Here is a 57,671-nt window from a genome sequence, read left to right on the forward strand (position 1 = left end):
AATATGGATGGATTTAAGGTAAAATGAGTGTAATTTTGCTGTTTGTCACAGAGGTTCGCCGATCCGGGTTGATCAGCCCAGATTTTTCGGGCATTGTAGAAGGTGCTGTCGCAGACAGCGTTGCCGTTAAGGCAGTTGAAACATCTAGATCAGACATAGTCCGATCAATCATTTTCTGTCGCAGACAGCGTTGCCGTTAAGGCAGTTGAAACGAAGCACGTCCGGATTTGTTGTGTAGAATACTGCCGTCGCAGACAGCATTGCCGTTAAGGCAGTTGAAACACTTACCAAACCGCGTTTCCACGCGAGACTGGTGTCGCAGACAGCGTTGCCGTTAAGGCAGTTGAAACAAATCTCCTCCATCCCTAAAAGGGGTACGCTGGTCGTCGCAGACAGCGTTGCCGTTAAGGCAGTTGAAACCTTGGGAGGGCCATCAGCAAAATGTTTTTTCTCAGTCGCAGACAGCGTTGCCGTTAAGACAGTTGAAACATTATAATAACCGAACTCTACATTCTTGTAGATTCGTCGCAGACAGCATTGCCGTTAAGGCAGTTGAAACTGCTCGGATGTTACTTTTTGATTATCCGGTTTGCGTCGCAGACAGCATTGCCGTGAGATGATTGAATCAATAAAGCCCTGCCGTGGAAGCAGGGCTTTATTTTTATCAAGGCGTCGGGGATTGCTCTGAGGCGGGCTGGTGGTTGGCTTTGCTTGGGACGACATTAACACTGACATCGGCACTCGGTTTGAGAGCTTTCGCAGCCGGTGGTGAAAGTGGCTGCTGCGGGGCCGGACCGGGTTGTTGTTGAGCCTTCCGGGGCGCTTTTTGTGGTGAGAAGAGCAGGGCGATCATCACCACAATGGCGCAAATCAGCACGGTCGCAATGGTTTTAAAACTCTTGTCATAACCGTTTTGAATCTTCTGCATGATCTGATGATGTTTCAACTGGATGCCGGCACTGTACAGCATAAAGCAGAGCAGCGTTGTCAGAATAAAAGGAATATGCCAGTCGAAAGAGATAAAGCTGAGCGGCCGGGCACCAATTTCGGCAAAATTCGTCCCGAACACGCCAGTCAGAAAAATGAGCGAAGTCCCGAACACAACCATCGTTTTCAGGCGCTCTCTGTGTCTGAGTTCCAATTGCCGATACTTGCTTTCAAGCAGGGCATTGGTATCGGTGACATCTCTGTCCAGATGGTCGAGCAGGTCGAGGATCGCAAAAACGTGTCGCCATGCTTCATAGATCTGATCGTGAGTATCGAGCGTGCTGACACTGGTAAAGGTGTAATTCACTCTGAAATGAATTAAAAAATTATGGATTTTACGGTGCCTTTCCACCTCGGCTTCAGAAGTCGTCAGTGTCAGGGGCAGCTTGTATTTTTGGTCAATCCCCAAAAGAAAAACATACTGAAGATAAGTGGCGATTAAGATGCCTAAGTAGACCGTTTTCCCATGCCCGCTAATAAACTGGTGGTGAACGTCTCTTGCGCCGTGAATCCGGGTATTACCATTAATAATGGTGCAGCCGCCCTGTCTGGAAGTGCAGGTTTCAATATCCGGATCGCCCCTGAATTCGTAGCGCGTGTGCGCGTTATCGATATACTCCTGATTATGCAGACCCGCCAACTGTTTCATCAACCGCTGCAAATATGGATTTTCATGGGCGCTTTTGCTCAACAGAGATGTCGTGCCTGTATTGATCTGAGTATAAACCAGCGGATGGGTAAAGTAGCGGATGTTCATTTTCGTGCTGAACATCTCCGTTTTATCCTGAGGTGTTTGTTGAGGTTCTTCCGGCGGCAGAAACAGTTTTATCAGCTGATCGAACCTGAGTTTGTCGAGAGTGATACCGGCGACAGTCGTTCCCTCTAAACCACGTACATCATCTGGTGTTAAAGACAGGCCTATCCGTTCGACAGCCTGCCGGTTGTTGATGTGGGTTTCGATCTCTTTCTGGTGATGATGCGGTTCCGGCACATTGTGTCTGGCAATAATATCCGCAGCACTTTTTAATTGGATCTGCTTGATGATCAACAGCTCAACGGGCGCGCTGTCAGTGTAGTGGCTTAACTGATAATTGATTTCCCGGATATCTTCTGCGGTGATACTGAGGCTGGCTTCAAAGCTATAGCCTTGTTCAGCGATTCTTTTGACTATATCCAGTTGCAGATATTCAAGTTCTGCGACGATAAAATTGACCCCGCATTCATGCCGGTATTGATACAGTTGCTTCATTGCAATACGGGCGAACAGTTCATGAACGTCAGTACCGACCGGGGGCGGTTGGTTATCCAGCGTGATGACATAAGGGTGTTCTTCCCCGGTCGTGGCTTGCTTGGCAATCACGGTGGTTGCGTCGGCTTTTGCATGGCAATCGACCGGGGTCTCTCCTTCATAGGGAAAGAAGTTCCGGGGCTTTTTGAGCCTCACCCAAATAGTGTTGGTTGCACCGTGATGCTGATTTTGATCGGATGAAACCAATGTGCGGATATGTTCGTTTAACTTGTAGATCCGAAAACCTTCTGGTGCGATGGTGTCGTCCTTGTCTTTCTGGAAACCATTGAGCAGATCCTTCGCGCCTTTATGGAAATAACGCTCGCTATTATGGATAACCGCTTTTTCCCATACCGGTGTGTCGTGATTGAGTGATGAACGGGCTTTCCCTCCGGTCAGGCGATTGATGTGTTTGAACAGGTGACTCTCTTTTACCGGAAATTCGGTCGGCTCTTCGTCTTCATGACTAAAATATTGTTCAATGTTTTCCAGATCCGGCACATCAGCAAGGATAAAGTAAGATCGGTGCCGTCCCTTATCCTTACCTGAACCCGAACCATCGGCCTGACAGACAGGAATGTGAAATTTTCTGGGTCTGGTCAGTTTTGCCGATGCACGATTAAATTCGTCATCCTTGCTCAGTCGTGAATGCAAAAAAGCATCCGGCGTTTCCCCCTGATCACAATATTGCGCCACAATCTGAGACGTATCCAAATCTCTGTCCAGCGTTTTATATACGGCTTCAATATATCTCTGTATTGCAGCTTCATGAATGCGCTGCACCGTAACATTTTGGGTATTTGAATGGGGTGTTTCTGTCTGATTTGAATGATCCATATGCTCTAACCATAAGTGATGATATTTGCATCATAATCCATCTCACTCATATCGTCAGGGTGAGATTGCATATTGTCATCTCAACGTGCGCAATTTTAGTCAGAAGTCAGGTAAAACAAGAGGCGTTGTGATACCGATGCCGGGAAAAGTGTTTGGAATCGGGTATCACAACATGGGGAACGGGCAAGCCGGTTTGATTCTTTGTATCGCTCATCAAATTGAGGAAATTCCAAATGTTTGAAGATGGAAGTAAAAATCGTTTGAATATAACGCTTCACAGCGTCTTCCGCCGGTTCGGATTATCACGCTGCGAACTAATCGGACCACCTAATGTCTGTAAATGGAGACGCAGACCGCGAGACAACGCGAAAAGAAGCAGGAGCCTGAAAGTATGCGAGGGTTGAGCACTATCATTCTGATTGCCGTCGGGTGTTTGATTGGTTATTTCACACCACAGTCGTTTGGGAAACATCACCATAGCCGCACCAATATGCAGGTCATTTCGGAAACCATTGCCCCGGGTGTGGTGTTAACGGGTTACCGGGAACCTGAAGAAAATGAGCAACCAAGTCCCCAAGGCTACCACTATCTTTATTATCTGCATTCCCCCGGGGAAGCGTTGAGCGACCCGTTTCTGATTACCGATACCCCAGTGTTTAACATGCGTAAACTGAGTCCGCATCATTTGAGTATTCGCATCACCGGACATGTCCTGCATTATCAAAGTCTGTCGCAGATTGAATGGCATGACCATCTGACGACCATTGCCGTTGATCTGACGGCTCACTCTGGGGGAGTGCCTCATGAGACTCGTTCATCAGCCACACGCAGTGGCTGATGATAATCGAAACGTAACCGGCTCAGTTCCTTTATGTTTATCTGAAAAAATCTGCTAATTTAAACAAGATAACGATTCCCGGAGGCAGCATGAGTCAAAGTGCGTTTATAGCAGCTTTATTATTTGATGGGCAAGGTGGTGCGGTTGAGCTGGATCTGGAACAGGTCAATGCCTGGCAACCTGAACAGGGCATTCTATGGGTACATATTGATTGTGCCAATGAACAAGGCTGTCACTGGTTGTCGCATCAAAGTGGCGTCGGGGAACTGGTTGCCGATGCCTTGCTGAGTAATGATACGCGTCCGCGGGTGAGTCACGTCAATGAACAATCATTGATCTTTTTGCGCGGCGTGAACCTGAGTGAGGGGGCAAGCCCCGAAGATATGGTTTCGGTGCGGATTGTGATTGATGCGCAGCGGATTATTTCTACCCGGCGGCGGAAATTGTTGTCGGTCAGTGATTTAATTCAGTCTCTTCATCAGGGTGAAGGGCCGATCAACCCCTCGGATTTTTTAGTGAGATTGTGTCATTACCTGACATTGCGGATTGATGCGGTGACAGCCACATTCGAAGACCGGATCGCGCAGATTGAGGAAAATGTGCTTGAGGAGCAGGATCCTGCCGGGCAACGTAAAGAACTGATGGAAATCCGCCGTCAGACGATTCATCTGCGACGTTATCTGGCACCTCAGCGTGAGGCGATGTTAAAAATGATGGCTGAACGTAAGGCATGGTTACTGGCGGATGATCGGCTCTATTTACAGGAGAGCACTGATCGGTTGATTCGTTCCGTCGAAGAGCTGGATGCGGTTCGCGAGCGTGCGGTGGTGACTCAGGAAGAGTTGGTCAGTCAGGTCAATGATCAGATGAACCAGCGGATGTATGTGATGTCTTTGATCGCGGCACTGTTTTTACCGCTGGGATTTTTGACCGGGCTGTTGGGGGTTAATATCGGCGGGATCCCGGGCACGGACAATCCCGGCGCATTCCTGTGGTTTTCTGCCATGTTGGTTGTGGTGATGATCGCCATCTTAGGATTTTTTAAGTTTAAACGCTGGTTTTAGCATCTCGTCGTGCCAAGGCGCTGAGTGAAGGGCTTTAGCGGCTAACAACCGAATCGTGATAAAACGGCTCAGCACAATGCACGCTGAGCCGTTTTGATATGAAGACGGCATCGAAATACCGTCTGTCAGGGGGTAAGGAGCATGAGTCCAATCTGGCACTCGTGATGGGATTATCGAACGCCAATCATGACGCATTACCGATAAATAAACCGGTTGACCAGATTTTCCAGATATTCTTGTTGGCCGGATACTTTTTGTGGCGCGATATCATTGTCTACAGCGAACTGTGCCAGTGATGTCAGTGAATGTTCTCCGGACAGAATGTCACGACCCAGTGACTGACTCCAGTCAGCATAACGCTGGGCGATATGTTTGGCGAGTTGGTCATTTTCGATCATGCTTGCCGCCCGTTCGAGGGCTAATGCCATGACGTCCATACCGCCGATATGACCGTGGAACAGATCTTCGGCATCAATGGATGGACGACGCAGTTTGGCATCAAAGTTCAATCCGCCGGTTGTGAACCCACCTGTTTTGAGAATTTCGTACATGATCAGGGTATTTTCTTCAACACTGTTCGGGAACTGGTCGGTATCCCAGCCAAGTTGTGCATCACCGCGGTTGGTATCAATGGAGCCGAAAATGCCCAGTGCAGTTGCCGTGGCGACTTCATGATGGAAGCTGTGCCCGGCCAGTGTGGCATGGTTGGCTTCAATGTTGACTTTCACTTCATCTTCAAGCCCGAACTGTTTTAAGAAGCCATAAACCGTTGCGCAGTCATAGTCGTACTGGTGTTTGGTTGGTTCTTGTGGTTTAGGTTCGATCAGGATGGTGCCTTTAAAGCCGATTTTGTGTTTGTGTTCGACAACCATTTGCATCAGGCGGCCCAGTTGTTTGCGTTCCTGACGCAAATCGGTGTTCAGCAAAGTTTCATAACCTTCCCGACCGCCCCATAATACATAGTTTTCACCACCGAGCTTTTGCGTTGCACCCATCGCGTGGAAAATCTGAGTGGCCGCATAAGCAAATACTTTCGGATCTGGGTTCGTGGCAGCGCCAGCCATATAACGTGGGTGAGAGAATGCATTGGCGGTGCCCCATAACAGTTTGACGCCAGTGTCCTGTTGTTTTTGTCCTAATACATCAACCATTTCTGCGAAATTATTGACATATTCTTTAATAGAGTTGCCTTCTGGCGCGACGTCGGCATCGTGGAAACAGTAGTAAGAGACGCCGAGTTTAGTAAAGAATTCAAATGCAAGATCGGCTTTTAAGCGAGCCAGTTCCATGGCACTACCGCCATGATGCCATGGACGATCAAACGTGGCTGCACCAAACACATCAGCGCCCGGCCAGACGAAGTTGTGCCAGTAGCAGGCTGAGAAACGCAAGTGGTCTTTCATTGATTTGCCAAGAATCATACGGTCCGCATCATAATGATGGAATGCCAAGGGATTGGTTGATTCTGTCCCTTCAAATTGAATGGGTTCAATGTGTTTAAAAAATTCAGTCATGATGGTTTTCCTGTATTAGTGGATAAATGCAGAGCGAATAAACTCAATTGCTATTCATCATGAAGGGATTGTTGAGTTTGCGGCAATTGTGATTTTTCTTATCGCTATTATTCATTTTTTTAAATTTGAACTGCGTTGTTTTTTTTAAATATGAGCTTATCTATATGATCACATAAATAAAAAATCATAACTCCGTTGAATCATTCCATAATATGCAAACCTGAATCGTTTGACTTTATATATAGCCAGACAACGCCAAGATGAGGCGAAATCTACATCTTGAAATTGTTGGATAGATAGAAAGATACCCTACAAATATAAAAGAGGTCATTCAGATGAAAACAGGTACAAATGTTATTCATTTAACGCTGGTTGTGGCGTTAGGTGGATTGTTATTTGGTTACGATACCGCGGTCATTTCCGGTGCGGTCGAAGCACTGCAAAATTATTTTCAACTTACCGCAACCGAGTTGGGATTTGCTGCATCTTCAGCCTTAATCGGTTGTGTGCTTGGCGCTGCGTTGGCAGGTTATGTCAGTAACCGTCACGGGCGGCGGGGAGCATTAATTATTGCTGCGTTACTCTTTTTGATTTCTGCCATCGGTTCTGCGATACCGCAGCATTACTGGACCTTTGTGATTTATCGGATCATTGGCGGCGTCGGTGTGGGAATTGCGTCGATGGTTTCCCCGATGTATATCGCTGAGGTTGCACCACCCGCACGGCGCGGTGGATTGGTGGCATGGAACCAGTTTGCCATTATTTTCGGGATGTTAGTGGTGTACTTCGTCAATTACGGCATTGCACTAATGGGCAGCGATAACTGGCTCAATGATGTGGGTTGGCGGTATATGTTTGCATCGGAAGTCATTCCTGCAATCTTGTTTTTTGGGCTGCTGTTTACTGTGCCGGAAACACCCCGTTGGCTGGCACTGAAAGGGCGTGATAGCGAAGCGCACGACCTACTGAAAGCAATTAATTCCCATCAGGATGTGGAACCTCAGTGGCAAGAGATTAAGCAATCGTTGATTAAAGTCCATCGTCCGGGCATTGTTGCTGCGGGATATCTGGGCGTGTTAGTGATCGGGATTATGCTGAGCGTGTTGCAACAGGTCACGGGGATTAATGTGTTTCTCTACTATGCGCCCGCAATTCTCAAAGGTTTCAGTGATTCCACGACGGATATCGCACTGCTGCAAACGATTCTGGTTGGTGCCGTCAATTTAAGTTTTACCGTGTTGGCGATTTTTACGGTGGATAAAATCGGTCGTCGTCCGCTGATGATGATTGGTGCCGGTTTGATGGCGATCAGTATGTTAGCTATTGGCACCGCGGCATATCTGAATGCAATCGGTGGTTATCTGTTAGTGTTCATGCTGATGTATATTGCAGCGTTTGCATTGTCACTGGGGCCGGTCACTTGGGTGTTACTGTCTGAAATCTTTCCCAACAGCGTTCGCTCCAGAGCGTTATCGATTGCTGTGTTTGCGCAATGGTTCGCTAATTTTGTGGTGTCTCAGTCCTTCCCGATGATGAATGAAAAAGAGAGCTTGATCTACCAGCAGTTTCATGGCGGTTTTCCGTTCTGGCTCTATGGCATTATGGGGATATTTACCGTTTACTTTATTTATCGGTGGGTTCCGGAGACCAAAGGCAAATCATTGGAACAACTGGAAACCCTTTGGCAGCGTGATTCAACACAAGCCGGTAATCGGATGAAAACGGCTGATTTATCTTGAATGGAAAATGGTAAGTGTACGTTGGTGCCCCGATGATTTGACCAGAAGAAGGTAACGGTTTGATTTCTGATGAAAATCGTTCTGTGCAGTTGCCCACCGGGATTCGGTGGGCCTGCCTATTCAGAGATGCAATCGATTTGGTTATAGCGCATCACGATGACGCCATCGGTCGTGATGCTGTTCGCGAAATTCTTTCGGGGTACATTGCTGATGTTTTTTAAACACGCTGTACATGTATTGCAGTGACGGGTAGCCACATAATTCAGCAATCTCGGCTACCGGTAGTGACGTGGTTGCCAGCAGGTGGCGTGCTTGCCTCAGCTTCGAGTTATGGATTTCCTGATGAATGGAATGTCCGCACTCTTCTTTAAAACGGATTTCCATGTTGGAGCGGGAGATACCGACATAGTCGAGTACCTGTTCGACTTTGATACCTTTGCAGGCGTGATGGCGGATAAAATGCATTGCCTGAATGACATAGGGATCTTTCAGAGCCTGATAGTCGGTACTCTGTCGCGCGTGAACCTGAGTCGGGGGGACCAGCCGACGAGTTTGCCTCAGCGTGTCTAATTGTTCGGTCTCTTGGGGATCGGTGGTCAGCAGACGATGCAGCAGTTTGGCCGCCTGATAACCCATCTCTTTACATCCCTGTTCCACCGAAGATAACGACACACGGCTCAGGTAGCTGGTCAGCTCTTCATTATCAATCCCAATGACGGAAATCTTGTCCGGTACCATCAGCTTCAAATGATCACAAACCTGCAGCAAATGACGTGCCCGGGCATCGGTGACCGCCACAATGCCGACCGGGGTCGGTAGTTGTTGCAACCAGTCAGCGAGACGGTTCATATCGTACTGCCACGTTTGCGGGCTTACCTCATTGCCCCGGTAAACCGAACCGGAGTATCCCTCGCGTTGTAACAGATGAATAAAGGCTTGTTCTCGCTCATGAGACCAGCGTCGCCATGATTCCTGAGGCATCCCGTAGAACGCGAAATTCTCAATCCCTTTGCTTTTCAGATGCTGAAATGCCAGTTCAATCAAGGCCTGATTATCGGTGGCAACATAAGGAACATTCGGATAATCGTCCGGATGTTCATAAGAGCCGCCGATCGCGACGACCGGGATCGTGGTATCTTCAAGCAGGCCCCGGATGTCAGGATTGTCGAAATCAGCAATCACACCGTCGCCTTTCCAAGTATGGAAGTTCTCCAGATGTGTGGTGAATTCCTCTTCAAGATAAATATCCCAGTTGCATTGGGAAGCCTGTAAATATTCTCCGATGCCTTCTATCACTTCTCGGTCATACACTTTATTGGCATTAAATAACAGTGTAATCCGATAACGGTGGTCGATGAACTGACGATATAGGTTGTGAGGGTAAGGTTTCAGAGCAGTCATGGATGGGTTTTTATTCATAAATAATATTAATTATATTTTGTCCATAATTTTTAAGTCTAACAGGCAAGTACCATGTTAAATGTGATCCTTCACTCAGTCGTTAAATCCATGAAGCTATCTATGAAAAATCGTAATTGTGTCGTGAACTGAGAGACTTATGATAATGATTAGATAAATAAAATCATCACGAAGCATAAATATATCCGGATGACCCCGTCACGCAGTGTATTTCCTGAGGTTATCCGAGTCTATTGACTGAAAATAAAAGGGTAGCTTATGTATGTTGGAATCGATTTAGGGACATCCGGCGTCAAGGTCATTGTGCTGGCTGAAAACGGTGACGTGGTGGCGAGTGAGGTTGCGCCACTTGAGATCTCGCGTCCGTTTCCGTTGTGGTCAGAACAGGACCCGCAGCACTGGTGGCAAGCCATGTGTCAAGCCGTTCAGGGGCTGGGAAAGCAGACGGATCTCAGTACGGTGAAAGCCATCGGGTTGTCCGGACAGATGCACGGTGCGGTGTTGCTCGATCAGCAAGGGCAGGTTTTACGTCCGGCCATTTTGTGGAATGACGGACGCTGTCAGGCACAATGCTCCGAACTGGAGCGACGCGTCCCTGACAGTCGCCAGATTACCGGGAATATGATGATGCCGGGCTTTACCGCGCCGAAACTGCTGTGGGTGGCAGAAAATGAGCCGGACATTTTTGCCCGGATAGACAAAGTACTATTGCCGAAAGATTATTTGCGTTACCGGATGACCGGCGTGTATGCGTCGGATATGTCCGATGCTGCCGGAACCATGTGGTTAGATGTCGCTCAGCGCGACTGGAGTGATGAACTGCTTGATGCCACAGGTCTGGAAAGACGTCAGATGCCGGATCTGTACGAAGGGAATGCGATCACCGGCACCTTGAATCGCGAACTTGCCAATGCCTGGGGAATGCCGGAAGTGCCGGTGATTGCCGGTGGCGGTGATAATGCCGCCGGGGCTGTCGGGGTCGGGATTATCGAACCGGGGCAGGCGATGCTCTCTTTAGGAACCTCCGGGGTTTATTTTGCGGTCAGTGATGGTTTTCTTGCCAATCCGGACTCTGCGTTACACAGTTTCTGTCATGCATTACCCGGAACGTGGCATACCATGTCGGTTATTTTGAGCGCGGCATCTTGTTTGTCCTGGGTATGTGAGTTGACCGGATTTACCGATGTGACCGAGATGTTGCATGAGACGAAAAGTCATGCTGATCCTGATTCAGGGGTGGTGTTTCTGCCCTATTTGTCAGGAGAACGGACACCGCACAATGACCCGTATGCGAAAGGTGTTTTCTTCGGTATGACCCATTCGACTTCGAAATTCGAATTGGTTCAGGCGGTATTGGAAGGTGTCGGGTTTGCGTTTGCCGATGGCTTTGATGCACTGCATCAGACTGGTTTATTGCCGGAAGAGGTGGTTCTGATTGGCGGTGGGGCTCGCAGTCAGTATTGGCGTCAGATGTTGGCGGATATTGTCCGCTTACCGTTGGCATATCGTCAGGGCGGTGATGTCGGCCCGGCACTTGGTGCGGCACGACTGGCGATGTTAGCCGTCAGACCCGAAATGACAGCACGGGATATTTGCGCGTCACCGGTCTTGATCGAAAGACATATGCCGGATAGCGAGAAAACGGCACATTACCAACACAAGAGAACGGTTTATCAGCAATTATATCGTCAATTAAAACCACTCTTTGTGTAAGTGAGTAGTGAGTAGTGAGTAGAGTGTATGTGAGTAAAATGTAAGTGAGCCGAGTGTAAATGAGTAAATGTTACTTCGGCAGGTGTCTGGCGGTGATTGGAAAATAATCGCGAGTCATCAAATCAATAAGGAGCCTGAAGGCTCCTTATTTTGATCTGACAAATATGTGTGCCAGCTTAATTCAACTATGTTATGACGTACTTTATTATGACGTACTGTTATGCTGTTTGAGTCACACTGTCTGCTTCTTTCGGTGTTTGGTTCAGGTGAGTAGCTTGTTCCGCACCGTGCATCCACATGACCAGTTTATTCGAAAAGAGTAACAGGATCAGGCCGGAAGCTGTTGCGGTGACGGCAATACCGCCGAAAATCGCTAAGGCACCAAAATCACCGACATGGGCACCGATCAGCCCGGCAATGTAATTGGCAATCGCATTAAATCCGAGCCAGACTCCCATCATCAGTGAAGCCAGACGCAGCGGTGCCAGTTTGGTGGTCATCGATAAACCGATTGGTGAGAGGCATAATTCCCCGATGGTATGAAAGAAGAACGCGCCAACCAGCCAGAACATGGAAGTTTTCACACTCAGATCGCTGCCTTGCTCCAAAACCGCGCCAATCATACACAAGAAACCGATCGCCAGAAAAAATAACCCAAAGGCAAATTTAACCGGTGAATTGGGTTCACGGCTGCCAAGTTTGACCCAGAGCATCGCAATTAGTGGTGCGCAGACAATGATAAAGAATGGATTCAGAGACTGGAACCAAGCTGCGGGTACTTCAAAACTGCCGATCATCCGGTCGGTATATTGTTGGGTATACAGGTTCATCAAGCCACCGGCCTGTTCGAATCCGGCCCAGAAGACAATGACAAACAATCCCATGATGATAATGACCTTCATGCGATCAATTTCTTCTTTGGTTAACGGTTCTTTCTTCACCGATTTCTTCTGCTGTAAATCCCGGGCTGCCGCAGGTTTGAGGCCAATGTCTCCCAACCAGCGCTGAGCAAACAGGATTTGAATCACGAAGCTGATGAGCATACCGATACCTGCTGCAACGAAGCCTGCTTTCCAGCCAAAGTTATTGGTCGCGATACCGGAGATAATCCCCGCCAGGAGTGCACCGATATTGATCCCCATATAAAAGATAGTGAATGCGCCATCGCGACGGTGATCGCCTACTGTATACAGGTCACCGACCATGGTTGAAATATTGGGTTTAAACAGACCATTGCCGATGATCAGTAGCGCCAGACCAAGATAGAAGCTATGCACAGCGTCAAGACCGAATAATTGATGCGGCAGTGCCAGCGTAAATTGACCGATTGCCATCAGAGCACCACCTGCCAAAATAGAGCGGCGTTGACCAAAATAGTTATCAGCCAGCCAGCCACCGATCAGCGGGGTAATATAGACAAGCCCGGTATAGATGCCATAGAGATCCAATGCCTCTTTGGTTGACCAGCCCATGCCACCGTTGAGTGTTGTGTCTGTGAGGTATAAAACCAGAATTGCTCGCATTGCGTAATAGGAAAATCGTTCCCACAGTTCAGTACCGAACAAAAGGAATAGACCACGCGGATGGCCTAAGAATTGCTGATTGTTGTGATTCATATTTGCTTTGTTTAGATTATTTATTAGCTTTTTATTTTACTTTAATGTTACATATTGGGTAAATGATTTGATTTTTAACATTTTTGCAATATATTATAAATATGTATTTTTAAGTTTTTGAAATTAAACAATTTTGTAAATTCAGCCTCAAAGCAGGAGAATCGAGGTGAACTAAGTTTTCATTTATGAAACAATTGCTTGCATCGTTGATACAGAAAAATCAGTAAACATTAAAGATTTGTGACGGTGATTGATATAGAGATAAAAAAGCCAGCACGGAATGCTGGCAAGGTCCCACAAAAGATGAGGATATCAGAGCATATCGATTAATCTGTACAGATACCCGTCAAGCTCCAGGAGTTATCACTACCGGGAGTTGACTTTGTATACCAGTTGGCCTGATAGAGCTTATCCTGATACACCATATAGTCACCGTTATCGCTATGGTCGTAATTTCCGCCTTCCCATGATTTACGAGTCCAGTTCGGGTAGACGTTCACTCCGGTACACTCTTTCTGTGTGCGATTTTCAAGCTTGTATGGCCAGTTTGCGATAATCGATTTTACTTTTTTGCCGGATGGTGTCAGCGTCATGGTATCCGGATAGTAGGTAGACGCGCCTTCATCCTTGTCGTTCAACGCCCAGTTTGCATTACTGAGGTCATGCTCTTTCATGAAATTCACCCAGACGTCTGTTTCTGCTTCATTGACATCACCATCACCGTTGGCATTGATGGTGCCCCATTCGGTGACAAATAGCGCAATACCATTATTCATCGCGGTGATGGCTTTATCTCTGAGAAATTGTCCATGTGTTCCGGCATAAAAGTGCAGCGTGTAGGCGATATTTGTGCCGTTGATCGGGTTCCAGGACGCAGTATCGACGTCTTGTGACCAGCTTGGAGTGCCGACAATAATTAAGTTATCCGGATCGAATTCACGGATTGCAGCAATCACGGTTTCTGCATAGGGTTTGATGATACTATCCCAAGAAATTTGTAGGGGCTCATTGTAGATCTCATAAATGACATTGGGGCTATCACCATATTTCTGTGCCATTTCCCGGAAGAAGCTGACCGCTTCTGCAACATTGTCTTCGGCATGATGAGAATGCCAGTCGATGATGACGTACATATCGTTCGCAATGGCAGCATCTACGACGGTGATAACTTTCGCTTTATTGCCTGCCGGATCATCAAGATAGCCGCCATCTTCCTGAATGCCCATTGATGCTCTGACGAGACTGGCATTCCATTCTTCCCGGAGCATCTTGACAATATCTGCGCGATAGAATTTTTCACCGCCCCATTCATTATTACTCCAGAACAGGCTATTTCCTGAGAAACTTTTGATTTCATCTCCGGCATATATTTTATTGCCGGAAACCGATAAAGGTTCAACAGCATATGCTTGCTGACTTAATCCAATAAATAAGCATCCCAGACAGGAGAGCAATAATTTTTTTGCTGAGGAATTATTTTTCCTCATGGATAGACGTTGCATTGGTAAATATGACATCAGGTCACCTCTAATTAAACATGAATGTACCATTCATTATGAATTGAACAACTCATGATAATTGTATTGTTAGCTAAAAGTATGTTTGACAAAGATTGCCACTCAATCCATTGGCAATTACTTTAAATATAGATGGTAATAGGAAAGAGAGGATACAAACTATAATAGTTGTGACAATACACTCGATAGTCGATTTCTATATTTTTATTTATATTATTACGGGTAGTGTTTTAATTTTATTAAAACAATATTTGTGATCTGTATTTCAATAATCAGTATGAAATAATGTATGAAAAACTATGAGATAGAATATTGGAGGGGGGCTGCATTCATATGAGATTCCGTCCTATAAAATAGGACGGAATAGTGACGTCATTCAACCATACTTTTATTTTCAGAAAATAAAATACGATTCTATGAGCGCTTTGTTTTGTCAGTCAAATTACAGCCCATATTTTGAGGGCAGGCGATTATCATTCTGAATCATGGTTTTCAAATCAGATAAATATTTCAGATCATCTTCATTATTTTCCCAATAGAAATGACCGAATGCTTCAACAGCTTCGCGCATTAAAATCGCTTTGACTTTTTTGACGCCGGATTCACGCAGAAGCTCATAAAACAGTTGATCTGCATCTGAGCGCTCTAGCAGATGCGTGTAATAGAGCCAATCGTGGATAACCGCTGCTTTCATAAAGCGTGGGTTAAACGGCGTTCCGATAATGCTGTAGGCGGCACTCGGGATACTCGCCCCATCATACTGAAAGAACTTCGGTACCCAGATGGCTACACCTTGGTTCACGATGCCAAAATCTTCAGCTACTTCGTAGGCTTCATCAAGCTTGCTGCTGTGAGGTTCGGTAATCGGAAATAAATATAAATTGCTCATGCTCATATTCGAGTCTCCATATTGAAGCGTGTTATTGGGTTGTGTGTTCGTCCGGACGGCTGAGGCACATAAACCACAGCGGAGATAGACTATGTGCTTCGATGACTATTGAATAGGGGGGCTTGCGAACAGTTTTGCGAACAAATATAACGTTTACAGAGAGTTAGAAATACGCTTCTGAGGCGAACGTCGGAGAAAATGAGGGTAAGTTGCGGGTAGTCATGCGGCCTGTGCATTTTATGTTTTTTGTTGCATACTGGTCATCGTGTAGCAACAACTCGGATTAAAAACCAGAGCGGAGGAGATCATGAGAGCGATAGGCGAAAATATTTGGATATTTGATGGTAAAGCCGTCCCGTTTTTGACGCTGCCTTACTCGACTCGGATGACGATCGTTCGGCTTGCTGATCAATCTTTATGGATCCATAGTCCGATTGAATTAAATCCTGAGCTGAAGGCTTCCGTCGATGCTTTAGGTGTGGTCAAGTATTTGATCGCCCCCAACCAACTCCATCACCTGTTTATTTCCCAATGGCAAGCCGCTTACCCTGAGGCGCTTTCGTATGGAACGGAAGGTGTTCGTCACAAGCGTCAGGATTTGACATTTCATGCGACGTTATCTGCACAGGCGGATTATCCTTGGGCTGACGAACTGGATGCCGTGCTATTTACCGGTTCTCAGGTCATGCAGGAGTGTGTCTTTTTTCACCGTCCGAGTGAGACGTTAATTGTCACCGATCTGATTGAAAATTTCTCACCGAAGGCTTTCAATTTCTTTCAGCGTTTGCTGGCTAAGCTGACCGGGATTCTGGCACCGACCGGTAAAATGCCACTGGATTGGCGGTTAAGTTTTTTGATGGGAAAAGCGACTGCCCGGACGCATTTGGAGAAAATTCTGAATTGGAATCCCAAGACAATTGTTATGGCACACGGTGTGATTGTGACTGAAAATGCCGATAAATTCTTACGCCGTTCGTTCCGCTGGCTGTTGTAATGTCAGCCATGCGAAATGTCTAAGCGTAATCCGCGGAATGTGATAATTTGCTGGGCAATGCATTGAGTGTTTCTGCGTCATGCAGATCTTGATATGACTTAAAGAGTGATGTGATATCAGCATTTCGGTGATATCAGTGATTGGCACTGATAACAATGAATCATCATAAGGAATCAATGTGGCAGCGTTTGATCGATTTTCAAAAGCGAACGGATTTTCAAAAGCAAACGGATTGTCAAAAGCAAACGGATTGTCAACAACAGATGACGGGAGCGTGATGAATGAAAGTTTATTCGAGCTGATTGCTGATGATCTAGAAAAGCAAGGTTATAGCATTCGCCCTGCTGCGTTGCCGGAAGCGATCTCCGGCCTATTGTATGACCACCAACAATCACTTCATGCCGATAAATATATTGATGCCGGTATCGGACGTCGCGACGATTATCTGAAAAATGATTTTGTCAGAAAAGACGAAATTTGCTGGATTACCGGGCAATCGGATGCAGGACAGGCATGGATCGATTGGACATCACAGTTACAGCGTTTCCTCAATCAACGACTCTTCCTGGGACTTTTTTCGTTTGAAAGTCATTTCGCTCATTATCCCCCGGGCGCTTTTTATAAAAGACATTATGATGCCTTTCGTGGTGAAGCAAATCGGGTATTGTCCGTCGTGACCTACTTAAATCCGGATTGGTGTCATACCGATGGCGGGGAGCTGGTTTTGTATCGGGATGACGTTGATCAGGAAGGGATCAGTGTCGTGCCACTGTATGGCACCATTGTGGTTTTTCTCAGTGAAGAGTTTCCGCATGAAGTACGCCCCGCGTTGCGGGACCGATACTCGATTGCGGGTTGGTTCCGGGTCAATACCTCGATTAATAATAGAATTGATCCGCCCCGTTAATTTCAGTCTGTCGTCAGGAGGAAGTATGAATCATTTCCAAGGATCGTGTCTTTGCAACAGTGTCCGGTATGAACTGGCCGGTGAGTTACAGAAATTTTTCCTGTGTCACTGTCAACGGTGCCGTAAAGATACCGGGTCGGCTCATGCAGCAAATTTATTTGTCCAACCAACCGCTTTTCACTGGTTGAGCGGGGACGATTTAGTGAAAACCTATCACTGCCCCGACAGCCGTCATGTGAAAAGTTTCTGCCAAAACTGTGGTTCTGCCGTACCTACCGTGATCGACAACACGATAATCCTGCTCCCGGCAGGAAGCCTTGATTCAGATCTCCCACGCACTCCCGACGCGAATATTTTTATCGACAGTCAGGCGGACTGGTCAAAAAATTCAGACACCCTTCCGAGTTTTGCCCAACTTCCTGAGTAAACCGGTTAGTCTTGGATGCATTTCCGGGGGTTACTCTGATTTTCCTTGAATGATCGTATCGCTCAAATTAGCAGTAATCGCTGATTGAGCGAATATTGAGGTTTTCGATTCCTTCAACTAACTTGAAAATATCGTTTTTATTTTGGGTCATACCATCGATGCCATTTCGATCGAAAAACATAGAGTATGAAGTGAAGGGGATTACCTCTGGATTACATTGGTATCACTGGGCTGTTATTTCGTTGTCTCTGGTACTAACTTTTGGTGCTTACTACATTACCGAGCGCCAGACCAATCTGAAAATCGCCAATCAGTTTGAATTTCAGTCACAGCAAATCGTCGAGCTGGTACAAGAGCGAATGATTCGCTACGAAGAAGCATTATGGGCAGGGGCCTCCGCATTAAAAATGTTTCCGCGTGATGCCTCGCGGGAAGATTGGCGAGAATTTTCAGCAAGCTTACAGATTGACCAGCGTTTCCCGGGGATTAACGGCATTGGGGTGATTCACTATGTGCCGCCGGAAAAGCTTGCGAATTATCTGGCATGGCAACGGGCATCCATACCTGACTACGCGCTTCATCCTGCTCATTCAGAGCCCGAATACTGGCCGATCACCTATATCGAACCGCAAGCTGAAAACCACCGGGCGGTTGGTTTAGATATGGCACACGAAATCAATCGCTATACCGCAGCGAAAAAAGCACGTGACACCCGGCACGCGAATATTACCGGCCCGATTACCTTAGTTCAGGATGATCAGAAAACCCCGGGATTTTTATTTTATGCGCCGTGGTATTCATCGAATCGCGCTTCTGACCGATATGGTGAAACCGACGGCGATTTTAAAGGGTTGGTTTATGCGCCATTCATCATGTACAAATTAATGGATGGCACCTTAAAAAATGTCAATCGTCTCGTCAATTTCAGCATCCATGACGGAGATACGCTGCTGTATTCCGAGCTGGACTCGGATTCTGAAAATCTCGATGCTGACGCACTCTTTCAACGAGAGATAACGCTGGAACTTTATGGACGGCTATGGCGTTTTTATCTGCAATCGACACAGCTATTCCGGACGCAGCAAAGCCATGCTCAGCCTTTAATCATTCTGTTCAGCGGCCTGATAATTGATGTGTTGCTTTTCGCCATTTTCTTCATCCTTGCCCGATCAAACCGTAATGCGATTGAGTACGCACAAAAAGTCACGGCCAGTTTAAAATTGCGTCAAGAAGAACTGGAACAGGCCAGTCAGAACCTCCAACAAAAAAACCAGGATTTGCAAGAGGCAAACAGCGAATTGGATCAGTTTGCCTTTGTCGCATCACATGACTTAAAAGCACCACTCAGAGGGATTAACCAGTTGGCGCAATGGATCGAAGAGGATAGTGAAGGAACATTGACAGCAACGACCTCTGCGCATCTTGAATTAATGAAAAGCCGGATCTCTCGCCTCGAGAATTTGTTAGATGATTTACTTACCTATTCGCGTGTCGGCAGAAATAAAGAGTTGCCTCATCCCGTTCATGTTGCGTCTATGATTGATGATGTATTTCATTTGCTGAATCATGACGGCCGTTTTTCGTTAACGGTCGATGCACCTGATGAAGTCGTGACGACAGTTGCCACACCGCTGGAACAAATTATCAGAAACCTGATCGGGAACGCAATGAAACACCACGATCAAAAGACGGGAAATATTGCGATCAAGGTGTCTCAATCGCCACAGTATCTGCATTTTGAGGTGGAAGATGACGGGCCGGGAATTCCGGCTGAGCATCAGGAAAAAGTCTTTGATATTTTTCATACACTCAAGCCCCGAGATCAGGTCGAAGGGAGCGGCATGGGATTATCGATCATTAAAAAAATATTAGAGCGTTATCACTGCTCATATCAGATTCAGTCAGACGGTAAACGTGGGCTCACTTTTTCATTTTCCTGGCCCATTAGTTGAAATCCCGGGGTAAAGGCAAGGAGTTCTATGGATATTTTAATTATTGATGATGATGCGGTGGACCGGATGTCAGCGATAAGAACTTTGCATCAGTCAGAGCTGATTTTAGATAAAATTGATCAGTCTGATACCGCCGCCGAGGGCATTCGTCTGGCTGGTGAGCAAGCTTATGACATGATTTTACTCGATTATCAGATCCCGCCCTCAAACGGCATTGAAATATTGCGTGAGATTCGGGGGGAGAATGATTATTCCACCGCGATTGTGATGCTGAGCCATAGTAATGATGAAAAGCTGGCGTTAGCGTGTATCGAAGCCGGAGCGCAAGATTTCATTATGAAAAGTGAAATTACAGCGTCACGTTTGAAACGTGCGATTTTGCTTTCACAAGAGCGGCATTCACTTGAGCAACAAATCCGATCGAGTCATGAGCAACTGCGGTATATCGCTGAGCGTGACAGTTTGACCGGGTTACGCAATCGGTACTTTTTTGATGAAGCACTCCGGGATGCTGTGACCAAAAATTCACGCAGTGGCGAGCAACTGGTACTGATGTTGTTAGACTTGGATAACTTCAAGAAAGTCAATGATGTGCTGGGGCACCAAGCCGGAGACTGCCTCCTTCAAGAGATTGCCCGACGCTTGGAGCAACCCATCCGTAAAAGTGACAAGTTGTGCCGTTTAGGCGGTGATGAATTTGCGATTCTTGTTTACGATCTGCCGCAACTTGAGCAGGTCCGCTTGCTGGCTGATCGTATTTTAAAATCTTTAGAAAAACCGATGATGATTCAGGGGCAAACCGTGGAAGTTTCCGCAAGTATTGGGGTTGCAACTTATCCATTATGTGCGACGGATGCGACAGGGTTGATGAAATGTGCTGATGTCGCCATGTATCGTGCCAAAGAGCTTGGCCGTAACCGCGTTCAGTATTATTCCCTTGATTTTCATCAAAAAATGGTCTCGCGGATGCAGTTGGAGTTTGACTTAAAGCAAGCGATAAAAAGCGATCAGTTGACCCTGTATTTCCAACCGCAACTGGATACACATTCAGAACAGTTGGTCGGTGTCGAAGCCTTGATCCGTTGGCAACATCACGCTTTGGGCATGATACAACCCGATGAATTTATTCCGATTGCAGAAGAATCCGACCTGATTATTGATATTGGTCGCTGGGTGATCCAAGCCGCTTGCCACCAGTTTAGCCAGTGGGTCGATGCTGCACAGGGAGCGCACATCCACTTTTCCATTGCGGTCAATCTTTCCGCTCGTCAGTTAAAGGATCATGCGCTGTCGGAATACCTGCAAAACTGTCTGGTACAATACAATATTCCCGCAAATCTCGTTGAATTAGAGTTAACGGAAAGTCACTTAGAAAATAGCCTTAGTGCGATTGAAATGCTCAATAACTTGTCAGCAACGGGGGTGCGTCTCTCATTGGACGATTTTGGTACGGGTTACTCATCTTTATCGCATCTGAGTCAGTTCCCGTTCAGTATTTTGAAAATCGATAAATCCTTTGTACAAAGTGCCGATGATGAGAAGCAACGGACGTTGCTCAAAGCCATCTGTGCGTTTGCCCATTCACTGGGCTATGAAACCGTGGCTGAGGGGATTGAAACTGAAGAACAAAAACAGTTCTGCCAGTCACTGAACGTGAATCGACTCCAAGGTTATTTTTTCTCGGAACCTATCCCGGCAGAAGCGTTCGAAAACGACTGGCTTCAAGGCGTGGTTTAGGTTTAAGCCGTCCGGATCGGGAGGAATGGTTGTAGGGCATTATATCTTTATGGCAGTGACGGTTCCTTGATGGATGGCCCGTTTGGCATCGAGTTCGGCAGCGATATCGGCTCCTCCGATCAAATGGTAGGGTTTATTCAGCCCCTCGGTCAGGGTTCGTAACGGTTCTTGCCCGGCACAAATGATCACATGATCCACACCGAGACATTGTTCTTCATCATTAACCCGTAGCCATAGTCCGTCATCATCGATCCGCAAATACTCACAGCCTGATATCATTTGCACGTCTCTGTTTTGCAAACTGGTGCGATGAATCCAGCCGGTCGTTTTACCTAACTCGGCACCGACTTTGGTTGTTTTACGCTGGAGCAGATAAATCTGGCGTGATGATTTTTGAGCGTGGGGCTGAACGCCTTCAATCCCGCCGCGGGCCTTGAGGGTCATATCGATACCCCATTGCTGCATAAATGTCTGGGGTGTGGTCAATGTGGTTTGGTTCGGTTCGTGCGACAGATATTCCGCAACATCAAATCCAATGCCTCCGGCACCGATGATGGCGACTCGCTGCCCGACGGAGTGTTGCTCACGTAATACATCGAGATAACTGAGCACTTTCGCGTGATCGATCCCCTCAATTGCAGGCGTCCGGGGGAAGACGCCCGTTGCAATGATAACTTCATCCGCATCTGACTGATTGAGTTGGGCAACATCAACGTGGGTATTGAGCCGAATATCGACCTGCAATAACTCAAGTTGACGACGAAAATAGCGCAGTGTCTCGTGAAACTCGGATTTCCCCGGAATCCGTTTGGCAATATTAAACTGACCGCCAATTTCAGAGGCTGCGTCGAACAAGGTGACGTGATGACCGCGCCGCGCCGCTGTTACGGTTGCGGCGAGTCCGGCCGGGCCTGCTCCGATTACAGCGATCCGCTTCGGTTGAGAAGTGGGGCTGACCACTAACTCGGTTTCATGACAAGCAAACGGATTGACCAGACAACTGGCGATTTTGCCGACAAAGACATGGTCGAGACACGCTTGATTACAGCCGATACAGGTGTTGATTTCATCACTGCGACCATGCCGGGCTTTGTAGACAAATTCGGGATCGGCCAGAAAAGGGCGCGCCATGGAAACCATATCGGCATCGCCGCGGGCTAGTACGCTTTCAGCCATTTCCGGAGTATTAATCCGGTTGGTGGTAATCACCGGAATCTTAAAGGCCTGACGGAAATGTTTCGTCACCCACGTAAAAGCTGCCCGGGGGACACAGGTTGCGATGGTGGGGATTCTGGCCTCATGCCAGCCAATACCGGTATTGATCAGGGTGGCCCCGGCAGCTTCAATGGCCTGACCGAGTTCGGTGATTTCTGCGGCACTTGAGCCCCCCTCAACCAAATCCAACATCGAAAGGCGATAAATGAGGATGAAATGCGGGCCGACGGCTTCCCTGACGCGTCGTACCACTTCCAGCGGAAAACGGATACGCTGGTGATAGCTTCCTCCCCACTGATCATCACGTTGGTTGGTGCGGGTGGTAATAAACTGATTGAGCAGATAACCTTCTGAGCCCATGATTTCGACACCATCATAACCGGCCTGTTGTGCGTTGAGTGCCGTTTGCACAAAATCATCGAGCTGCTTTTCAATCCCTTGTTCATCGAGTGCCTTGGGTGTGAAGCGGTTAATCGGTGCTTGAATTGGCGACGGTGCCACCAGCGCAGGGTTATAGGCATATCGTCCGGTATGCAGAATTTGCAGGCAGATTTTGCCCCCTTCGGCATGAACCGCTTGTGTGACCACCCGATGGGCCTGAATTTGCGCAGCGGTGCTAAGCCCCGGACTATTCGGATGCGTCGCTCCTTCGGGATTCGGCCCGATGCCACCGGTCACAATCAAACCGACGCCGCCTCTGGCGCGCTCAGCATAATAAGCGGCAAGACGTTTTTCACCATGGGGGATGTCTTCCAATCCGGTATGCATCGACCCCATTAATACTCGGTTTTTCAGGGTGGTAAACCCTAAGTCGAGTGGTTGGAACAGATGTGGGTAGTCTGGGTGAGTCGATGTCGTCATGAATCATGTCCCTCGATTATTATCTTGACAGTGTCAATATTGTCGATGATTTTGACACTGTCAAGATTCATGCTAATTTACAGAGTATGAAATCAAGAAAATTGAACTACCATCATGGTGATTTGCGTCGGAGCCTATTACAGTCTGCTGGTCTCATGTTGAGAGAGACAGGGATTGAAGGGTTGTCATTACGCAAACTGGCGGATCACGTCGGTGTGTCACGGACAGCGTTATATCACCATTTTCAGGATAAAAATGCATTACTCTGCGCCTTGGCCGAGCAGGGGTTTCATCATTGGTATCAGCGGACCCGTCAGTTGGTCGAAAGCGCTGAGTATGATCATCGCGAAACGTTTCGCCGCTTCTTCTATCACTATATTCATGATGCAACCACAACGCCGGAAACATACGAACTAATGTTTGGCCGGGCAATCTGGAAGCAGGCTCAAGCCACGCCGGCCTTAAAAGACATTGCCTATCTTTGCTTTCAGTATCAGGTGGAAATTACCGCTTGCTGGCAGCAGGCGGGGCTTTTCCCTCAGGAAGAAACAACCGTGCGGCTCGCACAGGTCATTTGGAGCACCATGCACGGTTTAGCGCGATTGGTCATCGATGGCGTGTATGCCGATAGCCAACATATTGATGATATGTGTGATTGTGCGATTCGGATGTTGCTCACACCGAAAACCGGGAAATAGAGATAAAAGCAAAGAGAAAAACATGTTGGGTATTGCCTTGGACTGTGGCGCCACCCAAACATGTGGGGGAATTCCGCTAAGGGCTGTTCAGTTGAGCGTAATCAACTGAATAAAATGTGAGCTACGCGCTGAATAAAATCTCTCCGGATTCATTGAGACAAAGATGAGCCTGATGATCTTTGAGTAATTGAACGGCAAGCATCGGACTAACGGCTAACAATTCACCTTTAGCATGGGTAATCGGTGCTTCCCATACGTTGTCTCGGTGTTTTCCGCTTTGATCAAACTGAACTAAAACTTTCATATTTACTTCTCCTCAACCACGGTTTTTATTGAATTTTTTAGTAACCTGTATGTAAACGTAGCGTAAATAAAGTGTTACTTCACTAGTTAAAAGTGAAAGATTAATTTGATGAAATAATTATTAATATCATTAGTAAATGTAATTTTACCTTTATATTGAATGATAATATTAGAGTTATTGAATATGGTTTGACACAACATGGTAGCCTATCAGACTCAGCGGAGAGATATTGATGAGAATTGTGATTGCCCCTGATTCATTTAAAGAGAGCCTGAGTGCCGTTGAGGTGGCTGAAATTATTGCACAAGGTTGGCAGCAAGTTTTTCCCGGAGCCGTATGCATCAAAAAACCGGTTAGCGATGGCGGGGAAGGATTTGTCGATGCACTGGTTGCGGCTTCTCAAGGGCAAAAAGTGACCGCGCGCGTTCACAATCCGATTGGCATTGCAATTAATGCGGAGTGGGGGATGAGTCATGATCGACAAACTGCGTTTATCGAAATGGCGGCAGCCAGCGGATTGGCGTTGCTGGCTGTTGATGAACGTAATCCGTTACTGACGACGAGTTTGGGCACCGGACAGTTGATCAGCGCCGCACTCGACGAGGGGATTCGTCATCTGGTGTTGGGAATCGGCGGGAGCGCCACCAATGATGGTGGCGTCGGGATGATGCAAGCGTTGGGTGCGTCGTTTGTCGATGTACAAGGGAATGAGTTGCCTCCCGGTGGCGCAATGTTGTCTCGGCTGGATTCGATTGATCTTTCCGGTTTAGACCCACGCTTGCAGTCATGTAAGATTGAGGTGGCCTGTGATGTGACGAATCCGTTGACCGGAGAATCGGGGGCGGCAGCAATTTATGGCCCCCAGAAAGGCGCGACACCAGCAATGGTACAGGCGTTGGATCGAGGCTTAGCTCATTATGCCGCTGTAATTGAAGGTCAGTTAGGTAAAGCCGTTGATACACAACCCGGTGCGGGGGCTGCCGGTGGCGTGGGTGCTGCACTGATGGCGTTTCTCGATGCCCGATTGTCTCCGGGCATCGAGCTCGTGATCAAAGCGCTGGATCTGACAGCGGCAATTGCCAGTTGTGACTTGGTGATTACCGGTGAAGGATGTCTTGATTCACAAAGTCTCAATGGCAAAGTGCCCGTTGGGATTGCCCGGCTCGCAAAACGTTATGGGAAACCCGTCATCGCCCTTGCCGGGAGCGTGAAAGCGACTGAGCGGCAACTGCATGAGGTTGGCATTGATGCAGCTTTCGGTACGGTACAATCGGTCATGACGCTTGACGATGCATTGACTCAGGCTGGCAATAACCTTGAACAGACCACCGTTCAGGTTGCTCGTTTGATGTACATCGGTGGAAAGCAGATCACTGTTGAGTAGACATAAAGCGTAAAAATTTGTAGTTTTCAGGATAAAAAATAAGCTAACATCTTGAAAATTACCTATAAACCGCCACAATTTGATAAGTAAGAAATAGATAAGTAAGAAATAGATCAGTCATCAATCGATATGATTCAGTTGATGAGTTTCAGTGGCAGCATAAAATTTGGCGGCCCAATAAATGTGGGGGAATCGGATGAAACGACCATGGAAGTCATGGATAATATTGATGCTGTTGAGTGGGCTGGTGGGATGTAGCAATACAGGATCTGTTGATGTTGAGACATCAACAATGCAGCATGATACAAGCCATGCAGATCGCGCAAAAGTCATGCAGCAGATCGATCAATCCTACGGATATGAATTCGCACCCCAGAGCGATATTGCCACACAGGAGACGTTGAATGTGCAAGCGGATGTCAGTGAGCCCGGGGTATCTGCTGAGCCAACGGGAGCTGATCGCCTTAATGAACATACCGCAGATGATATTCAGACCACCACTGATGTAACAACCGGATCCTCAGATCAGCCGTCAGATGCCGATCAGAAAAATTGGGTGTATCTGCCGGGGGTCGATGAAAAGTTTCCGGCTCAGCTTGATCGGGATGCCGAGATGTCCCAGTTATCGACGACGGATATCAACTATTTTCAGCGCAGCGGTCAAGATTGGGTTCAGTTCAGTATTCAATCCGGTCAGCGTAAAAGTGCTTCCGTCAGTTTACCGGTCATGCGTTGGATGCATGTTGCATCGACCAGAGCTCATGCTGCAGATGAGCGACATGCAGTGGTGGTGACTTGGGTTGAATTTGGCAAAGAGATTAAAGAGCGAACTGAATTTATGCTGACAGACGCTGCGCAGCGGACTCGCTTCCCCGTACGACTCGGGCAAAGCTTTTTTCGAGATATGGCATCCCATGAAACGGCACAGATTATTGATATTTTTCACTAAATATAATTAATAAAATTAAACTGACGGTTTAAAAACAAACAGTTGATATGACTAATTTCTCAATGGCCTCAGGATCCGAAAGTATCCTGAGGCCATTTTTGTAGAAATATCATGCTCCTGACAACCCAATTAACCCTTCACCGATTACTAGCTTTAATTCGACGATATGATCACAGATTGATACTTCGTTTTAAAAATATATGGACGGAAATAACAAAAATTGAAGTGACAGCCCTCAAACGTTTAATTTGGTGATATTCTATATGCGACCTGATTTATATTTCTGGTCTATATTTGAGTGGTTTGTCGTAGCCTTCTCCACAACTGAAGAAGGCTCTTGGTGAACCGCGATATCAGCGTTTAACGCAAAGGAGAAAACATGAAGGAAAGAACACAACGACAATGGCTGGGTTTCAATACGAAGCAGTTCCGGACAGCACCAGTCTTGACGGCTCTGGCTGCCTTGACGATGCCATTTATGAGTGCGGTTGCCGATACTCAGGTAGATGTCAGTGCTGCGGCACCATCAGGTTTCGCAGCATATTATGCTTCGGAATCATTTGCTGGTTTGGCAAATAATGGTGGTGTTGAAAATGGGTTAACCAACTGGTCATCGATTGGTGGTTATATCACCCGTACAAATCAAGCAAGTCATAGTGGGGCGGCGAGTGTACTTATTTTAAACCGTAACGCAACTTGGAACGGCATTACGTTTAAGCCTGCACCATTAGTCAATGGTAAAAAATATAACGTATCCGTCTGGGTAAGATTAGCCCCGGGATCTCAGAGCACAAACATTATTCTGACCGGTAAACGGACCGATGATGCAGATAGTTCGACAAGCAATGAATATGTACGGATTGCAAGCGCGCAAGCCACGGATTATCAGTGGACTGAGCTGAAAGGTTCATACACCCAGTCTGGCACACCGTTCCAGCATTTCATTATTGAATCTGACAATAGCAAAGTCAGTTACTATGCAGATGATATGTCGGTTGAAGATGTTGGTGGCGGTGGTTCCGATAACCCTACCCCCGGAAACGGTAAAAAGTTCGTCGGGAATATCACAACATCTGGTCAGGTCCGCGGAGATTTCACCAGATACTGGAATCAGATCACACCAGAGAATGAAGGAAAATGGGGATCTGTCGAAAGAACGCGTGATGTTTACAACTGGAGTGGCATTGATGCCTCTTATAATTATGCGAAACAACATAATATTCCATTTAAACAACATACGTTTGTCTGGGGAAATCAGTATCCGACTTGGATCGATAGCTTAAGCCCATCTGAGCAGGCGGGTGAAATTGAAGAATGGATCCGTGATTTCTGCCATCGCTATCCTGATGTTGCGATGATTGATGTGGTGAACGAAGCAACACCGGGTCATGCTCCGGCCGAATACGCCAGAAGAGCATTTGGTAATGATTGGATCATCAAGTCATTCCAACTGGCACGTAAATATTGTCCGAATGCAACATTGATTCTGAACGATTACAACGTGTTAAGCTGGAACACTGATCAATTCATTGCAATGGCAAAACCTGCGGTACAAGCTGGCGTTGTCGATGCGATTGGTCTTCAGTCTCATGGATTGGAAGGCTTCTCGAATGCTGCATTGCAAGCGAATCTGAACAAAGTGATTGCACTGGGATTACCGATCTATATTTCGGAATATGATGTTGCCAAAACCAATGATCAGGCTCAGTTGGATGTCATGAAACGACAGTTCCCGCTCTTCTATAACTCTGATGCGGTTGCAGGTATTACCCTGTGGGGTTATGTGGTCGGCAGAACGTGGGTCGATGGCTCCGGACTGATTTATGACGACGGATCACCACGTCCGGCAATGCGCTGGCTGATGAACTATTTAGGCCGATAATCTATGCAGTGATATGTTAGCTTACCATTTGGAACCGGTGGTTGAGCGATCGTATTAAACAACTGCATTTGATCCCCTCAGGCATGATGTCTGAGGGGATTTTTATATTTGGTGACGAGACTGGTTCGAGAAATGGTGAATGGTGACAGTGAAGTATCGTTATTTATGAATGGATATAGAATATAAAAAAGCCAGTGGGATGTCGTTCCCACTGGCAAACCGTTTTCAATTTTTCAATGGAGCAAAATTATGCCCCGATAGGTCTTAGGAGACTACTTTTGCTTTGTCTAAGGCTAACTGAGGTTTAATCATCGCATAGCCAAGACCTGTGATTGCTGTACCAACCGCGATGGCAACCAGATACATCAGAACCGGTGAAATTGCGTTTGGAATCAACAATACGAACAGACCACCGTGAGGTGCCATCAGTTTTGCACCGAACAGCATAGACAATGCGCCGGTTACTGCACCACCAGCCATACAGGCAGGGATGACGCGCATCGGGTCTTTAGCAGCAAATGGAATGGCACCTTCTGAGATAAAGCACAGACCCAGCACGAATGATGCTTTACCTGCTTCTTGTTCGCTTTTCTCAAATTTATTTTTGGCAATAAAGGTTGCAACACCCATACCCAACGCAGGCACCATACCGGCAGCCATGATTGCAGCCATTGGTAGATATTGTTGAGAAGCCAACAGACCAACACCGAAGGTATAGGCTGCTTTATTGACCGGACCACCCAAGTCAAAGCACATCATTGCACCCAGAATTATACCCAGCAGAATCGCATTGCCTGAGCCCATATTCTCAAGGAATGAGGTCATCGCTGCCATGATATTCGCAACTGGTGTACCCACGATATAAATCATGATCAAGCCAGTCGCCAGTGTTGCCAGGAATGGGATGATCAGAATCGGTTTCAACGCTTCCATCGACTGAGGCAGTTGCACTTTATCCGCAATCAGTTTGGCTGCATAACCGGCGATGAAACCAGCGACAATACCACCAAGGAAACCGGAACCGATAGAGCTGGCTAACATACCACCGACTAAGCCGGGGGCAAGTCCGGGACGGTCTGCAATCGAGAAGGCAATGTAACCCGCCAAAACAGGAATCATCAGTGCAAATGCTGAACCTCCACCGATTTTCATCAGTGCAGCAGCAAGCGTTCCTTCTTCTTTAAAGGCTTCAATCCCGAAGACGAATGATAATGCGATGATCAAACCACCGGCAACAACCACAGGCAGCATGTGTGATACACCGGTCATCAAGTGTTTATAGACACCTTTCTTCTCTTCATTTGCTGCTTCATTTGAACCGGCAGAGCCCTGATAAACAGTTGCTTGAACGAATGCTTTTTCGATCTCTTCCTGTGTTTTTTTCAATGCCGGGCCAGTTTTAGTCCGGTAGAGCTTTTTACCGTTGAAGCGATCCAGTGGGACCTCAATATCAGCGGCAATGATGACGAGATCTGCTGCTGCAATTTCTTCGGCTGTCAGTTGGTTTTTCGCACCGACAGAACCACGTGTTTCCACTTTAATCTGGTGTCCCATGGTTTTGGCGGTATTTTCCAGAGCTTCAGCAGCCATGAATGTATGCGCAACACCTGTCGGACAGGCTGTAATCGCAACGATTTTCTTGGCAGTGTTTGCTGATGCGGCTGGCGCTGCGGTGGCAACCGTTTGCGCTTTGTCAAGGACTTGCGCTTGTTCAGCGGCCGTTTTCAGATAAGCAACCGGATCCGCTGTACATGCGGCAATATCGCTTTGGTAAACTTTTTTGCCAACCAAACGGGTGGTATCAACAGGTGTATTGGCAGCAATGACAACCAGCTCCGCTTCCGCAATATCAGCATCAGTGAGCGTATAGCCATCGACAACGGAAGAGTGACATTCAACCGTTGCTGACCAATCCAGAGACTTTGCTGCTTGCTCTAACAAACCGGCAGCGAGAATACTATTTGCGACGCCGCTCGGGCACGCGGTAATAATGGCAATTTTCATAGTTACGACCTTATTGTTGTCCTTAATTACTAGCCTCAGGGCTATACGGTTGTAATTGGATCTGCTGTTGTAGGGTGTTTAACTCTTGGATATCGGCGACACCGACACCCACCTGACTCACTGCTAGTGCAGATAATGCCGTGGCAAAGGTAAGTAGTTCCTCCTTCTTCATGGACTGCATGTGTCCCCAGCACAACCCGGCAACCAGCGTATCACCGGCGCCGACGGTACTGACAACATTCATCCGAGGTGGTTTTGCATGTAGCCATTGATCGTTGTTCAGCCACATCACCCCGTTTGCACCCATTGAGACGACGATATTCTCAATCTCTTTTGCGGCGAGTTCACTCGCTGCTTGCTGGCATTCAGCCGCAGACTCAAGCGGTCTGCCGACGAAATGAGACAATTCCTCATCATTCGGTTTGATTAACCACGGATGAGCATTCAAACCGGCTGCAAGCGCATCGCGGCTGCTATCAAACAACACTTTCTTACCCAGTTGGTGCAGTTTCTCGATCCAAGATGCACACAGCTGAGGTGAAACGCCTTTCGGCAAACTGCCTGCCAGTACAAAGTATTCGTGACTTTCAGCCAGACGGAACAAGGTTTTTTCAAATTCGTCAATAGCTTGTGATGACACTTCGACACCGGGGAAATTGATATCGCTGACTTCTCCGGAAGACTCGACCAGCTTCACGTTGATTCGGGTTGCGCCATCAACACGGATAAATTCATCCGTTGCGCCCATTGCTTCAAATAGCTGACAAAAGATGTCCTGATTATCTTTACCCAGAAAACCGGTCACCGTCACTTCGGCACCCAGATCACTGAGTACCTGGGCGACGTTGACGCCTTTCCCTGCAGCATGCAGTGACCCTTGCTTGACCAGACTGACTGACCCCACTTGTAATGTGTCAAGACTGCCGGTCAGATCCAGTGCGGGGTTGAGTGTAATGGTGACTACTCGATTCGTCATAATGATCCCTTACTGTTCGCCTAAACCTGCATTAATCGCGACACCCAGTGCTTCAAGCGCTTGGCTTGCATCAGGGCCGTTGGCGGTAAATTCAAGTCGGTGTCCGCATTTCACACCCAGTGCGATCACTTTCATCAGGCTCTTGGCATTGACGGCTTTACCATCGCCATCGAGATTGGCGACCTTGATGTCAGATTCAAATTTCTTCGCTTCCGCTACCAGCATTGCTCCCGGACGAGCGTGTAGACCATGGGCATTTTTCACTTGGAAAACGGCAGTGTTGGCGTCGTTATTTGCGTCTGTCGGTACGGATTCAGCCAACCCAAACGCTGCCAGAACGGCTTGTTTGTCACTGGTAAATAAGGACTGTTGGTTTTTCTGGAAGACAATGTCAGTGATTTTTTGCATCAGTGGCTGATGTGCACCATTGCAAGCTGCAACCACGAGCAGTCCTTTAACCGACTGTCCTTGTACGTCAAAAGCATCGCTGGCAGTAATGAATGCCAGACCGGTGCGGGTAACACCACGATTGCTACTGGTGAGCCACAGTCCGCCACCGAGTGGCGTTGCTTCTTTGGCGATCACATCTGCAACAAAATCGCTGCTGACACAGCCTTTGTTTTTCAGCAGTCCGCTTGCGACAGCAGACAGCGGTGTCATATCAGTTGCCGGGAATTGCAGTTGGATTAGTGTCTCATCAAAGTCGGCTTCAAACTGAACGTCGCCATTGAGCAGGGCAATGATTTCTTGTGCTTTACTCGCTTGTTGCAATTTTTGTTCAACACCATCGGCTGACAGCACTTTGGTCAGTTGTTTCAGAATACCGAGATGCTCATCAGATTTAGCAGCGATACCGATTGCGACATAAACCATATTGCCATCACCCCAGTCAACACCCTGAGGAAAATGATGAACCGCAACACCGGTTTGTTTAACTAAAGAACGGGTGTCGGTTGTGCCGTGTGGAATTGCAATCCCATTGCCGAGGAATGTTGAATTTTGTGCTTCCCGATTGAGCATTCCATCCACGTAACCAGTATCGACGAGTCCTTTCTCGCTCAGATGAGTGGCAATCGCTCGAATAGCATCTTGTTTATTCGATTGAGACTGTTCCAGATGGATATCATGAGGAGTGAGTTGCAGCATGTTTGGCCCCTTTAATTGCCTTATTTGGCGCTTTAGTGCGGACACATCCGATAGCTCTCTAATGGAGTTTCTGGCCGGGAGATTATCCCTAGGTGTCTGCACAATCGTTTTATCATTAAAATAGCTGAATCGTTTCAGTGTCTATTTAAAAAAAGTCAGCAAAAATCACTTCATATTGCTCATAATACCGAAGCTATCTAATAAATAGTCTAAAAAACTAGATTTCGCTATCATTTTTGAATTTTGCTGAATCCTTTCAGCTTTTATAGTGAATCGATTCAGCATATAGTTCAATCCTATTGAGGATCTTAATTTTTATTTCTATGATCCGACGCACACTAAAAAGAGTAGCGATATGACACTAGATGAAATTGCCAAATTAGCTGGAGTGTCTAAAACCACTGCGAGTTATGTGATCAATGGAAAAGCACAAAAGTATCGCATCAGTGAAAAGACTCAGCTGAAAGTTATGGATGTGGTGAATGCGCATAACTATCGTCCTGATCACACGGCTTCTGCTTTACGGGCTGGGAACAGTCGGTCATTCGGATTGATTATCCCGGATTTGGAGAACACCAGTTATGCGCGTTTATCTAAATTACTGGAACAAAATTCCAGACAGGCGGGATATCAAATTCTCATTGCTTGCTCGGATGACTGTCCCGAAACTGAAATGTCCGTCGCAAACACACTGATAGCTCGCCGGATCGATGCTTTGTTTGTCGCCAGCTCGATTCCAAATGCCAGTGAATTTTATTATGGGCTCCAACAGGCCGGCACCCCTGTGATTGCGATTGACCGCCCACTCGATGATGAATTCTTCGCGTGTGTGGTCAGTGAAGATTATAGTGCTGCCCTGGAGTTGACCGAATCGGTGCTGGATGATCAGCTTCAGTCGATTGGTCTGATTGGTGCATTACCGGAGCTGAGCATTTCTACCGATCGTCAATTGGGATTTGAAGCTGCGGTGAAAGCCAAAGGAATTCAGATTTTAGAAGGGTATGGTGAGCACTTTAACCGCGAAGAAGGGAAAAAAGTTTTTTCTGAGTGGGTGAATAAAGGCACCGTGCCGGAAGCTATCGTATCGACCTCATATACATTGTTGGAAGGAATTCTGGATGTCCTGCTGGAACATCCGCAACTGATGGACAACATCCGCTTGGCAACCTTCGGGGATAACCGCCTGCTTGATTTTTTACCGCTGAAAATTAATTCACTCCCGCAGCAGTTTGAACTGATCGCAGACAGCGCACTGGCAGTTGCTTTAAATGCAACCGCGAAACGCCATCAGCCCGGCATTGAATTAGTACCGCGAAAGTTACGGGTGCGTCGCAATCCGAGCCTGTCATGATGAGATGAGTCGGTTTGGATGAATATCATAGAGGTTGATCATCGAGACTGTTATTTATGACGGGTGTCCCTTTGGGGATAGCTTTATTTATCGACCAAATCGCGCGTGATGCGTGCAGAGTCATGGTCGCATTTTTTTATCATGGTATTGACCGAACTATTGCTATGATGGATAACCGAACTGGTTGAATGAGGCGTTGCTCATGTTTGAAACTCCTGCTGAGCCGTTGATTGATATCCTGTCAGAACCACAGGATTCAAGCGGCCTCTGTCATTTTGGTTCTGGTCAGTCTTGCGGAACATTTGGCGAATTACTGCAAGGTGCTTTGCCGAATGGGCAAGGCTTTCTTGTGACGTTTCCGATTCGTCGATACGTGAAAGCAAAGTTTTATCACGGAGAAGATGAGACGGGATTGCAAGTTTGTCCGCCCCATAAGACCAAGGCGCTGGCGTTGGCATATGCGCTGCTGAGCCGATATCAATTGCCATTAAGCGGCTTACTTGAGATTGATTCGGATATTCCTGAGAGTAAAGGTTTAGCAAGCTCGTCGGCAGACCTCGTTGCAGTGGCCCGAGCGATTACAGACCATCATCACATCCGTATCAGCAATGACGACCTCGCTCATATGATGTGTCAGATTGAGCCAACCGATGCTGTGATGTATGGTCACTGTGTCGCGTTCCATCAAAATACCGGACATTTAATTGCCGATCTTGGCCCATTACCGAAGATGTTGATTGTTGCTTATGATGAAGGGGGTTGTGTCGATACCGTGGCGCATAAAAAAACGCTTCCCCGGATTGGCCTCACGGAGATGAAGCAATACGAGTGTTTATTGGAACGTCTCCAACATGCTATCAGACAGCGTAACTGCCATGAGATCGGCCGTGTTACCACGATGAGTTCAATGTTAAATCAACGTTTCAGACCCAATCCATATCTGAGTTTATTCATTGACCTCTGCGAGCAGTATGGCGGGCTTGGCGTTGCTGTTGCACACAGTGGTACATATATTGGTATTCTGCTTGATGTCGGCGATATAAAGCTTGCTGAAAAGCAAGCTGCAATTGAGAGTGCATTGAAGGCCAGTAATTTAGCGCCTGAAACGTTTGAGAACTAGGTGACCACAACATTATTCACTCTACCTCATTATGAAATGCCACGACTCACTAACGAGGTGTCCACAACTGGTTGTGCGAATTTCAAAGTAGGAGATACGTTGAGATACACTAACTTATTGTATTCATGTACAAATATAGATGCTGAAATATGATACGAGCTTTTATTTTTTGATAGATTAAGGGTAGTCATGTTTCTATTTCACTATTATTAATCCTATTTGAAGAGACTAAATGCCTTCGTCAAATCCTTCAACTCTGAAGTATTACCAAACATACATACACCAAAATATTCCAAATCATTTTCTGCTGTTTCTGAAGTCGCTTTTAGCTGTTCTTCAGACGTACCGATGATCATTGTATCAATAAAGTCAGTGAACGGAATTTGACGCTGTATAAGTTCATTCCGGACTTTTCGTATTTTATTCGAATTATCCGCTTTTAAAACAATAAATGGATAATGCGAAATCGAAGGATGAATTCCTCCGTCCATGTCTTCGTATTCTAAGAAACACAGACTATCAATATCTTTTACCTGAGCAATGAGTCCAGAAGTCATGTGTCCAAGAGCATTCAATAGTCTCCCTATATCAACTTTTTTATTCAATACCGCGACAAATCTTTTAGCGTTTTCATCTGGAAATTCAGAAATATCAAGCATATAAATCCTTAGTTATATAGGGGGGTATATGATGATTTTCGATATAGAATCATACGAATTATCATCTTACTTTAAAATCACTACCTAAATTTACAATTGTTTAATGACTCATTCAAGTACTTAACACTCTTGCAATTTTATCCCTTCTCATCTGGTGTGCTATTGGTTGATTAGATATGAGTTGCATTTTCATTTTCAATAGAAAATTCTGTCATGACTATCTCTCAGTTTAATGTGCTAATTTAAAGATGTTCATTGGTATATTAACCTAATAGGTTTGTGGGGGAAATGAGCGAAGAATGTTACAAAAATGTCACTTTTTTCGGATTGCAATCAGTACATATCAACCTTCATGAGGAAGTTCCTACTATGTGTGAATCTATTAAAATGGTAACGACCATATATATTTCCATAACAGTGGAGCCATATTGCTAGATTATATATGAGATCCCGTCAGTTTCTATTACTACGGATAACGCGTTATCTACAATCTTATATATTTATCAGCGTAATTTATATAGAAAATTATAACCCTGCATGATAGGTGATTATACGATGATTATCGAGAATGATATTTCCAGTAGTAATTACAAAACGAATACAGATTTTGGTACACCACTTATCTGTAAATTGGATGCATATTCTAGAATGACGGAGTTAGGATTTTGTTATTTACGCTCCAATGATTTCACGCTGAGTCCTAGTCAGCAGCATGACTTAAATATCATTCAAAAGCATTTTGATTCCCTTGCCATCGACCCATACGATCAAAATTCTGGTCGTTATCGTCAGCATAGTAAATACATATTTCTTCCTTGCTATAAACTCCTTATCCCTCATTCTTCTGAGCGTACTTCTTATTACAAACAAGATATCGGATTTAATGATGAAGTCATGGAGCAAGCGAGAGCGTTCCAACCCGTACCAAATGATATATTGTCAAATAATCTCATTCGCTCAATGATTCTTCACGACTTTGAAAACTCCCCGTTAAGACAATATTCTTCAACGGTACCTATGGAAGTTGGAATCCATTTTATTCGCATGGAAGCGAAAGTTGATTCACCTAGCATTTCAGTGCCCAACCGACTTCATAAAGATGGTGAGCCATGTACGTGGATCCATTTGATCAATCGTGTCGGTGTGTGTGGTGGTGAAAATATTATTACAGATAATACGAAGACTAACGTTCTTTGCAGAGAAATTATGCATGATACGCTCGACTCAATCGGCTTGGTTGACGAATTAGTATGGCATCAAGTAAAGCCCATTTATGTCGATGAGCAATCGGAAATTGGTCATCGCGATGTCATACTCATTGATTTCACTCCGATGTTGGCAACACCAAACACACCAAACTAATCACTACACATATCGTGTAATCATAAATTCATATCTACAATTACTATACAAAGGGTATCAATAGTGCAATCAAAACAAACTATTGCTGTTCATAGCGGAACAATAAAGGATGACATGAATGGTGGAATTCTGTCCCCTTTATTTCCTTCGAGTTCTCATAGACACCTTGATATGAGTGAAGATGTCTATCCAAGACATGCCAACTTACCGAACCAACGTGCAGTTGCTCAAAAGATGTGTGCATTAGAGAGTGGTGGTGAAGCTGCATTAATCTTTAGCTCTGGTATGGCCGCCATCTCGACAGCGATGCTTTCACACTTAAAAGCAGGTGATCATATTGTGCTTCAGAATGGCGTTTATTCGGGAGCACTAAAGTTTGTTCAGAATCATTTTTTAAAGCTTGGCATTACATACAGTATTTCCGAAAGTTGTGATGTTAAGAGTATCATTAAGGCAGTGAATTCTAATACTAGGGCTATTTATATAGAAAGTCCTACTAATCCATTATTGAAGATTTTGGATATAGAACAATTAGCCAAATTCGCAAAAAGCAAAGGATTATTCACGTTCATTGATAACACCATTGCGACGCCAATTAATCAAAATCCATTGGACCTTGGGGTCGATATGGTGCTACACAGCGCGACCAAGTTTTTAGGTGGACATGGCGATGTATCAGGAGGCGTCGCTGTAGGCAGTGAAGCGTCGATTTCACTGATGGCAGACTACATGAACGATTTTGGCGGATGCTTAAATGCTCAAGCATGTCACCTCTTTGAAAGAAGTTTGCGTACTTTGGCGATCCGAATGGATAAGGTAAATAAGAATGCTTTGGAACTTGCTTCTCGATTAAATGAACACCCAAATATTACGAAGGTTCACTATCCTGGTTTACCAAGTCACGAAAATCACAAGATAGCATGTGATCAGATGCATGGGTTTGGCGGAATGGTTAGCTTTGAACTGTCACAAAGATTTGACGCGACAAGTTTTCAACGCAAATTAAACTTAATTACCCCTTCAAATAGTCTGGGTGATTTAGAAACAACATTAAATTCTCCTTATCAGGCTTCATCATCTTTCAGAAGTCTTAGTCCACAAGAACAAAAACGGTCTGGAGTTACGACACAGTTAATACGAATGTCTGTCGGGATCGAAGACGTTTCTGATCTATATGAAGATTTAAATCAAGCTCTATCGTGAATAAATTTGGAAAAGGTAATGGAAACGAGTTTAAAGTTGAAGCGTGATGAGATTCAACATATTGAATCCGTCTATGGGCTCACGATAGAAACCAGTGCTTTCTTGGGAGAGGGGTCTGGTAATACCAATTTTCTTATTGAGACTAATATTGGTGACTGTGTCCTGAGTATTATTGAGGAACAAACCCGTGATGAAGTTGAAATCATGGCAAATACACTGGTTTGGTTGGAGTCAAATAATTTTAGGACTTCGCGCCTAATCAGCCCTGAACAACAAGAAAACCATTCTATTACACTCAGGGGAAAACCATCTCTATTGAGAACTTACATGAATGGTCATGTCTACAAAGATTTGAGTGAAGGGATGCTCAAACAACTTGGTGCGACTATGGCCAAACTACATGAAATACCGATCCCTGATTTTATCGGTGATTCTATTTTCTATGAGCAGAAGAAGTTTATGGATGCTCTAGATGCCAATATTGATATTGAATATGAAAACTGGGCTAAGCTCAGGCTGAGTGAACTGGCTGTGAACCACATCCATGGTTTACCTACATCAGTGATTCATAGTGACCTTTTCTACGATAATATGTTATTCAATGGAGAGCAGTTCGTCAGTATGATTGACTTCGAGCTAGCCTGTATCTATCACTCAGTCTTCGATATCGGTATGGCTATCGTCGGTACTTGTAGTATCGATGGGGAATTATCTCTTACGAAAGCAGAATCGTTAATTACTGGTTACCAATCAAGAAAAATTATATTGGAATCTGAGTTTAATGTGTTAAAAACCTATACAGAATATGCGGCTGTACTTACTTCACTTTGGCGTTATTGGCGGTACAAAATATATCAATGTGAAGAAAATAATTCTGATAAATATTTGGAAATGATGAAGTTAGCAAAAAATATTGAAGGTGCTAATTTTTCCACATTAGTTAAACCCTCTATTCATAAAGTATCACGAGATAAAAGACTTGATACTGTATATGATATCTAACCGATGATGATATTTTTGGGGTGACTCGTAATATGAAGATTGAACATTTACAAAAAGTCGTAGTTCTTGTTGATGCTTATTCATCGGGTAATGACTTGGCTCACGAATTTATTAAGAAGGGGTACCGGTGTGCCCATGTACAAAGTAGGAAAAATTTGCCTACAAATCTTTTAGATAGCTTTAGAGATGATGATTTTTTCATTAATCTTCATTATGAAGATAATAATACAGTCAGTACGTTGAAGGATTTTGATGTAATTGCTGTTATTGCCGGTTGCGAAACAGGTATTGAAGTTGCAGATGATTTAGCCGCTGAATTACACGTAAATGGAAACAATAAGAACACAAGTAATGTTCGAAGAAACAAATATTTGATGCAGCAAAGTTTGATAGATGCCAATCTTAGACATATACCGACCTACAGCGTGACTACACAGGCCGACGCGATGTGTCACGCTGAGGCGTTACTGAATGATTATTCTAAAGTTGTCATCAAACCTGTTGATAGTGCAGGTACTGATTCCGTATTTGTATCTGGTAATTTAGATGCTGTCCTAGAGCACTCAAATCGGTTGCTCAATAAAAGTAACCAACTTAATTTAAAGAATAAAGCTATTATATTACAACCCTTTATTGACGGAGAAGAATACGTAGTAGACACAGTCAGCTACGCTGGCTCACACAAAATTTGTGCTATTTGGAAAATGGGTAAAGGAAGTTACAATGGCTGTGATTCAATTTGCGAGTTTACTGAGCTAACTTCGCTTGATGCTCAAACCTATTCTACTCTCAAGGAATATGTCTTTAGTGTTCTGGATGCGATCGGAATAGAATATGGGGCTGGTCACTCAGAACTGTTTTTAACGTCGGATGGATGGACACTCATCGAAACCGGTGCTCGGCCTCACGGAGCCGGTTTTCCAGCACTCTCTTCTCTGGCGTTGAAACGAACACAGATTGATGAGTTTGTATTGAGTATATGTTCCCCTAAGCAGTTTCTTACCTCAGTTGATGAAGACTATAAACCTCTCCGGCATTTAAAAATTAAAGAACTGATATCATCGGGTTCTGGCATTGTTGAATCGGTCAAACATGTTGATACTATTCTGAACTTGCCATCTTATAAGGCATCGCATATGCCATCTTATGGTCAGAAGATTACATTCACCACTGATGTATTTACTTCTCCCGGTTGGATCGCATTAAGTCATCGTAATTATGACCAACTTACTGCCGATTATAATTTTATTGTCTCACTTGAGAAACAAGGAATGTTTAATTTTCATGAATAGAGATAGTAAAACATCTGGTCAATATTTCATTCTTGGTTATTGTATCTTAGGATCTGCCATTGATGTATTATTATCAGGGTTGTTGCAGAGCATAGAATTATTTGTGTTACTGTTTTGGACTTTTTCCTGTACTTGGCTTGTTTTTTTACTGGTGACACTCACAGTATCACCAGTAAAAATTTATACTTTAATTCAAAGCTATAAATTAATCATCTTACTAAATATATCGACCCTAGGTTCTTGGGTTGGGCTATTTATCGGGTTGAAATGGACTGAGCCCTCAATCATGGTTGCTATTATTTTTGGCCTCAGCCCAATAATATCAGTTCTGATTGAGCTTGTTACTGGTAAATCAATTGACGCCAAAACCACTGTTATTACAGTGATGTTAGCTATTATTGTAACCATGTTAGTCATGCTTGCTGTTGAGTCCACAAGGTCAAATGTATTCCATTCTGGCTTAACTTTCACTCTGATGCTCAGCTTTGTTTGTATCTTAACTTCAGTTTGTCTGGTTATGGGTACTTATATAGCGAAGAAATTATCAAAAATGTCATTTAAGGCAGAAAATATACAATCATTCCGATTCCCACTGCTTATTTGTGTATGCTATTTATTATTACCAACCCCTGAATCATTAACGGAAGTTCGATCTGATTTCTGGATGTATCTCCCAATCATAGTTGTATTAGGAAATGCTATTCCCATATGGATGCTTCAAAAAGGTATTGAAAGAACAAGTGTCATTAAGACTAATATCATCATTAACATAACACCTTGCATCACATTTTTATTGGAGCTTTTTGATTCAACAATAGCATTCAATAATATGAAGCTTGCAGTATTAGTTTTGCTACTCCTCGTCATGCTCATAAATAATGATGATGTCTACATATTTATTAGCAATAAGATTAAGAAAGTACCTAAACGCATCATGAATTAAATGTTTCAACCAATCCACCATCTGTTCTCAACCAGAGAATAGGTGGCGGACACCTTTTGGGGTACTTTTTCGGCCTTGAAAATGTACCTGGGGCGCTTCGGAGATGTGATTGAAATCGAGGAACTTGATTGCGTCCCAAACTGCTACATTACAAGTTTTATATTCCCAGCCGTCGGCTCCGAAATTTGACGCACAATCACGTTCTCCGATTTCAGAGGCATTGGTGTCTTGTGCGCCAGTCACTCTTGCCAAGATGCAAGCGTCATCAGAAGATCTTTTTTATTTGGCTTGGGTGAGCGCTTTCCAGAACCAGCTTTTACGGGCGTCCTGCCCGGAATAACCATTCATCCGTGAATGGTTTTCTTATTTGAGTGGGGTGAAACATCAATCAGGGCTACTGGTGGGAGCCCGATGTGTTCCCCGTATGCACGGGGATGAACCGCTCGCTCTCTTAAATCTTTGGCTGTGTCGTGAGTGTTTCCCGTATGCACGGGGATGAATCACAGTTTTGGGTCGGAGGTCATATTCCTATTATCACTGGTGGGTCGAAACCAGCATCGGGGAGGAGAGGCGGTCAGGATGTTAGGTAGCAAACCTGTCATTTTGCTGACTTGGATGAACATTTACTTAACAGATTTATCATAATTGTGACCAGTATTAAAAATAAATTAACAAGTGTGTATGGCTTGCCGGAGATTAGTGTAACTTTACCTCAAAGTATGACTGAGCCACAGAACGTTGAGATGCAAGCATCCCAATGAGTCAGGCAAGTCGTCAGAGTGACCGGATAGCCTGTTTTTGTCGGTTGAACGGGAGTGAATGAATAATATAATAATTTGTTAACTAAGTGTTTTTTCTTGGTTGACATATATAACGAAGCAATTTGCTGTTTAAGGAAGTCACAAAGGCAATGCGAATTTTAATTGTAGAAGATGACCCGTTAATCAGTGAGTCACTTGAGCAACGATTCTGCGATCTTGGTCATGGTGTGGACTGTGCTTATGATGGTGATGTTGCCTATTCATTGGTTTCGCACACTCAATACGATTTAGTGATTTTGGATCTCAATCTACCGAAACGATCAGGCGAAGAAATAACCAAGAGAATCCGTCAACGCTCAAACACGCCGATTCTGGTTTTAACGGCACGTAAGGAAGTTTATGATCGGATCAACTTGCTCGATCTCGGTGCTGATGACTTTTTAAGCAAACCTTTCGACTTCGGAGAGTTAGAGGCACGCTGCCGTAGTATTGTGCGGCGAAGTCGAGGCAATGATCATAATTTGATAGCGCTGGGTAACCTGAGTTTTGATTCAGTCTCTGCAACAGTGCAAGTGAACGGTGAAAGTATCAAACTCAAACAGCGTGAATACCGGCTACTCGAAGTTTTTATCAATCATCCTAATCGCGTCCTGAGTAAAGAGGAAATTATTGATCACTTATACGGCTATGATAATCCGCCCAATCAAAATGCGATTGAAACCTATGTCGGGCGATTACGTAAAGCACTGGCGAGCAGTAACGTTGAGATTAAAACGCTACGTGGTCTAGGTTATGTATTAACTGTACAGTCATAATGTTTCGTCTATCCATTTCAACCCGCTCACTCCGTTTTCAACTCCTTGCCTATTCCGCGAGTGCTTTACTGTTCATTGGCTTGATATCTATGCTGGCGGTGAAGCGCTATGCCTATGAAACTGCGCAATATACCTTTGATCGACCTTTGGCAAATGCAGCATTACAAATTTTGGAAGAAGTCCTATTAGATGGCGATGAATTGAGTGTTGATTTGCCGTTTTCTGCATTTAGCGGACTTGCTGATTCGCCGCGTGACAAAGTTTTTTATTTAGTGACAACCAAACAAAAAGAATTTGTAACGGGATACCAAGCACTATTATCTGAAGATATTGTTCTCTCTCAAATTGATTCACACCCTCTTCGATTAGAAGTTACTCCCCATTTTTTTGATTTAGTGTTTAAACAGCAACATGTGCGCTTTGCGCTGGTTGGCCGGGTGATTAACACCAGAAAAGGGCCACATCATGTTTATGTGTTAGTCGGACAAACGACAGAAGCGAGAACAGATTGGGAGCAGGAATTATCGGGGGTTGCATCTAAGCTCATTTTTGGCGTCGTATTCTGTACCATTATTGTCATTGTTATTTTAACCAGCCAAGTACTGAAACCACTTAAAACGATTAATAGAAAAATATCGCAACGTTCAAATATTGACCTGACCCCGATCAATGTCCAGGGACCAGAGGAAGTGATGCATCTGGTTAAAACGATTAATAGTTTCATGTTTCAGCTAGATGAAACCTTAATTCATTTAAAAAACTTTACCAGTGAGGCTGCGCATCAGTTAAAGACACCCGTGGCGGGAATGAGATCTCAAATTGAGTTGATGTTAAGCAGAGAAAGCTCGCCTCAGACCGTCCAGTGGCTTATTCGTCTCTTAGATGCGTGCGGCATTTTGGATCGAACCATTGAACAACTGCTGAATCATGCCATGATTAAACACCGTTTTCGCAGCGTAGAGCCGACGAGTAACAATATCAACAAACTTGTCCAGTCTGTTTGCCGGGAGCTGGCAATTAATGCATTAAAAAGAAATATAGAACTGAGTTATCAGCAAAGCGGACAATACCAAATCAAAGGGGATGAGTTTGCGTTAAAGCAGATGTTATCCAATTTAATTGAGAATGCGATTAAATATTCTCCCGATCATAGTGTCGTCGAGGTTGAAGTGGCACGGCGCGGGACAAAAGCTATTATTTTAATTCGAGACTTTGGGGTGGGAATTAAAGATGAAGACAAGCCGTATGTATTTGAACGATTCTATCGAACCTCAGGGAATAGCCAGTCTGGTACTGGGTTAGGTATGACGATTGCAGCGGATGTAGCTAAAAAATATCATGCACGATTAATTTTACATGATACGGTCCCTCAAGGATTAACGGTTGAAATACAATTTCCATACCGGAAGTGGGAGGAGGTTCGATGATTATTTTTCGTTCGATATTTCTTACTATCTTATTTGTGGCGAGTATTGCGAGTGCCATTGCCAATGAAAGTAACTACCGAATTATTAGAATCTTTGGTGCTGCCTATCTGTCGGAAATGAAACCATTACTGGACGACTTTTCTATGCGTAACCCCAACATAAAGATTCAATATCGTTGGATGAGCAGTGAAGACCTTGATCGTTATATCCGTCTACAGAAGCAACCTCAACCTGATGTCACCGTGAGTTCCGTGATGCATTTGCAATTGGGTTTGGTCAATGATGGTTATGCGCTGGAACATCAAAGTGAAAGTATAAGAGGAGAACGTAACACTGTTGCTTTGCCAAACTGGAGCCAGTGGCGGGATGAGCTCTTTGGTTTTAGTTTTGAGCCTGCCGTGATTGCATTCAACAATGTGTTTTTAGAGGGGAAACAAGTACCTACTAATCGCATTGAACTTCTATCTTTTATCCGGCGTTATAGTGATGAGCTGATGGGAAAGATTGGGCTTTACGATATTCGTCATGTCGGTATCGGATATTTGTTCTGGTCTTTTGAGCGACAACAATCACGTAATTATGGACAGTTTTTAGAGTTATTTAATTACCATAATGCCCGCACATTCGATAGTTCACGGGAGATGTTAGCTGCGCTAAGTAAGGGTGAAATTAATATGGCATATAACATATTAGGTTCTTACTCTCAGAGTTGGCAGTTACTGAATCATAATGTGACAATTACCACCATGACAGATTATACGCCAGTTATAATTCGAACGGCTTTCATCAACCGCACAACGCAGAATGCACACGATGCGAAGCGGTTTATCGATTATTTACTTTCATCATCGGGACAGTGGGTTATGGCAGAGCAAACGAATATGCCCCCCATACGTTCAGATATAAATATTATTAATTCTGCATCATATATGCGAGAGCAATATGCAGAACAACTGAAACCGTTACCACTCGATGTCCGCTTACTGGTGTTTTCTGATAAAAGTAAGCGTCAGATTGTGACAACGGAATGGGAACATGCACTGAAAAATTATGACTGATGCGACGTTAACTCATTTTACCGGATAACGAGTCAGTGATTTGACAGGTTCATTTTGTAGCTTGAAACCACCGCTTTTGGGACTTGAAAGTGGACGTAATGGTAAGGAGCTAAAAAATGATACATTCCCAGTTTATTCCTTGTATGCTCATTCGTGGTGGCACATCAAAAGGTGCCTATTTTCTCGCAAGCGATCTCCCCCAATCCCCTGAAGCAAGAGATCAGTTACTGATTAAGATCATGGGATCCGGTGACGTACAACAAATTAATGGTATTGGTGGCGGCACAACTTTAACGAGTAAAGTCGGGATTATCTCACCATCTCAGTCACCGGAGGCCGAGCTGGACTATTTCTTTGTTCAGGTTGGTGTTGAAGAGCAAGTCGTCGATACCAAGCCCTCTTGCGGCAATATATTATCCGGTGTGATCGCATTTGCGGCAGAAAAAGGATTGATTGAATTAGCGGAAGGCTCAACCACAATCCGTGTCAAAAATGTGAATACCAACACGATTATCGAAGTGACGGCTGAAACACCGAACCGAATGCTGAAATTTGACGGCGACACATCCATTGACGGAGTACCGGGTACAGGGTCTCCGGTACTACTGAATTTCTTGGATGTCGGTGGCTCAAAAACCGGCAAATTATTCCCCACAGGCGCACTCAAAGAAACCATCAATGACATTGAGGTGAGTTGTATTGACGCTGCTGTTCCAATGGTTCATATCCCTGCCGACGCACTGGGTTTAGTGGGGAATGAGTCCAAAGCTATCATCGACAGTGATGCTGATTTACTCCGCAAAATAGAATCGATTCGCCTTATCGCGGGTGAGCGCATGGGTCTGGGTGATGTCCGGGGGAGTGTGATCCCCAAAGTCGCCATTGTTTCTCCGCCTCACGATGTGGGCACCATCACTTCTCGCTATCTCGTCCCCCATAACTGTCATGCCAGTCACGCTGTCACCGGTGCGATTTGTGTCGGAGCAGCAAGCTTGATTGAAGGGACGGTGACCCACCAGCAATCTAAAGTTCCCTCAGAGGCAGTGATCATCGAACATCCTAGCGGAAAGATTGATGTCAAAATCACCTTGCTTGAAGGCGAGTCTGAGCCTGTGATTGCCCAAGCCGCATTAGTGAGAACCGCAAGACCACTCTTTAAAGGGGAAGTCTATATTGCGTAGTCGATCCTTGCTGCCGCCAACGATTGTTCTTCATCCCGAGATCTATGTAGCAATATTGTTAATAATATGTGGGTATGTCAGTTTGGTGACAGTTTGAATCCTTACGGTGGACCTATCGCTCTGCCGCGATAGAGACTAAATACTGTAAAAAGAATTTGAGGAGGCACTATTATGCTGCTTAGCAATTATTTTAATAACACCATGTTACGTGTCGGCAGTCAGATAGCATCCGCTGCGTTAATGACATTTTGTCTGACATCACCAGCGAATGCGCAACCGGTGAGTTTTGCAGGTGAACGGATTGAAATGACCGTACCTTACAAAGAGGGAGGTGGTACCGATACTTGGGCACGCTTCTTCGGTCCTTACTTTACTCAATCGCTTCCGGGTGAACCTGTGGTTGTCATTAAAAATATACCCGGTGGTGGCTCTACCAAGGGTGCAAACCAGTTTGCCCGACGTGCAAGTGACAATGGTTTGGATATTCTGGCAAGTTCTGCATCGACTCATTTTACCTACTTGCTCAATGATCGTCGTGTCGAATACGACTATAACGACTGGAAAGCCGTCCTTGCCACGCCAACCGGCGGTGTCGTGTATATTTCCGCTGATGAAGGGATAGAGAATGCCGAGCAATTTGTTAAAAATCTGGACAAGCTGAAATTTAAATATGCGAGTCAGGGGGCAACGACCATCGATCTTGTACCGTTATTAGCATTAGATTTAATTGGTGCCGATGTACAAGCGGTATTCGGTATGAAGGGCCGTGGTGCGGGCCGGCTGGCATTTGAAAGAGGTGAAGTGAATATCGATTCACAAACCAGTTCAGCTTATTTGAAAAAAGTGGTGCCACTGGTTGAAGAAGGTAAAGCAATTCCCCTGTTTAGTTTTGGTGTCGTTGACGCACAAGGCAATCTTCAACGGGATCCAAACTTTCCGAATCTTCCTCACTTTGGTGAAGTGTATCAACTTGCAAAAGGCAATATCGATAGTTCACAAGGTTTTAAAGTGTGGCGATCATTCTTTATTGCTGGATTTGTTGCCCAGAAAGTTTTCTTTTTACCCAAATCAACACCGCAAGATATTCAGTCCGCCTGGCGTGATGCAATGATTAAGCTGGTCGCAGACCCTGACTTTCAAAAACGAGCTGAAGATGTGTTGGGTAATTATGAACAGTTGACAGGACCTGAAGTGGATCAAGCGGTCAATACCATTCTTTCTTTAGATGAAAACAGTAAAAAATGGGTCGTAAAATGGCTGAAAGAAAAATATAACACCAGACTTTAGTTTGATTGATAAATAGAGCTCAATAATCAGTAGTCCTATATTCGCTAGAAATATATCAAATCAATAATATAACTGCGCATTGTTTTTTATTCAGTGCGTTAGTTATATTCAGTTGACTTTTTAACTCACAACATTGCAATGTGAAATAATAAGGATTCAAGGATGTTAAATGAATTACTTACCGCTTTGCAGACAATTTTAACATTGCACCATCTGACTTATATGTTGGGTGGTGTATTGCTGGGTCTCGCAATTGGTATTTTCCCCGGACTGGGCGGTATTGCCGGTTTATCGTTATTATTACCATTCTTATATGGAATGGATCCTATATCTGCGCTCGCGATGTTAATCGGTTTAGTTGCAGTGATCCCCACTTCTGACACCTTTACTTCGGTATTGATGGGGATTCCCGGGTCGAGTGGTTCGCAAGCCACGGTTCTGGATGGTTTCCCGATGGCTAAAAACGGCCATGCCGCCCGTGCACTTTCCGCCGCATTTACAGCCTCTTTATTCGGCGGACTGTTCGGTGCCGTGGTACTGACCGGTTTTGTGCTGATTGCACGTCCCGTGATTCTGGCTTTTGGATCGGGTGAACTCTTTATGCTCACCTTGCTTGGCTTAACCATGGTCGGATCACTGGCAGGCAAGAGCCTCGTCAAAGGTTTATCTGCATGTGGTTTGGGAATGCTATTAGGCAGTGTCGGCAGTGCGCCCGCGACGGGCGAATATCGCATGACATTCGATAATTTCTATCTCATGGATGGGATTCCGCTGGTGGTGGTCGGTTTGGGTATTTTCGCCTTACCAGAGATTATTGATCTCCTACGTCAGAACAAGCCGATCGCCAATGCCAGCAAATTAGGTTCCGGCTGGCTCCAAGGCGTCAAAGACTTCTTTATTCATAAATGGCTGGCACTTCGGTGTAGTGTGATCGGCTGTATTATTGGCGCGCTGCCCGGTTTAGGCGGGAGTGTCGTTGACTGGATCGCCTATGGTCACGCGGTGCAAACCACCAAAGATAAACCGAATTTTGGCCATGGTGACGTCAGAGGTGTGATTGCACCAGAGTCATCCAATAATGCGAAAGAAGGCGGTGGGCTCGTTCCTACTTTGTTATTTGGGATCCCCGGTTCAGGGAGTATGGCTGTATTCCTCGGTGGGATGGTTTTAGTTGGCTTAGAGCCGGGCCCGGCGATGGTGAGCAAAGATCTGCACATCACATACACGATTGTGTGGTCGCTGGCGCTTGCGAACATCTTTGGCGCGGCAGCATGTATGCTCATTTCTCCTTGGGTCGCAAAATTAACCACCGTCCGTTACGCACTGTTAGCCCCATTCATGGTAATGGTGATCTGCTTTGCTGCCTTCCAGGCCACACGGGATTTAGCGGACTTAGTCACCTTGCTCGTCATCGGTGTGCTTGGTGTGTTCATGAAACGATTCGACTGGCCAAGACCCGCATTTCTGATTGGCTTTGTTCTTTCCCCCGGGATGGAAACCTATTTATACCAAGCGATTCAGTTTGATGGTATCGAGTTTTTGCTTCGTCCCGGTGTCATGATCATCGGAGCGATCATTCTGTTTTCACTGGTATTTATGATTCGCCAAAATATGAAAAAGAATCATACAGTTGAAAAGGCAGAAAAAGTACCGACTCGTAAATCGCAAGTGTTATTCGCCATTCTCATTAATATTGCTTTTGCGTATGGCATTTATGACAGCAACCAGCACAGCTTTTTGGGGGGAATATTTCCCACCGTCGTTGCGAGCGGCATGTGGTTCTTATCTGCAATTGTGATCGTGCAACTTCTGACACGCCCGGAAGGTTCTCCGGTCTACTATGATAACGAATATGTTCAAGGATACGCTTATGACAGTAATACAGCATCGATTATGCATTATTTATACTGGATAGCGGCACTGATCATTGGTAGTTACTTCGTCGGATACATTATCTCGGTTGCGTTATTCTTCTGTGCGTTTTTAATGAACAAAGCTGGGATGGGATTGTGGCGCTCATTAGCGGTAACCGCTGCGGCAACAGGATTTTTGCTTGGACTGACCCACATTATGATGCTTGATTTGCCGATAGGCTTATTGCAAGAAACCGTTTCATTACCATGGCCGTTAGGTTAAAAGGAGAGCAGCATGTCAATCAAATCCATCATTATGCCATTTGCTTCTCAGGAAGACGGTGAACAGCGGTTAGAGGGGGCATTAAATGTTGCCAAATTCTTCAATGCTCATCTAGATGTATTACATGCTCAAGTCGGAGCAGAGAAGTTAATGCCCAGTGAACAACGTTTAGTTTCAAGGAAATTTTACGACCAGATCGATAAGCTGGTGCGTGACTATGTTCATGATGATATGGCGCAAGCCAAACAGAGCTTTGAACGTTTATGCCTGCAACTTGGGATTCATGATGACAACACCGATACGGATGACGTCAGTGCAAGATGGCATGATATCTTTGGTTATCGGGGTGAAATTGTTGCCGAGTGGGGAAAAGTATCCGATTTAATCATTATTCCTAAATCCCTCAATGGGCAAACAAGTGTGAGTTTTGAGACGGCAGTCAGTCATGGCGGTAAACCGATTTTAGTCATGCCCCGCAAGCAAACACACTTTGCTCCGGAGACGATCATGATCGCTTGGAATGGTGATAAACCCGGTGCAAATGCAGTCAATAGTGCGCTGCATTTACTACAAAGTGCGAAACAAGTAGTTGTGGTGACAAGTGAAAAATATCTGCCCAAGAAACCGACTCAAGTCGATTTAGCGCGTTATCTCGCTCGGCATAAAATAGAAGTCGAGTGTATCGCATTTACCCATAAAAGCAGGAATACCGGTTCGCAACTGTTAGAAGTCGCCGCTGAGATCAATGCGGATGTGATTGTCTCAGGTGCTTTTGCCCACCAAAAACTGCACCAAAAAGTATTTGGCGGGGTAACTCAAAAGCTACTGATGCGGACTGATATTCCATTATGGATGATGAGCTGATTACAATGATGTCAGTTTAACGACAGGTTCATCTGTTATCTTAAAAACATGGCTGGTTAGCGATTAATTCGTCCGCCCAAGTAGTACAAGGTTATCAATCTCCGGCCTTGCTTAGCTGACCAGCCTTTTTCTTTTTTATCATGATGTCTGAGTACCCTGAATTTCAGGCTCACTGTTTATTCTTTCCCTGTATTTGGCACCCGAATTTGACGCACATTTTGTTCCTCGATTTCAGAAACATCGGTACTCAGTGCGCCAGTCACTCTTGCCAAGATGCAAGAGTGACCAGAAGATCTTTTTGTTTTGGCTTAGTCACGCGTTATCCAGAACCAGCTTTTACGGGCGTCCTGCCCGGAAAAGCCTAACCATTCTTCCATGAATGGTTTTCTTGGTTGGGTGGCTGATTTGAGTAGGGTGAAACACCGAATCAATAAAGTTAAATTGATCGATGCTTTCAGGGTAAAATTCATGGATGATTTTTTATGTTTGTTTATAACTAAATGATTTTATTGAAATTAATTTAAATTTTCTTGTTAAAAAACCAATTTTAGACACGCAATTGTTTTGAATAATCATAGACTTACATGAACAACAATGAAGTGCCTGCTTTTGCAGGAAAGGGGCTGATACAAAAAAGAGCCACAACATCATGCGGCTCTGAATAGGTTCCATTTTAAACAATAGTTTTACTTATGATTGGGCTTTATTTAGTAATGACTGACTAATTCAATGATTTTAGGGTCAACACCTGCGATTTTATGAATCAATTCACGAACGGAACAACCATCATCTTTTTCATCAGGGTTAGCACCATATTCAAGCAATACTTTCACAACCTCATAAGGAATTGGCATTCGATCAAAAGCCATTCTCAACGCACTAATACCATCAGCATCTTGGTGCTCGATCATCTTATCCGCACCGTTTTCCAACAAGAGCCGAATCCCCTCAACATTGCGTTGACGAACCGCATAAATTAGAGGCGTATAGCCATAGCTATCAATTGCGTTGACATCCAGCCCTTGATCAATCAGATATTGGATAGATACCGGTGGAGTTTTTCTAGTTACCGATTTGAATGCGTAATGTAAATATGTCCATTTATCATTAGCCGTGATACGATGAATGTCCTTGCCGTTTGCAATTGATCTTTTCACAGTTTCAATGTCACCACGAACTATAGCTGAGTAAGGTTGATTATCTACATTATTCATTGTGATCTCCTGTCACTTAAAAAGTCTTTCATGTCTTCCAAAATATCCTCTAATTCATCACTGCCCGGTTTCTCATTGACATGACTAAGATTGGTCTTGGCGTCCTCAATTAGAAAATAGTCAGGGTGTGAATTCACAAAATCATTCAATTCTTCCTGAGTCATACCTATCTGGTCAGCCGCTCTGAGTATCCGTCGATTTTCCAAACCCTCTCTATGCCCATAGTGCCAGTCGGTTAAGGCTTTACCTTTTTTATCCGTGAAATTACCATTTTCATCTCTCAAAGCCTCTGCTTCAATCTGTCTTTTGGTCTCAGCCCGAAGGGATGTTCGGTTTAGCTCCGGTTTGGGGTATTTACTCGCACCAAACTGACCATTCGGTTGACGGACTTGATGACTATATACCACATACAGTGGTGGGAGTCCGGTATCTGCCGGAAAGGTCAGAATATAGTCTTGTAAATCTGCATCAGCGATTGGCGTGATATAGGTGTTATCAAATTCTTGGCCTTGCTCAGCCTCCGGATACACCCAGATATTGTAAGTTTTCAGGTCAGGAATGGGATTGACCAGGATCGGTTTGCCGCCAAAATCGCCACTCATCGGTATCCATTCAATAGTGACATCCGGCTCTAACTCAACGACAAATTTATCACCGACCCGAGTCACTTCACGTTTGGGAATATTCACTCCATTGACATGATAACCGTAAATCCGATTATCAGCATTGAACCCTAAGCGGATATTGGTTTCAACCGTGGTTTTATCCATCAGGTCATTTTCATTATACAGCGTGCCGTCACCAAGCTGGCTGGGCATAAATACGGCCAGAATGCCAGTGCGACCGACAATTTTCATCGTCAGGTTTGGCAGCTCTGCCAGTGCTGCACCGCCTATACGCGCTAAAAAAGCGTCTTCAGTTGCTGCCGTCCCAACCCCCTGACCAATGGCTAGTGTATAGGCCGCATACTCACCCAAAGATGAGAGTTGCTCTCTTTGTGTACCGATATCACACGTTCCTCTCGGCACAAGGGCAGATTTGGCAAAACGAGAGGGTTTGACTGGTGGCTTGTTAAACGTGTCTTGCCATGATGACGGGGGCAGTTGAATGTTATCTAATTCTTGTATTCGTTCCTGACGCTGTTTTGCCAGCCGCTCGGCTAAAGTGAGTTTCACTTGATTGCGTTCAACATAAGGCTCGGTATACACCGAGGCGTTGACACTGCCAGCGTAAGATGAACCAATGCCATGATTGACCAATTCAACCCGTGCGGTATAGGCCTTGTATGCCAGCCAATCGAGCTGAGGCTCAACCTCGGGATTGACTCGCCAGTATCGATTGCCCCATTCATCCCGATCCCGAATCAATAAGGGGATGGATGGTGTATCAGTGAGTAAGACTTGATGACCGTTGCGTAGCTGCTCAAGAAAATCAGCAAAGCGCATTCCGGAAGGCGTTACGGATTTGATATCCGATTCGCGCAGGGATGAAAAATCCCCTTCAACCTGAGCAAATTCATTCGCCATCAGGTTGTAGATTTGAATGGTTTGATAGTTCATTTGACGTTGTTTATGTATGAATTCAGTTCATATCGATATAGGAGGAGCATTGTACAACAGCGCAATAACAGATAATCCATTATCAATAGAATCAAACGGTTAATATGGTTTACATTCCATAAATAGGGGGATTTACTACCTTATTGATGAATAGTAATCACGTTGATGCTATTTCTCAGCTTTTGGTCGTTCATAAATTCCGTCAAAAGAGACAAGCTGAACTTCGATTACCCCACCAAAGTATTCAATTTTGACTCGTGGGTCATCTTGCTGTTTTAGCTGAGCGCTGAAGGTTTCATAAAGGGATGCAATAAACTCTCTGACAGGTTGATCAGCATCAAGCAGAGAGTGAGATGATTTATCTTGTTTCATAAGCCTACCAACATCGTTTGTACCCAATGAGCGATGACGCGATGCAATCGCTTCTGTTTATTCTTATCTATATGAATGATTTATATTTTGCTCTCCATTTCTAAAAGGAGAACACAATGGAAATCAATCAAATTATTCTCAATAACAACTTGTTCAGATTTTCTTTGTATAAGAATCATCAATCTGAATCAGAACATGTGGTCATTTTTCTGCTTGGCGCTTTACAGGACATCGAATCAGTTGATTCATTCTCTCGTAAATTTTCTGAGCATCTGGATTGTTTAACTATAGAGATTCCGGGAACAGGAAAAACCACTCCATTAGATTCAAACATTAGCATCAGAGAACAGACATTAATGCTATTAGAGTTCATTCACTATATGGGTATAAAAAGCGCTCATCTTATTGCTATATCATATTCAACAGCCATTGCTGTAGAGTTATGCGACCTATGGCCTTATGTTTGCAGTTTATCTATTTGTGGTGGTGTCCCGGGCATACCGAAGTCAGGTAGGCAAGCCACAAAAAAAATGATTGCTGCTGCAATGCAAAGCCAAGAAGAATTTGCCCATACATTTACCCATTCAGTGACTGTGAACAACCCTAATATCCCCAGAAATAAAACCATTATCAAAGCGACTAAAAGGAGTATATATAATTTATCACCAGATCAAATTGATATATTTTTTGAGAATTCAATTCGATTATTAGTTCACAATCCATCTTATGTAGAAAATATAAAAATACCCTGTACAGTTTGTGTTGGAGAATATGATCCATACGCAACTGTTGAAATTGTTAGAGGATTTTCAAATCAATTAAAAAATAGTAACTTCGTGATAATTAAAAATGCAGATCATCTTGTTCATTTACAGCACCCAGATAAAGTTTATTCTGCAATGATCGCGCTAGCATCATCATATGTTTCTATCGAAAAATCATTGCAAGACCTTACTAACTAAGAGTTCATATTTTTAAATTTATATGAGGTATGGTCAACCCAAAATTTTGTGCATTTTGAGTTGTCCATGCCCACTCAATGGTAAACATATCATTTTATTTATATAGTTCTGATAAGCTAATCAAAACCTTTGTCATCGGACCCCGTTCGTGGTGTTTCAGTCTTCTCAAGGCTTCAACTAATAAAGAATCTCGTACATGTTGAACCTGTCTAAGTTTATGAAACTCAGGAAAAGTTTTCATTGCACTGGTAAAGTTGGCATGAGAATCCAGTTTGAAACCAAGTTTTGCTCTAAATCCTATAGATACAGGCATAGGAACAATCTTATTAATGTCCTCTAACACATGATATTGGTACTCTGATAAGCCAGTCAAACGAGAAGCTGTCTCTACTGAAATATTGTACTCTTTCCTGAACTGTCTTGCTGTCACCGCAACAGAACGATAGTAGTCTATTGCAAACTCTTCGATATCTAATTTCTCAGGTGGTAAGAGGTCACTATGATCTTCAATCACCCCATATTCTGATTCTAACTTTTGTCTGAATTCTAGAAACTCTGATTTAGATGTATCGCTTAACATGCTAAAAATCATGTTAAGAAATTGATTGAGCATTTCGGTAGGTAAACGCCCCAGACAGATTAATGCTTCAACAGCGTTATCGTCCATACCTCGATAAAACTCTTTAATTTTAAAACCATAATAAAATGCAGTCATCGGAACCATCGTTACCCATGAGTATGCAGCAACAACATGAATAGGACGCATTGACTGATAACTTTGTTGCATGTAACGCTTTAACGTGTTCCCGTTAATGCCTGAAAATTTTTTTTCCAATTCTCTAAATGTTAATTTTTGGGTGCGTCTCACATATGACATTGCAACTGAAATATCAGAGTCTATATCTTTCAACATCTCATTTAAATGAGCAATCTCTTGCTCAGATACTACTAAACCTTTCTTATTTCCATATTCAGCCATATATACTTAATCCAACTGTTAAAATTGATATTCCATTAATTACATAGGCACAAAGGTTATTAATTTTTTCAGATATGTCAATCTTGTTTGTGTGTCATTTTTGCTCACAATATCTATGAATAATTAATTTTACATCATATGTTCAATATATGTTTTCACTAAAGTCTATTATTAATTCATACAAAATACACTTATTCACAGAACTCCAAGTTAAAAGAAGGCGCTAAGCTGAACTCTATCCGCCACGCAAAAACACGGGTGATGAATTTACGTCCGGCAGTCATCCCCCCTTTTAAAGCCCTGACCAATTCGTTATCACAATATTGACTGGTTTTCACCGCTCCGGTGATTTGGTCCACAGAAAGCTCATAGTAGGGTTTAAATACCTGTGCTTGGCGCTCACAGAACATTACAAGTTTTATATTCCCAGCCGTCGGCTCCTAAATTTGACGCACAATCACGTTCTCCGATTTCAGAGGCATTGGTGCTCTGTGCGCCAGTTACTCTTGCCAAGATGCAAGAGTGACCAGAAGATCTTTTTGTTTGGCTTGGGCACGAGTTGTCCAGAACCAGCTTTTACGGGCGTCCTGCCCGGAAAATCCTAACCATTCATCCATGAATGGTTTTCTTGGTTGGGTGGTTTGTTTGAGTGAAGTGAAACATGTTTAGAACGAAGCTAAATTGATCGATGCTCTCAGGGTAAAAAATCAGAAAACCGTATTCAGCATATTTGTCACTCACCAATGCTCCACCACACATACAGAGTGATTGGTCACCGCACCGTGATCGACATTAATCCAGTCCGGGGCGGTAATGGTGTAGGTGTTTTGTGGCCGGGTATAGACGGTGATTTCTTCTGCGCTGATTTGGTCGTTTTCATAGATGATCAAACGGCGTTTTTGCAGGAGCAACGTCCGGGCATCGAGCCATAATTGCAGGCTGACCGATGTATTGCTTTGATCAGATTTATTGCCTTGGTGCGGTGTCTGGGTCATGCGTAGAAACAGATAAGGAGTTTGATGAATGGTGGCCCGGCCCACGTATTCGAGTCGCAGATCCGAGAGTTCAGTAACGATGTGCTCCGGCATGAAGTTTTGGTTAAAAGTGATTCGTTCTCTGATTTGTGCCTGATCCTCAATATCAAACCATAGCCCGGTATTGATAAACAGGTGCTGACCAAGGTTGATCCATTCGTCTAAAGCATATTTATCCCCGTCCCGGATCGCCTGACTGACATGCGCCTGATCCGGTTTGATACAGTCGATAC

General features: G+C 44.8%; 46 protein-coding genes and 1 CRISPR repeat array (1 of these 47 running past the window's edge). Of the genes, 28 read left to right on the plus strand and 18 right to left on the minus strand.

Features of this window, described 5'->3' with window-relative positions; genetic code table 11:
- Window positions 1-107 precede the first annotated feature (107 nt).
- A CRISPR array of direct repeats spans window positions 108-559; the repeat unit is 35 nt; unit sequence GTCGCAGACAGCGTTGCCGTTAAGGCAGTTGAAAC.
- Between the two features lie 105 nt (window positions 560-664).
- A complete protein-coding gene (locus VRK_RS16990; RefSeq protein WP_059122475.1) occupies window positions 665-3,112 on the minus strand; it encodes a hypothetical protein in 2,448 nt (815 codons plus the stop codon).
- A 340-nt stretch (window positions 3,113-3,452) separates the two neighbouring features.
- Here VRK_RS16990 and VRK_RS17000 point away from each other — a divergent pair, with 340 nt between their 5' ends.
- Together VRK_RS17000 and VRK_RS17005 are read left to right on the plus strand one after the other, a co-directional pair.
- Entirely contained in the window at window positions 3,453-3,950 is a 498-nt protein-coding gene (locus VRK_RS17000; protein ID WP_157371946.1) for a hypothetical protein, read from the plus strand.
- Between the two features lie 89 nt (window positions 3,951-4,039).
- Window positions 4,040-5,014 (plus strand): zinc transporter ZntB, encoded by a 975-nt coding sequence (locus tag VRK_RS17005; protein WP_059122478.1) that lies wholly within the window; start codon window positions 4,040-4,042, stop codon window positions 5,012-5,014.
- Window positions 5,015-5,208: 194 nt separating this feature from the next.
- Here the strand turns inward: VRK_RS17005 and xylA are convergent, their stop codons facing one another.
- Complete coding sequence (gene xylA, locus VRK_RS17010; protein ID WP_059122479.1) at window positions 5,209-6,528, minus strand: xylose isomerase; 1,320 nt, start codon at window positions 6,526-6,528, stop codon at window positions 5,209-5,211.
- A gap of 335 nt (window positions 6,529-6,863) precedes the next feature.
- On the opposite strand from xylA, the gene VRK_RS17015 reads away from it, so the two are divergent.
- On the plus strand, window positions 6,864-8,267 hold the full coding sequence (locus VRK_RS17015; RefSeq protein WP_059122480.1) for a sugar porter family MFS transporter: 1,404 nt from the start codon (window positions 6,864-6,866) through the stop codon (window positions 8,265-8,267).
- Between the two features lie 141 nt (window positions 8,268-8,408).
- Here the strand turns inward: VRK_RS17015 and VRK_RS17020 are convergent, their stop codons facing one another.
- A complete protein-coding gene (locus VRK_RS17020) occupies window positions 8,409-9,668 on the minus strand; it encodes a XylR family transcriptional regulator (protein WP_059122481.1) in 1,260 nt (419 codons plus the stop codon).
- 276 nt (window positions 9,669-9,944) lie between these two features.
- On the opposite strand from VRK_RS17020, the gene xylB reads away from it, so the two are divergent.
- Entirely contained in the window at window positions 9,945-11,399 is a 1,455-nt protein-coding gene (gene xylB / locus VRK_RS17025) for a xylulokinase (RefSeq protein ID WP_059122482.1), read from the plus strand.
- Window positions 11,400-11,617: 218 nt separating this feature from the next.
- On the opposite strand, the gene VRK_RS17030 is transcribed toward xylB, so the two are convergent.
- The 3 genes from VRK_RS17030 to VRK_RS17040 all read right to left on the minus strand — a co-directional run bounded on the left by VRK_RS17030 (window position 11,618) and on the right by VRK_RS17040 (window position 15,427).
- A complete protein-coding gene (locus VRK_RS17030) occupies window positions 11,618-13,015 on the minus strand; it encodes a peptide MFS transporter (RefSeq protein ID WP_059122483.1) in 1,398 nt (465 codons plus the stop codon).
- Window positions 13,016-13,341: 326 nt separating this feature from the next.
- Complete coding sequence (locus VRK_RS17035; RefSeq protein WP_059122484.1) at window positions 13,342-14,532, minus strand: cellulase family glycosylhydrolase; 1,191 nt, start codon at window positions 14,530-14,532, stop codon at window positions 13,342-13,344.
- A 442-nt stretch (window positions 14,533-14,974) separates the two neighbouring features.
- Entirely contained in the window at window positions 14,975-15,427 is a 453-nt protein-coding gene (locus tag VRK_RS17040; protein ID WP_059122485.1) for a DUF1353 domain-containing protein, read from the minus strand.
- 301 nt (window positions 15,428-15,728) lie between these two features.
- Between VRK_RS17040 and VRK_RS17045 the strand changes: the two genes are divergently transcribed.
- The 5 genes from VRK_RS17045 to VRK_RS17065 all read left to right on the plus strand — a co-directional run bounded on the left by VRK_RS17045 (window position 15,729) and on the right by VRK_RS17065 (window position 21,438).
- Window positions 15,729-16,415, plus strand: coding sequence for a DUF4336 domain-containing protein (locus VRK_RS17045; RefSeq protein WP_059122486.1), 687 nt, complete (start codon window positions 15,729-15,731; stop codon window positions 16,413-16,415).
- Window positions 16,416-16,692: 277 nt separating this feature from the next.
- A complete protein-coding gene (locus VRK_RS17050) occupies window positions 16,693-17,322 on the plus strand; it encodes a 2OG-Fe(II) oxygenase (RefSeq protein WP_059122820.1) in 630 nt (209 codons plus the stop codon).
- A gap of 25 nt (window positions 17,323-17,347) precedes the next feature.
- Window positions 17,348-17,749 carry a GFA family protein gene (locus tag VRK_RS17055; protein WP_059122487.1) on the plus strand — a complete coding sequence of 134 codons (402 nt, stop codon included), beginning with the start codon at window positions 17,348-17,350 and terminating at the stop codon, window positions 17,747-17,749.
- Between the two features lie 191 nt (window positions 17,750-17,940).
- The gene (locus tag VRK_RS17060; RefSeq protein ID WP_231735796.1) at window positions 17,941-19,701 is read left to right on the plus strand and encodes a CHASE domain-containing protein; all 1,761 of its coding nucleotides are present in this window, start codon (window positions 17,941-17,943) and stop codon (window positions 19,699-19,701) included.
- Window positions 19,702-19,728: 27 nt separating this feature from the next.
- A complete protein-coding gene (locus VRK_RS17065) occupies window positions 19,729-21,438 on the plus strand; it encodes a putative bifunctional diguanylate cyclase/phosphodiesterase (RefSeq protein WP_059122489.1) in 1,710 nt (569 codons plus the stop codon).
- A gap of 39 nt (window positions 21,439-21,477) precedes the next feature.
- Here VRK_RS17065 and VRK_RS17070 read toward each other — a convergent pair whose 3' ends face one another.
- Window positions 21,478-23,514 carry an NADPH-dependent 2,4-dienoyl-CoA reductase gene (locus tag VRK_RS17070; RefSeq protein WP_059122490.1) on the minus strand — a complete coding sequence of 679 codons (2,037 nt, stop codon included), beginning with the start codon at window positions 23,512-23,514 and terminating at the stop codon, window positions 21,478-21,480.
- Between the two features lie 86 nt (window positions 23,515-23,600).
- On the opposite strand from VRK_RS17070, the gene VRK_RS17075 reads away from it, so the two are divergent.
- Window positions 23,601-24,212, plus strand: coding sequence for a TetR/AcrR family transcriptional regulator (locus VRK_RS17075; RefSeq protein WP_059122821.1), 612 nt, complete (start codon window positions 23,601-23,603; stop codon window positions 24,210-24,212).
- A gap of 121 nt (window positions 24,213-24,333) precedes the next feature.
- Here the strand turns inward: VRK_RS17075 and VRK_RS17080 are convergent, their stop codons facing one another.
- On the minus strand, window positions 24,334-24,516 hold the full coding sequence (locus VRK_RS17080; protein WP_059122491.1) for a hypothetical protein: 183 nt from the start codon (window positions 24,514-24,516) through the stop codon (window positions 24,334-24,336).
- 232 nt (window positions 24,517-24,748) lie between these two features.
- Between VRK_RS17080 and VRK_RS17085 the strand changes: the two genes are divergently transcribed.
- From VRK_RS17085 to VRK_RS17095, 3 genes are all read left to right on the plus strand, one after another.
- Window positions 24,749-25,900: a glycerate kinase gene (locus VRK_RS17085; RefSeq protein WP_059122492.1), complete on the plus strand. Its 1,152-nt coding sequence runs from the start codon at window positions 24,749-24,751 to the stop codon at window positions 25,898-25,900.
- 229 nt (window positions 25,901-26,129) lie between these two features.
- Window positions 26,130-26,849 (plus strand): putative ATP-dependent zinc protease, encoded by a 720-nt coding sequence (locus VRK_RS17090; protein WP_231735797.1) that lies wholly within the window; start codon window positions 26,130-26,132, stop codon window positions 26,847-26,849.
- A 379-nt stretch (window positions 26,850-27,228) separates the two neighbouring features.
- Window positions 27,229-28,731 carry an endo-1,4-beta-xylanase gene (locus VRK_RS17095; RefSeq protein ID WP_059122494.1) on the plus strand — a complete coding sequence of 501 codons (1,503 nt, stop codon included), beginning with the start codon at window positions 27,229-27,231 and terminating at the stop codon, window positions 28,729-28,731.
- 264 nt (window positions 28,732-28,995) lie between these two features.
- Here VRK_RS17095 and fruA read toward each other — a convergent pair whose 3' ends face one another.
- Genes fruA through fruB form a run of 3 tightly spaced genes read right to left on the minus strand, consistent with a single transcriptional unit; the run spans window position 28,996 to window position 32,857 of the window.
- Complete coding sequence (gene fruA, locus VRK_RS17100) at window positions 28,996-30,735, minus strand: PTS fructose transporter subunit IIBC (RefSeq protein ID WP_059122495.1); 1,740 nt, start codon at window positions 30,733-30,735, stop codon at window positions 28,996-28,998.
- Between the two features lie 22 nt (window positions 30,736-30,757).
- Window positions 30,758-31,711, minus strand: coding sequence for a 1-phosphofructokinase (gene pfkB, locus VRK_RS17105; protein WP_059122496.1), 954 nt, complete (start codon window positions 31,709-31,711; stop codon window positions 30,758-30,760).
- Window positions 31,712-31,720: 9 nt separating this feature from the next.
- A complete protein-coding gene (fruB, locus tag VRK_RS17110) occupies window positions 31,721-32,857 on the minus strand; it encodes a fused PTS fructose transporter subunit IIA/HPr protein (protein ID WP_059122497.1) in 1,137 nt (378 codons plus the stop codon).
- 355 nt (window positions 32,858-33,212) lie between these two features.
- Here fruB and cra point away from each other — a divergent pair, with 355 nt between their 5' ends.
- The gene (gene cra / locus VRK_RS17115) at window positions 33,213-34,208 is read left to right on the plus strand and encodes a catabolite repressor/activator (RefSeq protein ID WP_059122498.1); all 996 of its coding nucleotides are present in this window, start codon (window positions 33,213-33,215) and stop codon (window positions 34,206-34,208) included.
- A gap of 202 nt (window positions 34,209-34,410) precedes the next feature.
- On the plus strand, window positions 34,411-35,328 hold the full coding sequence (locus tag VRK_RS17120) for a GHMP family kinase ATP-binding protein (protein WP_059122499.1): 918 nt from the start codon (window positions 34,411-34,413) through the stop codon (window positions 35,326-35,328).
- A 215-nt stretch (window positions 35,329-35,543) separates the two neighbouring features.
- On the opposite strand, the gene VRK_RS17125 is transcribed toward VRK_RS17120, so the two are convergent.
- Window positions 35,544-35,978 (minus strand): DUF2000 domain-containing protein, encoded by a 435-nt coding sequence (locus VRK_RS17125; RefSeq protein WP_197413168.1) that lies wholly within the window; start codon window positions 35,976-35,978, stop codon window positions 35,544-35,546.
- A gap of 564 nt (window positions 35,979-36,542) precedes the next feature.
- On the opposite strand from VRK_RS17125, the gene VRK_RS17130 reads away from it, so the two are divergent.
- From VRK_RS17130 to VRK_RS17185, 12 genes are all read left to right on the plus strand, one after another.
- The gene (locus VRK_RS17130; RefSeq protein WP_059122501.1) at window positions 36,543-37,349 is read left to right on the plus strand and encodes a 2OG-Fe dioxygenase family protein; all 807 of its coding nucleotides are present in this window, start codon (window positions 36,543-36,545) and stop codon (window positions 37,347-37,349) included.
- Window positions 37,350-37,412: 63 nt separating this feature from the next.
- Window positions 37,413-38,552, plus strand: a complete 1,140-nt coding sequence (locus VRK_RS17135) for a trans-sulfuration enzyme family protein (RefSeq protein ID WP_059122502.1) — start codon at window positions 37,413-37,415, stop codon at window positions 38,550-38,552.
- Between the two features lie 18 nt (window positions 38,553-38,570).
- Window positions 38,571-39,554: a phosphotransferase gene (locus tag VRK_RS17140; RefSeq protein WP_059122503.1), complete on the plus strand. Its 984-nt coding sequence runs from the start codon at window positions 38,571-38,573 to the stop codon at window positions 39,552-39,554.
- Window positions 39,555-39,586: 32 nt separating this feature from the next.
- Window positions 39,587-40,846 (plus strand): ATP-grasp domain-containing protein, encoded by a 1,260-nt coding sequence (locus VRK_RS17145; RefSeq protein WP_059122504.1) that lies wholly within the window; start codon window positions 39,587-39,589, stop codon window positions 40,844-40,846.
- On the plus strand, window positions 40,839-41,789 hold the full coding sequence (locus tag VRK_RS17150; RefSeq protein WP_059122505.1) for a hypothetical protein: 951 nt from the start codon (window positions 40,839-40,841) through the stop codon (window positions 41,787-41,789). The genes VRK_RS17145 and VRK_RS17150 overlap by 8 nt, the downstream gene beginning before the upstream one ends.
- A 910-nt stretch (window positions 41,790-42,699) precedes the next feature.
- Window positions 42,700-43,365, plus strand: coding sequence for a response regulator transcription factor (locus tag VRK_RS17155; RefSeq protein WP_059122506.1), 666 nt, complete (start codon window positions 42,700-42,702; stop codon window positions 43,363-43,365).
- Complete coding sequence (locus VRK_RS17160; RefSeq protein WP_059122507.1) at window positions 43,365-44,792, plus strand: sensor histidine kinase; 1,428 nt, start codon at window positions 43,365-43,367, stop codon at window positions 44,790-44,792. The genes VRK_RS17155 and VRK_RS17160 overlap by 1 nt, the downstream gene beginning before the upstream one ends.
- Window positions 44,789-45,850 (plus strand): ABC transporter substrate-binding protein, encoded by a 1,062-nt coding sequence (locus VRK_RS17165; RefSeq protein ID WP_059122508.1) that lies wholly within the window; start codon window positions 44,789-44,791, stop codon window positions 45,848-45,850. Before VRK_RS17160 ends, VRK_RS17165 begins: the two co-directional genes overlap by 4 nt.
- Before the next feature lie 116 nt (window positions 45,851-45,966).
- The gene (locus VRK_RS17170) at window positions 45,967-47,031 is read left to right on the plus strand and encodes a 4-oxalomesaconate tautomerase (RefSeq protein ID WP_059122509.1); all 1,065 of its coding nucleotides are present in this window, start codon (window positions 45,967-45,969) and stop codon (window positions 47,029-47,031) included.
- A 171-nt stretch (window positions 47,032-47,202) separates the two neighbouring features.
- The gene (locus VRK_RS17175) at window positions 47,203-48,318 is read left to right on the plus strand and encodes a Bug family tripartite tricarboxylate transporter substrate binding protein (RefSeq protein WP_157371947.1); all 1,116 of its coding nucleotides are present in this window, start codon (window positions 47,203-47,205) and stop codon (window positions 48,316-48,318) included.
- A gap of 162 nt (window positions 48,319-48,480) precedes the next feature.
- Window positions 48,481-50,454 carry a tripartite tricarboxylate transporter permease gene (locus VRK_RS17180; protein ID WP_059122510.1) on the plus strand — a complete coding sequence of 658 codons (1,974 nt, stop codon included), beginning with the start codon at window positions 48,481-48,483 and terminating at the stop codon, window positions 50,452-50,454.
- A 12-nt stretch (window positions 50,455-50,466) separates the two neighbouring features.
- Entirely contained in the window at window positions 50,467-51,318 is an 852-nt protein-coding gene (locus tag VRK_RS17185; protein ID WP_059122511.1) for a universal stress protein, read from the plus strand.
- A gap of 707 nt (window positions 51,319-52,025) precedes the next feature.
- Here VRK_RS17185 and VRK_RS17190 read toward each other — a convergent pair.
- The 3 genes from VRK_RS17190 to VRK_RS17200 form a co-directional block, all read right to left on the minus strand.
- Entirely contained in the window at window positions 52,026-52,532 is a 507-nt protein-coding gene (locus VRK_RS17190) for an ankyrin repeat domain-containing protein (RefSeq protein WP_059122512.1), read from the minus strand.
- Window positions 52,529-54,091, minus strand: a complete 1,563-nt coding sequence (locus tag VRK_RS17195; protein ID WP_059122513.1) for an S-type pyocin domain-containing protein — start codon at window positions 54,089-54,091, stop codon at window positions 52,529-52,531. The genes VRK_RS17190 and VRK_RS17195 overlap by 4 nt, the downstream gene beginning before the upstream one ends.
- 168 nt (window positions 54,092-54,259) lie before the next feature.
- The gene (locus VRK_RS17200; protein ID WP_059122514.1) at window positions 54,260-54,463 is read right to left on the minus strand and encodes a hypothetical protein; all 204 of its coding nucleotides are present in this window, start codon (window positions 54,461-54,463) and stop codon (window positions 54,260-54,262) included.
- Window positions 54,464-54,579: 116 nt separating this feature from the next.
- Between VRK_RS17200 and VRK_RS17205 the strand changes: the two genes are divergently transcribed.
- Window positions 54,580-55,425, plus strand: coding sequence for an alpha/beta fold hydrolase (locus tag VRK_RS17205; protein WP_059122515.1), 846 nt, complete (start codon window positions 54,580-54,582; stop codon window positions 55,423-55,425).
- 94 nt (window positions 55,426-55,519) lie between these two features.
- Here the strand turns inward: VRK_RS17205 and VRK_RS17210 are convergent, their stop codons facing one another.
- The 3 genes from VRK_RS17210 to VRK_RS17220 form a co-directional block, all read right to left on the minus strand.
- Window positions 55,520-56,404, minus strand: coding sequence for a hypothetical protein (locus VRK_RS17210; RefSeq protein ID WP_059122516.1), 885 nt, complete (start codon window positions 56,402-56,404; stop codon window positions 55,520-55,522).
- 191 nt (window positions 56,405-56,595) lie between these two features.
- On the minus strand, window positions 56,596-56,763 hold the full coding sequence (locus tag VRK_RS21530) for a hypothetical protein (protein ID WP_157371948.1): 168 nt from the start codon (window positions 56,761-56,763) through the stop codon (window positions 56,596-56,598).
- A 378-nt stretch (window positions 56,764-57,141) separates the two neighbouring features.
- Window positions 57,142-57,671, minus strand: the 3' portion of a protein-coding gene (locus VRK_RS17220) for a hypothetical protein (protein ID WP_059122518.1). Its footprint extends 361 nt past the window's final position; only the last 530 of its 891 coding nucleotides appear in the window; its start codon lies beyond the right edge, outside the window — the gene reads right to left on this strand; the stop codon is at window positions 57,142-57,144.

Origin of the sequence: Vibrio sp. MEBiC08052 (genome assembly GCF_001506075.1) — a bacterium.
Lineage (GTDB): Bacteria > Pseudomonadota > Gammaproteobacteria > Enterobacterales > Vibrionaceae > Vibrio.

What these genes read in the sequence shown, in the direction of transcription:
- VRK_RS16990 (WP_059122475.1), bottom strand. Translation starts at nt 3,112, where the DNA reads ATGGATCATTCAAATCAGACAGAAACACCCCATTCAAATACCCAAAAT.
- VRK_RS17000 (WP_157371946.1), top strand. Translation starts at nt 3,453, where the DNA reads ATGGAGACGCAGACCGCGAGACAACGCGAAAAGAAGCAGGAGCCTGAA.
- VRK_RS17005 (WP_059122478.1), top strand. Translation starts at nt 4,040, where the DNA reads ATGAGTCAAAGTGCGTTTATAGCAGCTTTATTATTTGATGGGCAAGGT.
- xylA (WP_059122479.1), bottom strand. Translation starts at nt 6,528, where the DNA reads ATGACTGAATTTTTTAAACACATTGAACCCATTCAATTTGAAGGGACA.
- VRK_RS17015 (WP_059122480.1), top strand. Translation starts at nt 6,864, where the DNA reads ATGAAAACAGGTACAAATGTTATTCATTTAACGCTGGTTGTGGCGTTA.
- VRK_RS17020 (WP_059122481.1), bottom strand. Translation starts at nt 9,668, where the DNA reads ATGACTGCTCTGAAACCTTACCCTCACAACCTATATCGTCAGTTCATC.
- xylB (WP_059122482.1), top strand. Translation starts at nt 9,945, where the DNA reads ATGTATGTTGGAATCGATTTAGGGACATCCGGCGTCAAGGTCATTGTG.
- VRK_RS17030 (WP_059122483.1), bottom strand. Translation starts at nt 13,015, where the DNA reads ATGAATCACAACAATCAGCAATTCTTAGGCCATCCGCGTGGTCTATTC.
- VRK_RS17035 (WP_059122484.1), bottom strand. Translation starts at nt 14,532, where the DNA reads ATGTCATATTTACCAATGCAACGTCTATCCATGAGGAAAAATAATTCC.
- VRK_RS17040 (WP_059122485.1), bottom strand. Translation starts at nt 15,427, where the DNA reads ATGAGCATGAGCAATTTATATTTATTTCCGATTACCGAACCTCACAGC.
- VRK_RS17045 (WP_059122486.1), top strand. Translation starts at nt 15,729, where the DNA reads ATGAGAGCGATAGGCGAAAATATTTGGATATTTGATGGTAAAGCCGTC.
- VRK_RS17050 (WP_059122820.1), top strand. Translation starts at nt 16,693, where the DNA reads ATGAATGAAAGTTTATTCGAGCTGATTGCTGATGATCTAGAAAAGCAA.
- VRK_RS17055 (WP_059122487.1), top strand. Translation starts at nt 17,348, where the DNA reads ATGAATCATTTCCAAGGATCGTGTCTTTGCAACAGTGTCCGGTATGAA.
- VRK_RS17065 (WP_059122489.1), top strand. Translation starts at nt 19,729, where the DNA reads ATGGATATTTTAATTATTGATGATGATGCGGTGGACCGGATGTCAGCG.
- VRK_RS17070 (WP_059122490.1), bottom strand. Translation starts at nt 23,514, where the DNA reads ATGACGACATCGACTCACCCAGACTACCCACATCTGTTCCAACCACTC.
- VRK_RS17075 (WP_059122821.1), top strand. Translation starts at nt 23,601, where the DNA reads ATGAAATCAAGAAAATTGAACTACCATCATGGTGATTTGCGTCGGAGC.
- VRK_RS17080 (WP_059122491.1), bottom strand. Translation starts at nt 24,516, where the DNA reads ATGAAAGTTTTAGTTCAGTTTGATCAAAGCGGAAAACACCGAGACAAC.
- VRK_RS17085 (WP_059122492.1), top strand. Translation starts at nt 24,749, where the DNA reads ATGAGAATTGTGATTGCCCCTGATTCATTTAAAGAGAGCCTGAGTGCC.
- VRK_RS17090 (WP_231735797.1), top strand. Translation starts at nt 26,130, where the DNA reads ATGCTGTTGAGTGGGCTGGTGGGATGTAGCAATACAGGATCTGTTGAT.
- VRK_RS17095 (WP_059122494.1), top strand. Translation starts at nt 27,229, where the DNA reads ATGAAGGAAAGAACACAACGACAATGGCTGGGTTTCAATACGAAGCAG.
- fruA (WP_059122495.1), bottom strand. Translation starts at nt 30,735, where the DNA reads ATGAAAATTGCCATTATTACCGCGTGCCCGAGCGGCGTCGCAAATAGT.
- pfkB (WP_059122496.1), bottom strand. Translation starts at nt 31,711, where the DNA reads ATGACGAATCGAGTAGTCACCATTACACTCAACCCCGCACTGGATCTG.
- fruB (WP_059122497.1), bottom strand. Translation starts at nt 32,857, where the DNA reads ATGCTGCAACTCACTCCTCATGATATCCATCTGGAACAGTCTCAATCG.
- cra (WP_059122498.1), top strand. Translation starts at nt 33,213, where the DNA reads ATGACACTAGATGAAATTGCCAAATTAGCTGGAGTGTCTAAAACCACT.
- VRK_RS17120 (WP_059122499.1), top strand. Translation starts at nt 34,411, where the DNA reads ATGTTTGAAACTCCTGCTGAGCCGTTGATTGATATCCTGTCAGAACCA.
- VRK_RS17130 (WP_059122501.1), top strand. Translation starts at nt 36,543, where the DNA reads ATGATTATCGAGAATGATATTTCCAGTAGTAATTACAAAACGAATACA.
- VRK_RS17140 (WP_059122503.1), top strand. Translation starts at nt 38,571, where the DNA reads ATGGAAACGAGTTTAAAGTTGAAGCGTGATGAGATTCAACATATTGAA.
- VRK_RS17145 (WP_059122504.1), top strand. Translation starts at nt 39,587, where the DNA reads ATGAAGATTGAACATTTACAAAAAGTCGTAGTTCTTGTTGATGCTTAT.
- VRK_RS17150 (WP_059122505.1), top strand. Translation starts at nt 40,839, where the DNA reads ATGAATAGAGATAGTAAAACATCTGGTCAATATTTCATTCTTGGTTAT.
- VRK_RS17155 (WP_059122506.1), top strand. Translation starts at nt 42,700, where the DNA reads ATGCGAATTTTAATTGTAGAAGATGACCCGTTAATCAGTGAGTCACTT.
- VRK_RS17160 (WP_059122507.1), top strand. Translation starts at nt 43,365, where the DNA reads ATGTTTCGTCTATCCATTTCAACCCGCTCACTCCGTTTTCAACTCCTT.
- VRK_RS17165 (WP_059122508.1), top strand. Translation starts at nt 44,789, where the DNA reads ATGATTATTTTTCGTTCGATATTTCTTACTATCTTATTTGTGGCGAGT.
- VRK_RS17170 (WP_059122509.1), top strand. Translation starts at nt 45,967, where the DNA reads ATGATACATTCCCAGTTTATTCCTTGTATGCTCATTCGTGGTGGCACA.
- VRK_RS17175 (WP_157371947.1), top strand. Translation starts at nt 47,203, where the DNA reads ATGCTGCTTAGCAATTATTTTAATAACACCATGTTACGTGTCGGCAGT.
- VRK_RS17180 (WP_059122510.1), top strand. Translation starts at nt 48,481, where the DNA reads ATGTTAAATGAATTACTTACCGCTTTGCAGACAATTTTAACATTGCAC.
- VRK_RS17185 (WP_059122511.1), top strand. Translation starts at nt 50,467, where the DNA reads ATGTCAATCAAATCCATCATTATGCCATTTGCTTCTCAGGAAGACGGT.
- VRK_RS17190 (WP_059122512.1), bottom strand. Translation starts at nt 52,532, where the DNA reads ATGAATAATGTAGATAATCAACCTTACTCAGCTATAGTTCGTGGTGAC.
- VRK_RS17195 (WP_059122513.1), bottom strand. Translation starts at nt 54,091, where the DNA reads ATGAACTATCAAACCATTCAAATCTACAACCTGATGGCGAATGAATTT.
- VRK_RS17200 (WP_059122514.1), bottom strand. Translation starts at nt 54,463, where the DNA reads ATGAAACAAGATAAATCATCTCACTCTCTGCTTGATGCTGATCAACCT.
- VRK_RS17205 (WP_059122515.1), top strand. Translation starts at nt 54,580, where the DNA reads ATGGAAATCAATCAAATTATTCTCAATAACAACTTGTTCAGATTTTCT.
- VRK_RS17210 (WP_059122516.1), bottom strand. Translation starts at nt 56,404, where the DNA reads ATGGCTGAATATGGAAATAAGAAAGGTTTAGTAGTATCTGAGCAAGAG.